Annotated in this window: 61 protein-coding genes and 1 pseudogene (2 of these 62 only partly in view); 21 read left to right on the top strand and 41 right to left on the bottom strand. The window is 65.6% G+C overall.

All coding sequences use genetic code 11. The annotated features are described in order from the left end of the window. Positions 1-331 carry the start of an ATP-binding protein gene (locus tag VG561_RS00835; protein ID WP_423179282.1) on the bottom strand. Its footprint begins 1,907 nt before the window's first position, so the window shows 331 of its 2,238 coding nt (coding positions 1-331); its start codon is at positions 329-331; the stop codon falls past the left edge of the window. A 263-nt stretch (positions 332-594) separates the two neighbouring features. Between VG561_RS00835 and VG561_RS00830 the strand changes: the two genes are divergently transcribed. Beyond that, positions 595-888, top strand: coding sequence for a hypothetical protein (locus VG561_RS00830; RefSeq protein WP_014647137.1), 294 nt, complete (start codon positions 595-597; stop codon positions 886-888). Between the two features lie 16 nt (positions 889-904). Here the strand turns inward: VG561_RS00830 and VG561_RS00825 are convergent, their stop codons facing one another. Both VG561_RS00825 and VG561_RS00820 read right to left on the bottom strand, forming a co-directional pair. Next, positions 905-1,390, bottom strand: a complete 486-nt coding sequence (locus tag VG561_RS00825) for a TspO/MBR family protein (RefSeq protein ID WP_169411055.1) — start codon at positions 1,388-1,390, stop codon at positions 905-907. A 71-nt stretch (positions 1,391-1,461) separates the two neighbouring features. Next, positions 1,462-3,657: a hypothetical protein gene (locus VG561_RS00820; RefSeq protein ID WP_423179281.1), complete on the bottom strand. Its 2,196-nt coding sequence runs from the start codon at positions 3,655-3,657 to the stop codon at positions 1,462-1,464. Between the two features lie 133 nt (positions 3,658-3,790). On the opposite strand from VG561_RS00820, the gene VG561_RS00815 reads away from it, so the two are divergent. Next, a complete protein-coding gene (locus VG561_RS00815) occupies positions 3,791-4,270 on the top strand; it encodes a GNAT family N-acetyltransferase (protein WP_169411059.1) in 480 nt (159 codons plus the stop codon). 22 nt (positions 4,271-4,292) lie between these two features. On the opposite strand, the gene VG561_RS00810 is transcribed toward VG561_RS00815, so the two are convergent. Beyond that, positions 4,293-5,411 carry an ATP-binding protein gene (locus VG561_RS00810; protein WP_423179280.1) on the bottom strand — a complete coding sequence of 373 codons (1,119 nt, stop codon included), beginning with the start codon at positions 5,409-5,411 and terminating at the stop codon, positions 4,293-4,295. A 307-nt stretch (positions 5,412-5,718) separates the two neighbouring features. On the opposite strand from VG561_RS00810, the gene VG561_RS00805 reads away from it, so the two are divergent. Beyond that, on the top strand, positions 5,719-6,072 hold the full coding sequence (locus VG561_RS00805) for a phage protein (RefSeq protein ID WP_262093957.1): 354 nt from the start codon (positions 5,719-5,721) through the stop codon (positions 6,070-6,072). A 51-nt stretch (positions 6,073-6,123) separates the two neighbouring features. On the opposite strand, the gene VG561_RS00800 is transcribed toward VG561_RS00805, so the two are convergent. From VG561_RS00800 to VG561_RS00790, 3 genes are all read right to left on the bottom strand, one after another. Next, positions 6,124-6,747 carry a hypothetical protein gene (locus VG561_RS00800; protein ID WP_262093956.1) on the bottom strand — a complete coding sequence of 208 codons (624 nt, stop codon included), beginning with the start codon at positions 6,745-6,747 and terminating at the stop codon, positions 6,124-6,126. A 58-nt stretch (positions 6,748-6,805) separates the two neighbouring features. Further along, entirely contained in the window at positions 6,806-7,240 is a 435-nt protein-coding gene (locus VG561_RS00795) for a DUF4124 domain-containing protein (RefSeq protein WP_423179279.1), read from the bottom strand. Between the two features lie 642 nt (positions 7,241-7,882). Then, positions 7,883-8,179, bottom strand: a complete 297-nt coding sequence (locus VG561_RS00790; protein WP_150826607.1) for a hypothetical protein — start codon at positions 8,177-8,179, stop codon at positions 7,883-7,885. A gap of 256 nt (positions 8,180-8,435) precedes the next feature. On the opposite strand from VG561_RS00790, the pseudogene VG561_RS00785 reads away from it, so the two are divergent. Continuing rightward, positions 8,436-9,125, top strand: a pseudogene (locus tag VG561_RS00785) (phage integrase N-terminal SAM-like domain-containing protein); the annotation flags it as partial. Between the two features lie 52 nt (positions 9,126-9,177). On the opposite strand, the gene VG561_RS00780 reads toward VG561_RS00785, so the two are convergent. After that, on the bottom strand, positions 9,178-9,894 hold the full coding sequence (locus VG561_RS00780; protein WP_423179278.1) for a hypothetical protein: 717 nt from the start codon (positions 9,892-9,894) through the stop codon (positions 9,178-9,180). A gap of 165 nt (positions 9,895-10,059) precedes the next feature. Between VG561_RS00780 and VG561_RS00775 the strand changes: the two genes are divergently transcribed. The 3 genes from VG561_RS00775 to VG561_RS00765 all read left to right on the top strand — a co-directional run bounded on the left by VG561_RS00775 (position 10,060) and on the right by VG561_RS00765 (position 12,100). Continuing rightward, the gene (locus VG561_RS00775) at positions 10,060-10,815 is read left to right on the top strand and encodes a tetratricopeptide repeat protein (protein ID WP_423179277.1); all 756 of its coding nucleotides are present in this window, start codon (positions 10,060-10,062) and stop codon (positions 10,813-10,815) included. Positions 10,816-11,272: 457 nt separating this feature from the next. Further along, positions 11,273-11,629 (top strand): hypothetical protein, encoded by a 357-nt coding sequence (locus VG561_RS00770; RefSeq protein ID WP_010485758.1) that lies wholly within the window; start codon positions 11,273-11,275, stop codon positions 11,627-11,629. Next, positions 11,630-12,100 (top strand): hypothetical protein, encoded by a 471-nt coding sequence (locus VG561_RS00765; protein ID WP_075076888.1) that lies wholly within the window; start codon positions 11,630-11,632, stop codon positions 12,098-12,100. 104 nt (positions 12,101-12,204) lie between these two features. On the opposite strand, the gene VG561_RS00760 is transcribed toward VG561_RS00765, so the two are convergent. The 8 genes from VG561_RS00760 to VG561_RS00725 all read right to left on the bottom strand — a co-directional run bounded on the left by VG561_RS00760 (position 12,205) and on the right by VG561_RS00725 (position 19,825). Continuing rightward, positions 12,205-12,831, bottom strand: coding sequence for a nucleotidyltransferase family protein (locus VG561_RS00760; RefSeq protein WP_262093948.1), 627 nt, complete (start codon positions 12,829-12,831; stop codon positions 12,205-12,207). Then, positions 12,807-13,868: an XdhC family protein gene (locus VG561_RS00755; protein ID WP_423179276.1), complete on the bottom strand. Its 1,062-nt coding sequence runs from the start codon at positions 13,866-13,868 to the stop codon at positions 12,807-12,809. The genes VG561_RS00760 and VG561_RS00755 overlap by 25 nt, the downstream gene beginning before the upstream one ends. Before the next feature lie 8 nt (positions 13,869-13,876). After that, positions 13,877-16,081 (bottom strand): aldehyde oxidoreductase molybdenum-binding subunit PaoC, encoded by a 2,205-nt coding sequence (gene paoC / locus VG561_RS00750; RefSeq protein ID WP_262093947.1) that lies wholly within the window; start codon positions 16,079-16,081, stop codon positions 13,877-13,879. Continuing rightward, on the bottom strand, positions 16,081-17,031 hold the full coding sequence (locus VG561_RS00745; RefSeq protein WP_180834672.1) for an FAD binding domain-containing protein: 951 nt from the start codon (positions 17,029-17,031) through the stop codon (positions 16,081-16,083). The genes paoC and VG561_RS00745 overlap by 1 nt, the downstream gene beginning before the upstream one ends. Beyond that, positions 17,028-17,675, bottom strand: a complete 648-nt coding sequence (paoA, locus tag VG561_RS00740) for an aldehyde dehydrogenase iron-sulfur subunit PaoA (protein WP_046430654.1) — start codon at positions 17,673-17,675, stop codon at positions 17,028-17,030. The genes VG561_RS00745 and paoA overlap by 4 nt, the downstream gene beginning before the upstream one ends. Positions 17,676-17,908: 233 nt before the next feature. Continuing rightward, entirely contained in the window at positions 17,909-18,637 is a 729-nt protein-coding gene (locus tag VG561_RS00735; RefSeq protein ID WP_262093945.1) for a hypothetical protein, read from the bottom strand. A gap of 79 nt (positions 18,638-18,716) precedes the next feature. Beyond that, on the bottom strand, positions 18,717-19,139 hold the full coding sequence (locus tag VG561_RS00730; RefSeq protein WP_423179275.1) for a DUF1348 family protein: 423 nt from the start codon (positions 19,137-19,139) through the stop codon (positions 18,717-18,719). 116 nt (positions 19,140-19,255) lie between these two features. Further along, positions 19,256-19,825: a TetR family transcriptional regulator gene (locus tag VG561_RS00725; protein WP_262093942.1), complete on the bottom strand. Its 570-nt coding sequence runs from the start codon at positions 19,823-19,825 to the stop codon at positions 19,256-19,258. Between the two features lie 168 nt (positions 19,826-19,993). Between VG561_RS00725 and VG561_RS00720 the strand changes: the two genes are divergently transcribed. Beyond that, positions 19,994-20,947: an alpha/beta fold hydrolase gene (locus VG561_RS00720; protein WP_423179274.1), complete on the top strand. Its 954-nt coding sequence runs from the start codon at positions 19,994-19,996 to the stop codon at positions 20,945-20,947. A 54-nt stretch (positions 20,948-21,001) separates the two neighbouring features. Here VG561_RS00720 and VG561_RS00715 read toward each other — a convergent pair whose 3' ends face one another. After that, positions 21,002-22,198, bottom strand: a complete 1,197-nt coding sequence (locus tag VG561_RS00715; protein WP_262093940.1) for a GAF domain-containing sensor histidine kinase — start codon at positions 22,196-22,198, stop codon at positions 21,002-21,004. Positions 22,199-22,252: 54 nt separating this feature from the next. Further along, entirely contained in the window at positions 22,253-23,152 is a 900-nt protein-coding gene (locus VG561_RS00710) for a GlxA family transcriptional regulator (RefSeq protein WP_229653766.1), read from the bottom strand. Between the two features lie 155 nt (positions 23,153-23,307). Here VG561_RS00710 and VG561_RS00705 point away from each other — a divergent pair, with 155 nt between their 5' ends. Next, entirely contained in the window at positions 23,308-24,111 is an 804-nt protein-coding gene (locus tag VG561_RS00705) for an SDR family NAD(P)-dependent oxidoreductase (protein ID WP_032962419.1), read from the top strand. Between the two features lie 59 nt (positions 24,112-24,170). On the opposite strand, the gene VG561_RS00700 is transcribed toward VG561_RS00705, so the two are convergent. Next, complete coding sequence (locus VG561_RS00700; RefSeq protein WP_262093939.1) at positions 24,171-26,816, bottom strand: excinuclease ABC subunit UvrA; 2,646 nt, start codon at positions 26,814-26,816, stop codon at positions 24,171-24,173. 275 nt (positions 26,817-27,091) lie between these two features. Here VG561_RS00700 and VG561_RS00695 point away from each other — a divergent pair, with 275 nt between their 5' ends. Next, entirely contained in the window at positions 27,092-27,346 is a 255-nt protein-coding gene (locus tag VG561_RS00695) for a hypothetical protein (protein ID WP_014647163.1), read from the top strand. Beyond that, positions 27,343-27,765 carry a low affinity iron permease family protein gene (locus tag VG561_RS00690; protein WP_014647164.1) on the top strand — a complete coding sequence of 141 codons (423 nt, stop codon included), beginning with the start codon at positions 27,343-27,345 and terminating at the stop codon, positions 27,763-27,765. Before VG561_RS00695 ends, VG561_RS00690 begins: the two co-directional genes overlap by 4 nt. A gap of 21 nt (positions 27,766-27,786) precedes the next feature. Here VG561_RS00690 and VG561_RS00685 read toward each other — a convergent pair whose 3' ends face one another. Next, entirely contained in the window at positions 27,787-29,280 is a 1,494-nt protein-coding gene (locus VG561_RS00685; RefSeq protein WP_262093937.1) for an FAD-dependent oxidoreductase, read from the bottom strand. Between the two features lie 225 nt (positions 29,281-29,505). Here VG561_RS00685 and VG561_RS00680 point away from each other — a divergent pair, with 225 nt between their 5' ends. After that, positions 29,506-29,736, top strand: a complete 231-nt coding sequence (locus VG561_RS00680) for a hypothetical protein (protein WP_142234729.1) — start codon at positions 29,506-29,508, stop codon at positions 29,734-29,736. Positions 29,737-29,745: 9 nt separating this feature from the next. On the opposite strand, the gene VG561_RS00675 is transcribed toward VG561_RS00680, so the two are convergent. From VG561_RS00675 to VG561_RS00665, 3 genes are all read right to left on the bottom strand, one after another. Beyond that, positions 29,746-30,195, bottom strand: a complete 450-nt coding sequence (locus tag VG561_RS00675; protein ID WP_126412216.1) for a BLUF domain-containing protein — start codon at positions 30,193-30,195, stop codon at positions 29,746-29,748. 138 nt (positions 30,196-30,333) lie between these two features. Beyond that, the gene (gene ligD, locus VG561_RS00670; RefSeq protein ID WP_262093935.1) at positions 30,334-32,883 is read right to left on the bottom strand and encodes a DNA ligase D; all 2,550 of its coding nucleotides are present in this window, start codon (positions 32,881-32,883) and stop codon (positions 30,334-30,336) included. Positions 32,884-32,896: 13 nt separating this feature from the next. Next, positions 32,897-33,073, bottom strand: coding sequence for a DUF3606 domain-containing protein (locus tag VG561_RS00665; RefSeq protein ID WP_014647169.1), 177 nt, complete (start codon positions 33,071-33,073; stop codon positions 32,897-32,899). A 247-nt stretch (positions 33,074-33,320) separates the two neighbouring features. Between VG561_RS00665 and VG561_RS00660 the strand changes: the two genes are divergently transcribed. Next, positions 33,321-33,818, top strand: coding sequence for a ferritin-like domain-containing protein (locus VG561_RS00660; RefSeq protein WP_014647170.1), 498 nt, complete (start codon positions 33,321-33,323; stop codon positions 33,816-33,818). A gap of 39 nt (positions 33,819-33,857) precedes the next feature. Here VG561_RS00660 and VG561_RS00655 read toward each other — a convergent pair whose 3' ends face one another. The 3 genes from VG561_RS00655 to VG561_RS00645 are packed head-to-tail and all read right to left on the bottom strand — an operon-like array spanning position 33,858 to position 35,816. Further along, positions 33,858-34,592: a DNA-formamidopyrimidine glycosylase family protein gene (locus tag VG561_RS00655; protein WP_053494312.1), complete on the bottom strand. Its 735-nt coding sequence runs from the start codon at positions 34,590-34,592 to the stop codon at positions 33,858-33,860. Continuing rightward, a complete protein-coding gene (locus VG561_RS00650; RefSeq protein ID WP_329855975.1) occupies positions 34,585-35,352 on the bottom strand; it encodes a DUF72 domain-containing protein in 768 nt (255 codons plus the stop codon). The genes VG561_RS00655 and VG561_RS00650 overlap by 8 nt, the downstream gene beginning before the upstream one ends. Then, entirely contained in the window at positions 35,349-35,816 is a 468-nt protein-coding gene (locus VG561_RS00645; protein ID WP_423179273.1) for a BLUF domain-containing protein, read from the bottom strand. Before VG561_RS00645 ends, VG561_RS00650 begins: the two co-directional genes overlap by 4 nt. Before the next feature lie 303 nt (positions 35,817-36,119). Between VG561_RS00645 and VG561_RS00640 the strand changes: the two genes are divergently transcribed. Further along, positions 36,120-36,443 (top strand): KGG domain-containing protein, encoded by a 324-nt coding sequence (locus VG561_RS00640; RefSeq protein WP_014647174.1) that lies wholly within the window; start codon positions 36,120-36,122, stop codon positions 36,441-36,443. Positions 36,444-36,543: 100 nt separating this feature from the next. Here VG561_RS00640 and VG561_RS00635 read toward each other — a convergent pair whose 3' ends face one another. From VG561_RS00635 to VG561_RS00625, 3 genes are all read right to left on the bottom strand, one after another. Beyond that, positions 36,544-37,452 carry a manganese catalase family protein gene (locus VG561_RS00635; RefSeq protein WP_100450071.1) on the bottom strand — a complete coding sequence of 303 codons (909 nt, stop codon included), beginning with the start codon at positions 37,450-37,452 and terminating at the stop codon, positions 36,544-36,546. Between the two features lie 36 nt (positions 37,453-37,488). Next, positions 37,489-38,010, bottom strand: coding sequence for a ferritin-like domain-containing protein (locus VG561_RS00630; protein WP_262093932.1), 522 nt, complete (start codon positions 38,008-38,010; stop codon positions 37,489-37,491). 159 nt (positions 38,011-38,169) lie between these two features. Then, a complete protein-coding gene (locus tag VG561_RS00625; protein WP_100450505.1) occupies positions 38,170-38,514 on the bottom strand; it encodes a hypothetical protein in 345 nt (114 codons plus the stop codon). A 207-nt stretch (positions 38,515-38,721) separates the two neighbouring features. On the opposite strand from VG561_RS00625, the gene VG561_RS00620 reads away from it, so the two are divergent. Further along, the gene (locus VG561_RS00620) at positions 38,722-39,114 is read left to right on the top strand and encodes a response regulator (protein ID WP_014647178.1); all 393 of its coding nucleotides are present in this window, start codon (positions 38,722-38,724) and stop codon (positions 39,112-39,114) included. Between the two features lie 16 nt (positions 39,115-39,130). Here the strand turns inward: VG561_RS00620 and VG561_RS00615 are convergent, their stop codons facing one another. The 8 genes from VG561_RS00615 to VG561_RS00580 form a co-directional block, all read right to left on the bottom strand. Beyond that, complete coding sequence (locus VG561_RS00615) at positions 39,131-39,529, bottom strand: BLUF domain-containing protein (protein WP_134808868.1); 399 nt, start codon at positions 39,527-39,529, stop codon at positions 39,131-39,133. A gap of 135 nt (positions 39,530-39,664) precedes the next feature. Next, complete coding sequence (locus tag VG561_RS00610) at positions 39,665-40,093, bottom strand: BLUF domain-containing protein (protein ID WP_126412222.1); 429 nt, start codon at positions 40,091-40,093, stop codon at positions 39,665-39,667. Positions 40,094-40,176: 83 nt separating this feature from the next. Next, complete coding sequence (locus VG561_RS00605) at positions 40,177-40,902, bottom strand: glycosyltransferase (RefSeq protein WP_262093927.1); 726 nt, start codon at positions 40,900-40,902, stop codon at positions 40,177-40,179. Beyond that, positions 40,899-41,486 (bottom strand): SAM-dependent methyltransferase, encoded by a 588-nt coding sequence (locus VG561_RS00600; protein WP_046430711.1) that lies wholly within the window; start codon positions 41,484-41,486, stop codon positions 40,899-40,901. The genes VG561_RS00605 and VG561_RS00600 overlap by 4 nt, the downstream gene beginning before the upstream one ends. Further along, positions 41,483-42,241, bottom strand: a complete 759-nt coding sequence (locus VG561_RS00595; RefSeq protein WP_014647183.1) for a PIG-L deacetylase family protein — start codon at positions 42,239-42,241, stop codon at positions 41,483-41,485. Before VG561_RS00595 ends, VG561_RS00600 begins: the two co-directional genes overlap by 4 nt. Next, positions 42,229-43,170 (bottom strand): acyl-CoA dehydrogenase, encoded by a 942-nt coding sequence (locus VG561_RS00590; protein ID WP_262093924.1) that lies wholly within the window; start codon positions 43,168-43,170, stop codon positions 42,229-42,231. Before VG561_RS00590 ends, VG561_RS00595 begins: the two co-directional genes overlap by 13 nt. 102 nt (positions 43,171-43,272) lie before the next feature. Then, entirely contained in the window at positions 43,273-43,776 is a 504-nt protein-coding gene (locus VG561_RS00585) for a hypothetical protein (protein WP_142234741.1), read from the bottom strand. 10 nt (positions 43,777-43,786) lie between these two features. Continuing rightward, on the bottom strand, positions 43,787-44,950 hold the full coding sequence (locus tag VG561_RS00580; protein ID WP_262094006.1) for a zinc-dependent alcohol dehydrogenase: 1,164 nt from the start codon (positions 44,948-44,950) through the stop codon (positions 43,787-43,789). Between the two features lie 148 nt (positions 44,951-45,098). On the opposite strand from VG561_RS00580, the gene VG561_RS00575 reads away from it, so the two are divergent. The 3 genes from VG561_RS00575 (at position 45,099) to VG561_RS00565 (ending at position 46,644) form a co-directional block, all read left to right on the top strand. Further along, positions 45,099-45,287, top strand: a complete 189-nt coding sequence (locus VG561_RS00575) for a hypothetical protein (protein ID WP_262093921.1) — start codon at positions 45,099-45,101, stop codon at positions 45,285-45,287. Positions 45,288-45,387: 100 nt separating this feature from the next. Next, positions 45,388-46,026, top strand: a complete 639-nt coding sequence (locus VG561_RS00570) for a DUF6766 family protein (protein ID WP_164076890.1) — start codon at positions 45,388-45,390, stop codon at positions 46,024-46,026. Between the two features lie 3 nt (positions 46,027-46,029). After that, entirely contained in the window at positions 46,030-46,644 is a 615-nt protein-coding gene (locus VG561_RS00565) for a cysteine hydrolase (RefSeq protein WP_262093920.1), read from the top strand. On the opposite strand, the gene VG561_RS00560 is transcribed toward VG561_RS00565, so the two are convergent. The 4 genes from VG561_RS00560 to VG561_RS00545 all read right to left on the bottom strand — a co-directional run bounded on the left by VG561_RS00560 (position 46,608) and on the right by VG561_RS00545 (position 49,152). Continuing rightward, a complete protein-coding gene (locus VG561_RS00560; RefSeq protein ID WP_321210547.1) occupies positions 46,608-46,841 on the bottom strand; it encodes a hypothetical protein in 234 nt (77 codons plus the stop codon). The two genes, VG561_RS00565 and VG561_RS00560, sit on opposite strands and share 37 nt — an antisense overlap. A 122-nt stretch (positions 46,842-46,963) precedes the next feature. Beyond that, the gene (locus tag VG561_RS00555; RefSeq protein WP_049439705.1) at positions 46,964-47,374 is read right to left on the bottom strand and encodes a Rap1a/Tai family immunity protein; all 411 of its coding nucleotides are present in this window, start codon (positions 47,372-47,374) and stop codon (positions 46,964-46,966) included. Positions 47,375-47,455: 81 nt separating this feature from the next. After that, entirely contained in the window at positions 47,456-48,076 is a 621-nt protein-coding gene (locus tag VG561_RS00550) for a hypothetical protein (protein WP_227863764.1), read from the bottom strand. A 92-nt stretch (positions 48,077-48,168) separates the two neighbouring features. Beyond that, a complete protein-coding gene (locus tag VG561_RS00545; protein WP_014647193.1) occupies positions 48,169-49,152 on the bottom strand; it encodes a LacI family DNA-binding transcriptional regulator in 984 nt (327 codons plus the stop codon). Positions 49,153-49,309: 157 nt separating this feature from the next. Here VG561_RS00545 and ptsP point away from each other — a divergent pair, with 157 nt between their 5' ends. From ptsP to VG561_RS00530, 3 genes are all read left to right on the top strand, one after another. Then, positions 49,310-51,820, top strand: coding sequence for a phosphoenolpyruvate--protein phosphotransferase (gene ptsP, locus VG561_RS00540; RefSeq protein ID WP_262093918.1), 2,511 nt, complete (start codon positions 49,310-49,312; stop codon positions 51,818-51,820). Further along, positions 51,817-52,773: a 1-phosphofructokinase family hexose kinase gene (locus tag VG561_RS00535; protein ID WP_032955983.1), complete on the top strand. Its 957-nt coding sequence runs from the start codon at positions 51,817-51,819 to the stop codon at positions 52,771-52,773. The genes ptsP and VG561_RS00535 overlap by 4 nt, the downstream gene beginning before the upstream one ends. Positions 52,774-52,859: 86 nt before the next feature. Next, positions 52,860-54,085, top strand: the 5' portion of a protein-coding gene (locus tag VG561_RS00530) for a PTS fructose transporter subunit IIC (protein ID WP_142234745.1). Its footprint extends 481 nt past the window's final position; 1,226 of the gene's 1,707 nt are visible here — the first part of the coding sequence; it begins with the start codon at positions 52,860-52,862; its stop codon lies beyond the right edge, outside the window.

Here is a 54,085-nt window from a genome sequence, read left to right as displayed (position 1 = left end):
CGGTTGCAGACCGGTGCACGAGCAGCTGGTGGCGGCCATGGCCATCCAGATGCACCGCGCCCACGTGTGCGCTGCTGCCGACCGTGGCCTGCTGCAACACCGCCTGGAACGGCGCCAGCACGCCACCCAGCACCTCGGCGACGTGTTGCATCAATGGCTCGCCGAACTGCTGCAGCAGGGCGGGGTGGCTGATGGCGCGCTCACGCACCTGCAGCGAGTGCGGTTCCACCACCAGAAGCACACCGTACGGCTGGATCGCGCCGGGGGTATGGATCGGTTCGCGCGCGCAACGCGACAGGGCAGCGTCGTGCGTGGGCTCAGCAGAAGGCATCAAGGGCGGGACTCATGATTCGTGAAGGGCAGGAACGACCCAGCGGTGTATCCGGTAACCATGGATGGTGAAGCAAAAGAGCGTATCCGCCTACCTCCCTGTGCATGTGGCGTGTCCTCCATCTGAAACTGAATTCTTCATACAAGCAGCGATGCGCATGCGGCAGGCGTCTCTGCCGGCTTCGCGGCCAGTGCATCTGCGCTGCACGCCGGCTCGACAGCGGCTGCCCTAGGGTGGCTCGACTTCCGTCGGATACCACGCCCGTGAACCTGCAGACCCTGCCTTCTACGCCGTACCGCATGCTGGCTGACAGTTGCCAGTTCGAACTGCTGGATGTGGATGCCCTGCAGGACCCCGCCAGTGGCCGGTTGCTGCACCTGTATTCGCTGGTGGCCCGTTGCCTGTCCTGCGAGACGGTGTTCAAGGCCGAAGAAGGACAAGGCCTGGTCAGCCATTCGTCGGCGCGTGTGGTGCGTTGCCCCACCGGCTGCGGGCAGCAGGCGTTCAAGCCGGCGCTGTTGAGGAACTGGCGCCCACAGGTCGTGGCCCAGGCGTGAGTGATGCGGCGCGCTGTCACAGCAGCCCGGGGTTGGCTCGCCAGACTGCGAAGTTGAGCGCCGAGGCGAAGCAAATCCAGGCCAGATAGGGCAGCAGCAGCACGGCTGCCATCTTGCGGACGCGCACGAACGCGAGCATCGTCGCGCACACCAGCGCCACCAGCACCAGGATGTCGGCGAAGGCGAGGGCGCCCAGCTTCCAGCCGAAGAACAGCCAGCTCCACAGTGCATTGATGGCCAGCTGCACCAGATAGAGCCACAGCGCAGGCCGCGCGCCGCGCCAGCCGCGCTCCCGCCAGACCAGCCACGCCGCAATCGCCATCATGGCGTACAGCAGGGTCCATGCCGGGCCAAACACACCGGCAGGCGGCGCCCATGCAGGCAGGACGAGGGTGGCATAGAAGCTGGCGGCGGACGTCGAGGCCCACGCGCCCAGTGCGGCGGCAGCGAAGGTGATCGCCACCCATCCCAGAAGGCCATAGGCCTGTGTGCGCTTGTTCATTGCGTGCAACTCGTCAATTGGGGCGTCGGTGTATACGCACCGGGGCCGGCAATGGATGCAGACGGTTGCCTTCAGTGCGACGAGCCTGCAGCACCCGTGCCCTGGCCCGCTGGCAGCAGCGAAGGCTGCTGGTCAAACCACTCGCGTGCCTTGGCCAGATGCCATTGGCGCTGGTCGCCGTCCAGCTCGATGCCCGCACCCAGCAGCCCCCACCGTAGATAGAGATCACCGCGCTTGCGCTGTTCCAGCAGATCCAGCCGCGCGCGTACCGACAGGCGGTCGTTCTCGGCCTGCAGGCCATCGATGACCAGATGGCCAGGGCGCCAGCGCAGCGTCGCCTGTGCCTGTACCTGTCCGGAATCCAGCAGGGACAAGGTCCAGCGCGGGTAGTCGGTGCGCTCTGCGAACAGCGCCAGCAACGGTCGCGCATCGCTGAGATCGAGGTCCGTGGTGGCATCCACCTGGAACGGCGACTGCGCATCGATGCGCCCACGCCTGAAGTCCACGCGGCCTTTCCATGCCGACGAGCCCTGCGTGCCCGCCACCTGCACGTTGCGCAGCTCGACCGTGGTGCCGGACAGATCGAAATGACGCTGGTTGAAGTCTCCCCGGCGCAGTGTTGCGTTCACGTCGATATCGCCGCCCATGTCCAGCCCTGCCACCTTTGCACTGGCGTTGCGCCCCAACAGCCGGGCCGTGCCATGGCCGACGCGCCCGTCGGTATCGAGGGTCGCATCACCACTCACGGTGCCGGTGCCACGGAGCAGTCGCACCTGGGGCGAACCCAGGTAGCGGTTGTAGGCGGTCAGGTCAGGGATGGTGGCTTCACTGAAGCGCAGCTGCGCGCGGACGCCTTTGCGCAGTTCCTGCAGGCGGCCATCGCCGGTCAGGTCCAGGGCCAGATCCCGGCCGTCGAACAGGCGTACGTCCTTGGCATCGCCTGGCCGCGCGGTGAAGCGGGGCAACCGGACGGCCAGCCGCGCCTGGCTGGGCGTGCCGGCCTTCAGTTCGCCGTGGGCACTGGCCGTGCCCGCCAAGCGCACACCCGCCACCTCGGCCACGGCTTCGGCTGCAGGAATGTCCACGGTGCTGCCTTCGGTCAGCTCGCCGTTGCGAAGGCGCAGGTCCGCCTTCAGCGTGCCGCCGCCATCCAGCTGCAGCCACGGCTTGCGCACGAACAGGGCAGGGATCCAGTTGAGCGAGGTGAACGTCCATTCGCCGCGCACTGTGCCAGAACTGCGTTCCAGCAGCTGTGCGGGCTGTTGGAAGGGAATGTCCCGGCCACTGATATGCAGATCGGCATCCACCTCGCTGCCTGAACCGGACTTTTGCGGCAAGCGGGCCTGCAGGCGCAGGTCCTTGGCCACATTGAGTTGCAGCGCCAGCATGCCGCGATCGGGGGCGCCGTCGCCCAGGTAGAGCGGCACCTGCCACAGCGCGTGGTCGCCGGGCTGCAGTTGGCCATCGATCAGGTGGAGTGCGGCCTGCAGCCGTCCGGGCACTGGTGCGCTGGAGATCTTCGGCGTTGTGGCATTGGTGTCCATGCGCAGGCCCTGGCTGCGGGCATCGACCTCGAGCTGGGCATGCAGCAGCTTCAACTTGGCCAGGCCGGGCGCCTGGTCCCGATAATGGCGCGGATAGCTGAAGCGCGCGGTGAGATCCATGTCGCCCAACAGCTGCACGCCGTCAAAACTGGTGTCCGCATCGCTGAATGCAACCTCGGATTCGAACAGTTCCGACGGCCCGCCGCGCAGCTGCTTGAGGAAGCCCACCGTGCCCTGGCCCTGGCCGATGATCAGCAGCTTGCCGAAACGTGCGCTGCGGATACTGTCGCTGTGGATGGCATCGAAGCGCAGGGTCCAGCCGCGGTCGCTGCGCGGCGGTGGCTGGATGGCCTCTTCCACGCGGCTGATCTCGGCCGAAACCCCGGTGGCCTGCAGCCGGGGCACCCGCACCTCGCGCTGGAACAGGGGCAGTACCGCCAGACGAGCGCTGGCGCGGTCGGCGTGCAGCACGTAGACCGTGTGGTTCACATGGCCGCGCATGTGCACGTTCCAGGCGATGACATGGCCTGGCAGCACGGTAATGGCCGGCCCAGTGGTCATCACGAACTTGTGCGGCTTGCGGTTGGTGACCTGGTCAAACAGCGGTGTGTTGAGGAAGATGTTGCCGGCCAGCAGGTACAGCAGGTAGATGCCCAGCAGGACGCAGGCAGGAACATGCCACCGTCGAAGCCGGTGCGGGATGTGCGCGGAAACAGGGGGCATCTACTGCTCTGAAGGCCGGAATATCTGCAACTATTGCCGAGCCGATGGCGGTGGCGCGTGAAGCAGCTACGGAGCAGGCGTTGGATTCTGGTAGTGTCCGGCCTGGTCACCACCACAGATCTGCAGGAGTCGCATGGATATCCGGCCCGCCCGTGCAGGCGATTTCGACGTGATGTGGGGCATGTTCGAGCAAGCTATTGCGACGCAGGATGCGCTGCCCTTTGCTGGCTCTTTCGCTGTCGAGACGTTTCGCGCGCATTGGTTCCAGGCCCAGGCACCTCATGTAGCTGTGCTGGAGGGCCGGGTTGTGGGCATGTACAAGATGGGCCCGAATTTCCCTGACCTTGGGGCGCATGTGGCCAGCGCCACGTATGTGGTCGACGCCGCGACACAGGGGCGGGGCGTGGGCCGAGCCCTGGTGGAACACAGCCTGGAGCGGGCGAGGGCGGAAGGGTTCCTGGCCATGCAGTTCAATTACGTGGTCAGCACCAACGGCCCGGCGGTGGCGCTGTACCGGAAGCTGGGGTTTGCGGTGGTTGGGACGCTGCCAGAGGCCTTCCGGCATGGCCAGCGCGGGTTGGTCGATGTCTTCGTGATGCACAGGTTCCTGTAGTGCCGTCGCAAGGGCGGTCGCCTCAATCAGCATTCTTCGGGAGCGTGATGACGAATGAGGTGCGGCCATCACGCCATTTTCCATGGACAGTGCCGCGGTGCGCGTGGCAGATTTCCCGCACCAGGAACAGGCCGAGGCCAAGGCTCGCGTGTTCTCCCTGTGACGCGTTGAGCGAGCCTCGGCGCAAGGGATCAAACAGGCTGTTGAACACTTCGTCCGACAGTTCGGCCCCCGTGTTGCTCACCGTGATCAGGATCTGGTCGGCGAGGCCCTCAAGGCTGATCCGCACATCGGTGCCGTGTTCGCCGTACTTTGCAGCGTTGGTCGTGAGGTTGTGAACCGCCTCGCGCAACGAAGAGGCATCGAAGCAACCGCGGGCATCGCCTTCAACCTCATACGTGATAGGGACGTGGGGCAGGGCAGCGCGAAGCAATTCGACTTCCTCGCCAAGCGATTGGGCAAGATCGCAGTCCACCGGATGAATGGCCATCCCATCGCCCAGCTTGCTGCGGCTGTAAGCCAGCAGGTCGTCCAGCAGCTTTTTCATGCGCATGCTGCCGTTGATGATCCGCTCGGCCTGCTTGGCCAAAGCTGGGTCCTGCAGCCCACTGGCCAGGGTGTCTGCCGAGAAGATGATCGCTGCCAAGGGGCCTCGGAGATCATGCCCGAGCGCCGCGAGGAAGATCTGCCGCCAGGATTCGACCTCGGCAGAGAACTGAGCAAGGGATTCGGCCACCGCCTGGTCGATGGCCTCATTGAAACGAAGGATGTCATCGATCGATGAAGTGACCAGCCGCTGGTCGGATGCCCATCGCCGAAGTACCGAAGCCCGAAGCGCTCGATACTCAGCCACCATCTGGTTGAGGCCAAAGCCGGCGATGGCGCGGGTTCGGCCATGATAGGACGCGGCGGACTCAGGGCCGGGTTTCAATGGTGCAAGCCCGTGGGACTTTGCGAGCTGCTGGGAGTCTGTCTGCGGCGATCTGAGATCGTCTATGACCGCCTGAAGAATCTGGGGAAGATGATTCCGAAGTTGCTTTGCGCTGAACTCGACGGTATCGGGTGCCTGCGTTTCGGCGAATGCCACCGCGTCGTCGAGGATTTCCCGCGCATTCTGTTCGATAAAATCAGCCAGGCGCATCGCCAAACCCGTCCTTAAGTGGTGCGCCGAGCCTACACGAGGGCGTTTGGATACGGGGTGAGAAAGGCTCGGCCTGTGGGGCGCGGTTCTGCCGGTGTTGGAGCGGCCATATGAAGGGGGAGCCTGCGGCGCGGGTCGGGCCCGGGCGGCGGTCGCCCGGGCCAGTCTGGCTAGAACATAATATACATTATGCGAAATCTCGTATCCGCCCGATCTGGGCCTTTGTTGGGTCCGCGTGGCAATGGCTGGGCCTCTGGCTCGGCTCTTGCCTGCGCCCTCAGTCCCCGGCCAAGGATGAGATCGCGGCATGATTGAGTTCGACCCGCACCACCGTATCGACTTGACCGGCCCTTGGGCCGGTTTTTCTTTCCTCGGTGATCGTCTGATCACACCCGAAGGTCGCGAGCTGGAACCGCAGGACCTGGCCTGGCTGTCGCTCACAGCCTGCCAAGCGCAAGAATGGCGCCGGATGATGGCACAGTTGCGATCGGCGCCCGCCGAGAAGCCTTCTAGCACAATGGATTCCGTCGAAGTGATCGATGTGGCCACATTGATGGCGCGGCGCCAACGGCGGTTGTCCAGGGCGATGGCTGGCCCTGACGCCGATCCGGTGGCGGCAGTCCTGGCGGTACCGGGGTCGATGCCTCGCCAGGGCGTGTGAGGCGCTTCCGTAGGGGCCCTGCCCCTACACCCCGTTGATCACCCCGCTGGCTTAAACAGCTTCCCGTTTCAGCCATCCGTCGATCGCCGAAATCAATGCTGCGCACGCATCCATCGCGCGATCGTTCGAGGCCTTTAGCTGGGGGGCATACGCGGTCATCTGTTGCCAATGGAGGACACACTCCCGCTCCTTTGCCTCAACTTCATCTGGTGTGCAATTACGGTGGGCGGTCTCAGCCGATTCAAGCTTTCCAGTGAAGTGATTGTTGAGCCTGATCGTGTCAACCAACGACTTAAACAGGACGTAGGTCCGAATGATCTGTCGCCGGATGGCAGCGTCGGTCACCTTCCCAATACGCGACGCGTTTGCTTCAAAGGTTGTGAAGTAGTGGTCAGAGATGGGATAGAACATTGCGATGGGCGCGTTGCTAGGCGCTTCCTTGATGTTGCGACCCCCACCCTCCATGTGCACCTCAGCGAGTGTCTGAACCTCATCGCGAATTGCTTGCAGAATCGCACGAATCTCGGACATTTCCGCATTCCTATCTCGCGTGTCCTGCGCATCGATGGCGCGCGAGGTTGATCGACTAGAACCAAACCAGCCAACGATCGATCCGAAAACAACACCACCTGCCGGGATAACGAAATCCTTCAGAATCGTCAGAGTATCAGCCACTTGCACACCCCTATGCGATGAGAAATTCCATGGAGAGCCAGAGAGACGGAACTTGCTACTACTTGCACGCAGACCACACCATGTCATCCATGCGGCGACCGACCATGTAAGGCCGATTGGAGCCGTACATGCGGAAAACACGCTCTCGCTCGGCCTTGGCCGCCTCGCATGCTTCCGGGTCCTTGTACTGAGAAATGTTGTGGAGTCGTGCGCCACCACCACCTTTCCGATAGACAGGCCGCGTTGGTGCAGGCCGAGGCGTGACAGACGCTGAACTCTGCTGTCGAATGGCGTCCAAACGACGCTCATTCTCAATGACGCCCTCGGGTCGAGGCGCGACCTCCACAGCCCACGTCCTGGCCGCCTCGCCGTTCGCACACGGGGTTGATTGATAGTCCGTCCCGGCTTTCGTGACGCACTTGTAAATCTGCTGGGCCGTCGCAGGCGCGACAAATACACACAGCAGCAATCCGGCTGCAATCCTTGTGAACATGGCTTCCCCCTGATCTTGGGCGAAGCTTACTGCCTCAGTTGAGGTCCTGTCCTGACCGCGGCCCGCGGCTCCGGAAGCTTCATGGCGCGAGAACAAGGGCGGTCAGCCCGAGGCAGGCCAGATGGCCCACGTAGTAGCAGTAGAAGGCCCACCGGCCACGCGACACCGGCCTAGGTGAGAGCAACACTGACGGTGATGTTTTTTTTCATTACCGTTGCCCTCAAGTGCAGTCATAAGTTGTTGCTCAACGTACGATACCTCCACATGGCGCCCAATAAGAAACTTCGTTATCGCCCGCGACGGTGGCAGTTCGCATAACCACTTTGAACGATCCCCGTCGCTAGTTCTAAGCTCGAACTCTGCTGGGCCATCTCCCCACTGACCGGGCCAAAAACCAGCAATCTCGCGGCGGATAGATTGGAGGCAAGGGCTCCAGATTCGACTTTTGACCACCACTCACTGGAACCGATTAGACCATGCGCAATAAGTAGCCCAACGGGCCCAGTATCGAGCGAAGCGCGCTGCATGTTTGCAATTGCTTCGATGTCCTGTTGAAGGTGGCAGACCGTTCTCATGGGGCCCAACACCTTGAGTTAAGCCGCGCCGCGATGCGGCGTCGGCTTGAATGAGCTGTTAGACCAACTATTTCTTGTTCTTCTTTGGCTGGCCTGGATTGCGATGTGGAACGGCCTTTTTCACGTCACCGACAAGCTTATCCAAGTGCTCAATAGCATTGCGCGCGCCGTCTTTTTGGCCCTGCTTGTACACAGCTTCAATTACTTGAGCCAGGCGCACGCCGTGATAGAGTGTCATATCCTCAGTGACCTCATCCAATGCCTTCGACACACGCGGCGAAGCGTATACGGCAACTTTCGTAGCCCCCATGGGAATCAAGTTCTTCTTGTTTCGAGGTGCTCCTGCGGCTTTCTTTGTGGCCATGCGCAATCTCTCCTTGCTGGTCTAACTACCTAATAGACGGACCCCCGAACCCGGTTATACGACTTACTCGCAAAGCACCGTATGGTGGGAATTTCCCTTGAAACAGCTTGATCTTAGGACGACTGGGTCCGGCTAACAAGCGTACGTATAACCGGACCCACGCAGCTCCTTGCCGGCGGTATGCTGCCAGCATTTGACCCCAACCGGGGCGACCCTCATGGGGTAACCCTACCCCCCCCCACCGCCTTTGCGACTCATGGATCAGGTATCTCCGGTGTGTCGGCGACGACATCTGAGTCGCCGGACTGAAAAAGCGTACCGATTCTGGATTCGCAAGTACATCTTTTTTCATAGCCGCCAGCATCCACGTGTGGTTGGGACACTTGGCATCGTCGCTTTCATCAATCACTTGGCTGTAGTGGGGGCTGTTTCGGCTTCTGCACAATCTCAAGCCCTCAACGCACTGTTGTTTCTCTACCGCGATGTCTTAGAGGAAGAGGTTGGTCACCTGAGCGGATTACAGCGCATCCAGCGCAGGGATCGTCTGCCAGTCGTGTTGAGCGTGGACGAAGTGGTCGATGCCCTGGCGCAGATGGACGGGATAGTGTCCCTAATGGCCCACCTGCTCTATGGGTCGGGACTTCGGGTGACTGAGTGCATGACGCTCAGAGTCAAAGATATAGATTTAAAAGCCTGCCTGATCCACGTCCGGGCGGGGAAAGGTGGCAAGGACCGATCCACCGTGCTGCCCGATCGACTACAGCACTCGTTGCAGCGGCAATTGCTTAGCGTGGCGATCTTGCACAAGCAAGATCTCGCGCGAGGCGCCGGATTCGCTCCATTGCCCGACGCCTTGGAGCGTAAGTATCCCGGAGCCAGCCAGAGCTTGGCTTGGCAGTTCCTTTTCCCCTCCCGCGTAGTTCGGAGCTGCCCTCAGTCCGGCCGCCGACTGCGTTGGCATGCTTCCGAATCCGGGGTACAGATGGCGTTCAAGGCAGCTATCGCGACTGGACTGACTTGGCAGGCAAAACGGGCCTTCCCTGGATCTCCAGCCTGCTCACGTCAGCCACAGGCACAAGAATTGCAGCCTTCTGCGCCGGCGCCCAAAACACATAGCTGTCCCCCAAGCGCCCCACCAAACCCAGGCTACCTTGCACCCTCTCATCAATAGTCACATTGACCGTGTACTTGCTGCTGCCAGAAGTAATCGCCTTGGCGCGTTCGAAGCCAAGCCAGTTTGACGAGATCGGGACATAGACAATCATCACGAGCGCATAGACCAGCCACGGCGAGTTCTTCACGGCGGCCGGCAACACTGGGGACAGGCGTACTGCCATTGCACATATGCCCGTCAGCGCCACACCTATCAAAACTGGCCAGGCATTGGACCACCAAAGCAAGGCGCCCATTCCAACAAGACAAAGAGCCAGGGTCAGCCACATCAGCAGATTGGCTGGGGACGGCGTCGCTGTCACCTTCCCCTCGACCCACCCTCCAAGCAGCAGCGCAATCAGTATGAAGAACAACACCATGCCGATCCCCGCTAGCCCTGCCAGCGCAAGCTCGCTTACGGCGACAAACTGAAAGGGATCCAGGCCGAAGTGCCCCCAATACGCCTTTAGATAAAAGGCCCCTTGAATCAGCCCGAACGTGACGAGCGCCGAACCCCATCCAGCAACATCAGCCATCGTTAGCGTCTTCTGCGTACGTTCCATGTATCCCATTCCATCAATGCAGCCCCGCCACATAGTGGCATGCAGCGCTCCACCTCGCAGAACCCACCCTATTAACGTGACGCGTCACGCCCGATCACCCCGCCCATTGGCGCCCCACCCCTCCCCCACTATAGTTCCACCCCTCACAAGGACGAGGCGGCACACATGCCCTATATCGGAATCGGACTCCACGTACTGGCGGCCATCTACTTCGCGGTGCACACCATCCGCTCGGGCCAGAGCCTCTACTGGCTCATCCTGCTCTTCTCGTTCCCTTTGCTCGGCAGCGTCGTCTACTTCCTGGCGATCTACTTCCCGGAAGTCCGCAACTCGCGCGGCGCCCGGCAGGTCGTCCGTTCCGCCAAGCAGCTCATGGACCCGGGCCAGGACCTGCGCAACGCGCGTGCCGAACTGGCGCGTACGCCCACCGTGCAGAATCGGGTTCGCCTGGGCATGACGCTGCTGGATGCCGGCCAGGCCGAGGAAGCCAGAACACTGCTTGAGCAGGCAGCCAGCTCGCCGCTGGGCGACGATCCCTACATTCTGACCGGCCTGGCGCGTGCCCGCCTCGATTCCGGGCAGCCCGCGCTTGCGGCGGAGACACTGGACAGCCTGTTCGCCCGCCATCCGGATGTACGCCGCAAGCCGGAACAGACGCTGCTTTACGCGCAGGCACTGGCTGCCGCCCAAGCACCCGGAGCCCGCGCCGCGTTCGAGCGGGCCGTGGAATGCGGAAACGATGCGGCCGCTCGCTGCCTGTACGCCGAGTGGCTGATGGCACAGCCGCAGCCCGACGACCGCGAGCAGGCCCGCAGCCTGTTCGCCAGCATCATCGATGATGCCCAGCACTGGTCGCGGCACGCGCGCAGCCACAATGCCGTGTGGTTGGAGCGAACCAAGGTTGCGTTGAAGGGCTACTGACGCCTGGCGGCCTTTGGCGATCCTGTCGCATCCGCCTCGCTCATAGCCTCGCCGGGCGGATGCCGACACTCGTAAGGTGTGCACCGCCGACACCGACAACAACCTTGCAGCACAAGGCTCCAGCCCCGTTGCGCCATATGCAACGATTCTGAAAATGTTGAAAGTGGTGACGGCATCGGCCTTACTGCATTGGCATCGCGCACAACCGGGCGTATTCCTTTGCGTGCCACCGGAAACGGGTGGCCGGGATTCGAAACCCCGGTTCTACGCTGAAGTAAACGCTTGCCAGCCGGCATCACCCCTCAGGTGGTGCCGGCTGGCAATCCGTCGGCCGACTATGGCGGGCGGTGCGTGGAGGCCTTGTGCCTGCCGGTTTAGCGTAGACCGGGTTTCGAACCTCGCACCGCCCGCCACCTTTATCGGTGGCGGCTTCTGCATGCACGCAAGGAGCCCAGCCATGACCCAGCCCCACTCCCCTGCCCCGCACCCGATCCACGACGCGCCCGCCAACGGCCCTGCCTTGGACCCGAACACCCTCATCGCCCTGCTGCACAGCATCGGCTCGGGCGCCGCCTCCGATGGCCAGCCCTGGCCAGAGCGCCATCAGATGCCCGGCCGACGTATCGCCCTGGCGGATACCGATTGCTCGCTGGCCGGTCTGCGCGTGGTGCTGGAGATCCTGCTGGCCGCGCAGCGTGCCCGCGAGAACGGTGAGCTGGAGCAGTACGTCGGCCCTCGCGTCATGGAGGGCCTGATCATGGCTGGCATCGGCCTTACCGCACACGCCAGTACGCGCCTGCATCCGGAGGGGTGAGTGGCGTGGTGCCGCTGGGCGGCCAACGCGCTCTGTCTTGTGGTGGTGGTTGCGGCACAGGCGCAGTGGCCGGCGACGCTAGTGCCCTCGCCTGTCGCGTTCCAAAACATCAACGACGATCGATTCTCACAACTGCGCCGCCAGGCGATGCAGTTCGTGGACTCTCGGCCACGACAGGGCTTCCAGTTCGTAGAGCGGCACCGAGATGCCGAGTTCCAGGTTCTTTGCCGGGGCATACCCGTGCTGTGGCTGGAGAGGCGCTCGCACCATCTGCTGTTGCAGGTCTCACTGGACGCGGAGCAGCGGGCGCCCGCCATTGTGCAGCTTGGTGCGTTGCTTCAATGGCAGTTGGAGCCGTTGGATTACCTGGAGCAGGTACTGGCTGGCGTGCCGGAGCCTGTTCTGTTGGATCGTGTGCTGCAGATTCTTGCTAGTGATGTGCCTGATGGGGCGCGATGTGGCGTGCCGTAGTCGAGCATGGCTCGACTCTACAGGGCTGCGGGCAGCGAGGGTTCGGGCTCCAGCCCTGCCGCTCGTCACCTGCGAGCCAGGCATTGGGCCAGTGACCATGCGGGTCACCTCCCGGCATCGATCCAGCCCGCATCGCGCGCACGCGCAAGATCTTCTGGCGTATCGATATCCAGGCCCAGTTCCGGTGCCTGCAGGACATGCACCGTATCGACAGGAAGTTGCCGCAGGCGCGCTCCGAAGCCCCGGTCACCGGCTGCACCGACAGGGGTGAACCAGGCGCGCGGCACGACTGCGGGAACGCCAAGCGCATTTGCGTGGCGGGTGCCCGCGCACGTTGACGCTGCGGCGCGGGCACCCGAAAGCAGCGCCTGCAGATGGGAGCGCTCGATTGCGGGCTGGTCGCATGCCACGACCATCACCGCGGTCACCGTGGGCAGCAGATGCGCGCCGGCAACCTGCAGGCTGCTCGCCAGGCCGCGTTCCCAGTGGTGGTTGGTTACCGGTGTGGCATCCAGCCCGGCAATGCTGGATGTCACTGCCTGTGCGTTCGCGCCCACCACGACCAGTACCTGCGCTGGCGCGAGCTCGCGCGCCAACCGCACCACGCGGTGTACCAGGGTCTCGCCCTGCCGGGTCAGAAGCTGCTTGGGCTGGCCAAGTCGGGTGCTCCCGCCGGCAGCCAGCACGACGACCGCATGCGCGTCAGTCACCTGCCGTGCGCGCTTCGCCATTGCTGCAGCTGCGCGGCGATGCTGAGCGAAATCGCCTCTGGCCCTCGGCCGCCGATGTCCAGGCCGACCGGTGATCGAAGTCTGGGGGAAACGCGGTGGCGCTGATCCGGTGTCAGCAGCTTGAACAGGTCCTCGCGCCTTCGCCGCGGACCCAGCAGTCCAATGAACGCGACGTTGGTATCAGCCAGGGCCACCAGCGCCTCCCGGTCCAGTTCGAAATCGTGATGCATCACCAGTGCCGCGTCGCACTGGTCGCCATGAAGGGCCTCGGCCGGGCTGGTCTGAAGATGCGCATCCGCGCACTGCCCGGCTGGGGCCCAGCGCGCTCGCCGTTCGGCCACGCTGACCCGCCACCCCAGGCCGCGCAGCAGCGGAACCAGGAAGGGCGTTTCGGGACCGCCCCCCAATACCAGGGCCCGCGGGAGCCGGGGCAACGGCAAACGCCACGCGCCCTCGCCAAAGGGCTGTGTACCCTCCATCGGATGCAGCTGCCACGCCTGCTCGCGATGGCCGGCACGGAAAACGACCTGCCCCGACCTGCGAAGGTCGCGCTGGAGTGACACGCCCTCGCGCAACCAAGCCTCGATGACGTTGTCGATGCCGGCCATGGCACGCAACGGCAGCAGCGCAATCCGAAGCCGGCCGCGGCAGCCGAGCGCGGACCCGCTCAACAGGTCGTCGTCACTGCGGGTGTCGATTTCGATCCAGTCGACCCGCCCTGCCGCGCTCACCTGCTCCGCGCGTCGCGCGAGCTCGGGCTCCAGGCATCCGCCGCTCAGCCAGCCGACCTGGCTGCCGTTGCAGAACAGCACCATGTCGCCGGCACCGGCGTAGGTGGAGCCATCGGTTTCCAGCACCAGCGCGAGCACGGCGTGCTCCCCCGCGCGCATGCGCGTCAAGGCCGTCTCGAGTACGCCGCGCGGGCTGCCCTCGGTGAGGAAGCCCGGCGCTGCGGACAGGTCCTCGGCAAGATCGCCGGGCTCCCCTCCGCCTGCCGCTGAAGCTTCCAGCGCGGGTGAGGCTACGGGTCGGTCCATGCGCAACGTCAGCCTACGTCGGGCAAGCCGGGCAACAGCTTGTCCAGGGTGATGGGATATTTGCGCACGCGCACGCCGGTTGCGTTGTAGATCGCATTGGCGATCGCGGCGCCAACCCCGCAGATGCCCAGTTCACCCACACCCTTGGCCTTCATCGGCGAGATCACCGGATCCAGCGTGTCGAGGAAGACCACCTCCTGGTACGGGATGTCGGCGTGCACGGGAACCTCGTAGCCGGCCAGGTCGTGGTTGATGAACAAACCAAGCCGTTTGTCGACCACCAGCTCCTCCATCAGGGTCGCGCCCGCACCCATCACCATCCCGCCGATGACCTGGCTGCGTGCAGACAGCGGATTGAGGATGCGGCCGCCATCGCATACGGCAAGCATGCGGCGAATGCGCGTTTCTCCAGTGTAGGCATGCACGGCGACCTCGCAGAAATGTCCTGCATAGGTGCCGACGTCGTAGCCTTGTTTGAAGTCGCCGAAGGCAATGCCGTCCTCCGCCGACAGGGTTCCCGCCTCCGCCAGCGTGATGGTCCGACCACCCGCCTGGATGCGGCCATTGGCGAAGTCTGCGGTGTCGCCGTCGAAGCCGAGTTTCTCGCCCACCTTGCGGCGCAGGCTGATGCACGCCGCGTACACGCCCGCGGTGGAGCTTGCCGCGCCCCACTGGCCGCCGGAACCGGCGGAGGCGGGATGACGGGAGTCACCGAGGGTGACCTGGACCTGGTCCAGCGGCACGCCCATGGTCTCGGCTGCCGTCTGCGCGATGATCGTGTAGGAGCCGGTGCCGATGTCGGTCATGTCGGTCTCGACAACCACCCCGCCCTGGCCGTCAAGCCGGACCCGCGCCGCCGACTTCATCGTCGGTGCGCCGCGATAGCCCGCGGACACGCCCATGCCGACCAGCCAATGCCCTTCCCTGACCTGCGCCGGCCTGGCATTGCGCTTGTTCCAGTTGAAGCGCTCCGCGCCTTCGCGCAGGCAGCGCACCAGGTTGCGGTCGGAGAACTTCTTGGACGGATCGCCGGGCACGACCTCGGGCTCGTTGAGGATGCGGAACGCGATCGGATCGAGGCCCAGCTTCTCGGCCATTTCGTCCATCGCCACTTCCAGCGCCATGTGGCCCGGTGCTTCACCCGGTGCGCGCATCGCATTGCCTTCGGGCATGTCGAGCGTGGCGATGTAGTTGGCCACCAGGCGGTTGGCGCCTGCATAGAGCTTGGGCGTCTGCAGGGTGCCGTTTTCGCCATCCTCGCCGTTGATGTTGCCCGACCAGTTCTCATGGGCGATGGCGGAGATCCGGCCATCCTTTCCGCAGCCGATCCGCACGCGCTGGAGGGTGGCGTGCCGGTGCGTGGTGTTGTTGGGCATCAACGGGCGTTGCAGCGCGATCTTCACCGGTCGCCCGACCTGCTTGGCCGCCAACGCGGCCAGCACCGCGTCGGCGCGGATGAACAGCTTGCCGCCGAAGCCGCCGCCGATATAGGGCGAGTCCACGCGCACCTTGGCAGGGTCGATGCCGAGGATCGCCGCCATGCCCTGCCTGGCCCAGTCGATCATCTGGTTCGCCGTCCACAGCGTGAGCGTGTCACCCTCCCAGGCGGCGATGGTGGCGTGCGGCTCCATCATCGAATGACTTTCGTCGGAGGTGTGATAAGTCTCGTCGAGCTTGACCGCGGCGCTCGCGTAGGCGGTGTCGAAATCGCCCAGCGCCTGCCGCTCGGGCTTGCCGTCTCGCCCCTTTGCCAGCGGCGCGGTCGGTGCCAGGGCCGGGAAATCGAAGCGGCCCTTGCTGCGCTCGTAGCGGGTGCGGATCAGCGCCGCGGCGGCGCGGGCCTGCTCGAAGGTCTCTGCCACCACGCAGGCGATGGCCTGGTGGTAGTGGGCCACTTCGGGTCCACCGAACAGCGGCGCATTGTTCCAGTTCGATTTGCCGACCGGCTTGGTCTCCGGTGCGGTGATGACCGCCAGTACGCCGGGCGCGGCACGCGCGCGGGAGGCATCCATCGAAATGATGCGCCCCTTGCCGATGCCCGCACCGACGATGTAGCCGTAGGCCTGGTTCGGCGCCACGTCGTGGCGCTCGTAGGCATAGGGGGCGGTGCCGGTGGTCTTGCGCGGACCGTCGATGCGCGGCGTCGGTTTGCCGACGACCTTGGCCTTGTCGAACAGGTTGTCGCCGGCGGGGGCGTTGAATTCAAGGGGCATCAGCGCTCTCCTTCCACCAGCACGGCTGCGAGGGTGCGCTCGGCGAGAGCGATCTTGAACGCATTCTCCCGCGTCGGACGGGCGCCGGCGAACACCTGCCGGGCCGCGGCCTTTACGCCGTCGCGCAGCAGCGGTTCGGCTGCCTCGACGCGCCACGGCTTCGGCGCAACTCCACCGAAGGCGAACCGCGCCGAACCGTCTCGCTGCACGACCGCGGCGACCGACACCAGTGCGAACGCATAGGACGCGCGGTCACGTACCTTGTGGTACACGTGCCGACCGCCCAGGGGCTCCGGCAGCGTGACGTGGGTGATCAGCTCACCGCGCTGCAGCACGTTGTCCTGCTGCGGCCTGTCGCCGGGGGAACGATGGAAATCGGCAATCGGGATGCTGCGCGTACTGCCGTCACCGCTGACGGTCTGGATCGAGGCGTCCAGCACCCGCAGGGCCACCGCCATGTCGCCCGGATAGGTCGCGATGCAGCTGTCCGAGGTGCCGATCACGCCCATCTGCCGGGAGAACCCCTCGAGTGCGCCGCACCCTGATCCGGGCAGGCGCTTGTTGCAGGGCAGATGGGGATCGTAGAAATACGGGCAGCGCGTGCGCTGCAGCAGGTTGCCGCCGGTGGTGGCTTTGTTGCGCAGCTGCCCGGAGGCGCCTGCCACGATCGCGCGGGTCAGCACCGCGTAGTCGCGGCGCACGCGCTCATGCGAGGCCAGCGCGGTATTGGTGACCAGCGTGCCGATGCGCAGGCCGCCCTCGTCGGTGGGTTCGATCCTGTCCAGGCCGATGTCCTGCACATCGACCAGGTGCGCTGGCGTCTCGACCTCCAGCTTCATCAGGTCGAGCAGGTTGGTCCCTCCGGCCAGGAACTTCGCGCCCTCGATACCGGCGACGGCCTTGGCGGCCTCGGCCGGGGATTTCGCGCGTTCGTAACTGAAGGCCCTCATGCGCGCCTCCCTGCAGGGGTCACGCCTGCAACCTCTTCCATCGCCTCGGCAATATTGGAATAGGCTCCGCAGCGGCAGAGGTTGCCGCTCATGCGTTCGCGCATCTCCATGTTGGTGGCCCGGGGCCGTGCGCTGACGTCTGCCTGCACATGACTGGGGACACCCCGCTTGATCTCGTCCAGTACCGCCACCGCCGAGCAGATCTGCCCCGGCGTGCAGTACCCGCACTGGTAGCCGTCATGCTTGATGAAGGCGGCCTGCAGCGGATGCAGGTCATCGGGGGTTCCGAGGCCTTCGATGGTGGTGATGGCATCGCCCTGGTGCTGCACCGCCAGGCTGAGGCAGGCATTGATGCGCTCACCGTTGACCAGCACGGTACAGGCACCGCATTGACCGTGGTCGCAGCCCTTCTTGGTCCCGGTCAGCTTCAGATGTTCGCGCAGGGCATCAAGCAGCGTAGTCCGCGTGTCGAGCTCAAGCTCCCGCCGCTTGCCGTTGACGGTCAAGGCCACCGTGCTGATGACCGGCGGCCTGGGCGGCGGGGGCGTCGCCAGTTCGGCGGCGAGCGATGACGCCCCCGGTGCGGCGGACATTGCCACGGTCGTGACACCGCCGGCGATCACCTGGCGACGCGTCAACTTCATTCCTTCATCACAACTTGGCACAGTGACCTCCTGGCGTTCGGGAAAATCCCGTGGCTGGATGGACGCGCTCACACTACCCAAAGTGCACTATGCCCATCTGCGGGGTACAGGTCTGTGAAGTCGGCGAAATGTACGACCCTGCCAAGGCAGGCAACCGCGACTTTTACTCTTCAGCGCGGCACTCTTGAGCCATGCGTATGCCTCACCGGATGGCTCATAGTTCTGTTTGTCCCTCAAGGCGCTGGCTTCGAGGGTTCGGGCTCGTGGATAGAGCCCTCCAACAATGCCACGTAGGTATCCAGCCTGGTGCGAAGGCCGATCAGCATCCAGCCCAGCAGGTACAGCAGCACCATGGCGAAGATAAGCAGTGCGCCCAGCAGGCCAACGTCGAAAGCGCCCGCCCAGTCGCCCCATTTCCATCCGCGGAACTGCAGGTAGAGGGCAATCAACAGCGGGAATGGTCCAAGCCGCTGCAGCCCGCCATACATCATGCCCATGCGCTCAATCATGTTTGTGCGCAGGTGACTGACGTACTTGAGGCGCCGCTCGCGCTGGACGCGCGGGAATCCGCGAAGCTCGGTCACCACCGCTTGCCAGTGCGCGAAATCGCCATCCATCTCCCGCGCGTGCGAGAGCCGAGGCTGACTGAACTGGCGAATGCCCCTGCGGGCGGCCAGGACGCCCCCGACAATGAACCCTCCAATTTCGATTGCCAGGCAGGCAACAACCACCTGGAGCACTACGCCAACAGGCAGCCATCGATCCGGAAGCTGGCCTGTGAGAATGCCGACGATCGCCGCACCCATGCCGATGCGGAACGCCCACGTCTCCACCCTGCCCGCCTTCGGGTAGATGCTGTGCTCAACCAAACCCTGCACCCGCTGATAGAGCCAGTGGAATGTCAGTTCCTGCGAATCGGTCGTTGCCGGCGGATCGACGCCGCCCCCTGCCTGCATGTCCATTGCGCCCCTGCCCCGGCCGGCGCAGATGCCGGCCGCCCCATCGTACCTGAGCGCGCTTCGGAAGGCGCCTCAGCGGGAATCACATACCCAGCTCCGACAACCCCGGGTGACCATCCGGGCGACGCCCCAGCGGCCAATGGAACTTGCGGTCGCTCTCCTTGATCGGCAGGTCGTTGATGCACGAGAAGCGGCGCTGCATCAGGCCATCCGCGCCGAATTCCCAGTTCTCATTTCCATAGGAACGGAACCAGTTGCCGGAGTCGTCGCGCCATTCGTACGCGTAGCGGACAGCAATGCGGTTTTCGGTAAAGGCCCACAGCTCCTTGATCAGGCGGTACTCGAGTTCCTTGTTCCATTTGCGTGCCAGGAACTGCCGGGCTTCCTCCCGGCCATTGGTGAATTCGGCACGGTTACGCCACTGGGTGTCGAGCGAATAGGCAAGCGACACCTTGTCGGCATCGCGGGAATTCCAGCCATCCTCGGCAAGGCGCACCTTCTGCATGGCCGATTCGAGGGTGAACGGAGGAAGTGGCGGACGGGGCTGTTCTGCGGACACGGGGAGACCTCCAATCGAAATGGATATACGGGTTGCTTCAAAGGATCTGGCGTACCCAGGCGCTAACGATTGGCCTGTTCCAACAACAGCTTCGCGACATCCTTCGCGGTGTCTGCGGCGCTGTAGTCACCCATCACACGCGACAGGGTGATGGCGCCTTCCATCAGGATCAGCAGCTGACGGGCCAGGTCCGCCGGCTGCTCAACATCCAGTTGTTCGGTAAGTTCCCGCGTGTAATCGAGCAGCTTCTGCTTGTGATTCCGCGCGATTTCCCGGATCGGATCGGCAGGGTCGCCGACCTCCCCTGCGGTATTGATGAAGGCGCAACCGCGATAGCCCTCGGACTGGAACCAGTTCTTGAGCACGGTGAACATGCCGAGGATGCGTGCTTCCGGGCTGTCCGCCTTCTCGCACTCATGCCGGAACCAGGCGAGCCAGCGCACGTCGCGCGCCTTCAATGCAGCGGCGGCCACGTCGTCCTTGTTCTCGAAGTGGCGGTAGATGCTCTTCCGCGCCACGCCCGAGGTCTTCACCAGCAGGTCCATGCCGGTGGCGTGGATCCCGTTCTGGTAGATCAGCGCCTCGGCCGTGGCCAGGATCTTCTGTTGGGTGTCGGTGGTGACCTTGCTCATGGCTGCAAGGTAGAACGGCCGTTCCACCTTGTCAACAGGCGATCGCGATCGATTCGTACGCGCACATCCGTGCAAGACGATCTATCAAGAAATCAGGACAGTTCATCACCCGGACGCCTGATCGCAGGCGCAAAGTACGTCTCACCACCCACCCATGAGAGTTTCCGCATGAACACCTTCGCCCGTACCCTGGCCGTTGCCGCCCTCGCCCTCTCGGTCCAGGCCGGCCTGTCCGCGCAGGCCGCCGAACCGGCCAAGCCGGCTCCGGTCACCGCCATCGCGCGCACTGCCAGCTACATCACCACCGCCGACGGCGTGCAGCTGTACTACAAGGACTGGGGCCCGAAGGACGGCCCGGTCGTGACCTTCAGCCATGGCTGGCCGTTGAATTCGGACAGCTGGGAGTCGCAGATGATCTTCCTGGCCAACCATGGCTACCGCGTCATCGCGCATGACCGTCGCGGCCACGGGCGCTCCAGCCAGCCGTGGGACGGCAACGACATGGATCACTACGCCGATGACCTGGCCACGGTGATCAACACACTGGACCTGCACGATGTGACCCTGGTGGGCTTCTCCACCGGTGGTGGCGAAGTGGCGCGCTACATCGGCCGGCATGGCACCGGCCGGGTCAAGAAGGCCGTGCTGATCAGCTCGGTGCCGCCGTTCATGCTGAAGACCGCCGACAACCCCAACGGCCTGCCGATCGAAGTGTTCGATGGCATCCGCAAGGCACAGATGGAGAACCGCGCGCAGCTGTACCGGGACATTCCGTCGGGCCCGTTCTATGGCTTCAACCGCCCCGGTGCGAAGGTGTCGCAGGGGCTGATCGATGCGTGGTGGGCGCAGGGCATGCAGGGCGGCCACAAGAACACCTACGATTCGATCGCCGCGTTCTCGGCCACCGATTTCCGCGCCGGCCTGAAGAAGTTCGATGTCCCCACCCTGGTGATCCACGGTGACGACGACCAGATCGTGCCGATCGATATCTCTGGCCGCCAGTCAGCGAAACTGATCAAGGGCGCCAGGCTGATTGTCTACCCGGGTGCGCCGCATGGCCTGACCGACACCCACAAGGACAAGGTCAACCAGGACCTGCTGACGTTCCTGCAGGAAAAGTGAGTGGCCAGGGCTCCGGCGCGGTGCCGGAGCCCTTCTGTTGCCTGGCGCCCACCTTCATGGACGCGCCGCGGTCGGCATCTGGAATGTGAACACGGTGCCGTCGCTCTCACTCGACTGCACGTCCAGTGTGCCGCCGTGGGACTTGGCAATTTCCGATGCAATGTAGATGCCCAGGCCAAGCCCTGGCCTGGGCAGCTCGCCCTGCTCACGCGAAAACGGGCTGAAAATCGTCCCCAGCCGCTCAGGCGCAATGCAGCCGGCGTTATGCACATCCAGCGTGAGGCGATGGGATGCGGCCTGAACCCTCAGCGTGACTGGGGCGGAACGCTCGCCGTGCTGGGCTGCGTTGGTCAGCAGGTTGGCCAGCAGCTGCGACAGCCTGCCGGTGTCGCAGACCACGCCACCTTCGATCCGCATCTGGACGTTGATGTCCTGCCGACCGGTAGCGATCGCCACTTCTTCTGCAACCTGTTCAAACTCCGCCTGCAAGGTGTGGCTTTCCTGGAGCGAGACCGGAATGCCTCCTCCCAGCCGCCCCCTGGCGAAATCAAGCACATCACCGATGAGGCCATCCATCCGGGTGACGCCGGCGGCGATGTGCGCGAGCATCCGCTGCTGGCGCTCGGATGTTGCCTCACGTTCCAGTGAATCGGCGGCCACGCTGATGGCCTGCAGCGGGCTGCGGAGGTCATGGCCCAGCACCGCGATGAACTGATCGCGCAGATCGGAAACACGCTGTGCCGTTGAAAGGGCTGTCTCTGCCTCCAGCAGCTGATCCTCTTTGTCGAGGTAGTTGCCAACGAGGTCGGCAAGCAGCTCCATGGATCGTTGGACATGCGCCTCATCAAAGTTGCCCGGCGACGAATCAATGGCACACAGGGTGCCGAAGAAACTTCCATCCGGCCGATGGATCGGCACGGAGGCGTAACTCTCCAGCCCATAGATCCTGGGCGTATGGTGTTTGGAATACAGCGGATGTGCACTGGCGTGCGCGAACACCACGGAGGTCGATGACTGCCTGATCTCGTCACAGAGGGTGGTTTCGAGGACCAGCTGCCCGCCCGGAACGAGCCCGAACCCCAGGGTGTCCAGGGTGGCGCAGGCGGTCCACGTGGTTTCTGTCACCCGGGCAATCGCGGTGAATCTTGAGCCTGTGATATGGGCGACGGTTTCAAGGATGCGCGGCACTGCTTCAATACGGCCGATCTCAGCGATGTCATTCAGCAGGTGGGGATCGGTCAGTGTGTGCATGTAGTGGCAGTCGGGCGCAGTGGTGCATCATCCCATGAATCCAGCCATGAACACTCAGTCCGCCCCGCCCCGTGCGTTGCGCCGCAGCGATTGCGGCGGCTGGCCGAAGGCGCGCAGGAAGGCACGTCGCATGCGTTCGGTATCACCGAAGCCCGTTTCAGTCGCCACTTCATCCATCGTGTAGCGGCTCTGCTCGATCAACACGCGAGCGGCCTCCACCCGCAGGCCCTCCACTGCCTTGGCGGGGGATTGTCCGGTTTCCTCGCGGAACGCGCGACTGAACTGGCGGGTGCTCAGATGCGCGGCCTGCGCCAGTTCTTCAACCGACAAGGTGGCGCGCAGATTGCGGCGTGCAAAGGTCAGCGCGTTCTGGATGCGATCAGACCGGGCATCCAGCTCGAGCAGCACCGAATGCTGGGACTGCCCGCCTCCGCGCCGATGGTAGATCACCAGCTTCCGGGCCACCGCCCTGCACAGATCCGCACCGAAGTCCTGCTCGATCATGCCAAGCGCCAGGTCCAGCCCCGCGCTCATGCCGGCGGAGGTCCAGATCGGGCCATCGGTGATGAAGATGCGGTCTTCCTCCACCTGCGCGGCGGGAAAGCGCTGCCTGAGCGCACGTGCGTGGAACCAGTGCGTGGTGGCGCGGCGCCCGTCCAGCAACCCCGCTTCGCCGAGAAGGAACGCGCCGGTGCACACCGACGCGGTCCTGCGCGTGCGTGCGGCCGCGTGGCGGATCGGATCGATCAGCGCGCCGCTGGACGGGGCTGGCTCCAGCAGGCCGGCCACGATCATGGTATCCAGCGGCTGCTGCGCAAGCGGCGCTGTCTGCATGGCCATGCCAAGCGAGCTGGGCACCAGCCCGCCCTGTTCGGACAGCATGTGCAGATCGTAAAGGCGCGCGCCTTCGGTGGCATTGGCCAGTTCGAAGGCGGACGCCGCGGCGATCGCCATGGTCTGGAATCCGGCGGGCAGGACAAATCCAACACTGGGCATGACGGTTTTTCAGGGGTGGCCGTAAACGAGGTATATACGACATTTACGACACGTACAAGCCGGCCTAGATTTCCCCTGACCCCGGCGACGTTCGCCGGTTCGGACTGACCTCTGTGAACGACCCTACCCATCACGGCACCGCACTCATCACTGGCGCATCGTCCGGCATCGGGGCGATCTATGCCGATCGCCTGGCCCACGCCGGCCATGACCTGATCCTGGTCGCGCGACGCGCCGACCGCCTGCGCCAACTGGCCGAAGCGCTGGCCCGCAGCACCGGCCGCACGGTGGACATCGTCGCCGCGGATCTGACCACCTCCGACGGGCGTGCCGAAGTTGAAAAGGTCATTCAAGGCCGAGCGGATATCCAGGTGCTGGTCAACAATGCCGGTATCGGCGCTACGGCGCCCCTGCTGCAGTCGGACATCGGCGAGATGGAGCGCATGATCACGCTCAACGTGAACGCCGCGATGCGCCTGGCCTATGCTGCAGCGCCGGTGTTTGTGGCACGTGGCCGGGGCACGATCATCAACATCGCCTCCATCGTCGCGCTGGCACCGGAGCTGCTCAACGGGGTCTACGCGGGAAGCAAGGCGTTCGTGCTGGCGTTCTCGCAGTCGCTCCACCATGAGCTGGCCGACAAGGGCGTGCGTGTCCAGGTCGTCCTGCCGGGCGCCACCGCAACCGACTTCTGGCACCTTTCCGGCCTGCCGGTGGAGCACCTGCCACAGGGCATCGTGATGAGCGCCGAAGACATGGTGGACGCGTCCCTGGCCGGGCTGGCGCAGGGTGAACTTGTGACCATTCCCGCGCTTCCGGACATCGCTGAGTGGGACGCCTTCGAGCAGGCACGCAAGGCAATGGCACCGGGCCTTTCGCGTGCGCAGCCGGCGCCGCGCTATGTGAGCGGCGCCTGATCGGCGAACGGCTTGCAGATGCCCGGCGTGGTGGAGTCCGATAGCCGGGGATGACGTCGCTACAGCGCCAGTTCCCTGGCAAGGAACGGCGCCGTCCTGCTGCCCTTGGCGCGGGCCACCTGGCGTGGCGTACCCTTCGCCACGATGGTTCCACCTGCGCCGCCTGCGCCCGGGCCGACGTCAATCACCCAGTCGGCCTGTGCGACAGACCGCATGTCGTGCTCGATCATCACCACGGTGTTTCCCGCGTCCACCAGCCGCTGCAACTGCACCAGCAGCCTGTCTGCGTCCAACGCATGCAGGCCGGTGGTGGGTTCGTCCAGCACATAGAGCGTGCGGCCGCGTTGGCTGCGCTGCAGCTCGGTCGCCAGCTTGATGCGCTGCGCCTCGCCCCCTGAAAGCTCCGTGGCCGGCTGACCGAGCCTGAGATAGCCCAGGCCGATCTCCTGCAGCAGCTGCAGCGGCCGCGCGATGGCTTCCTCACCGTCGAAGAATGCCTGTGCCTGGTCGACCGTCATCTGCAGGACTTCGGCAATGTTGCGGCCGTTCCACAACACCTTCAGCGTGGCCTCGTTGTAGCGGGCGCCATGGCAGGCGGGGCATGGCGCATAGACACTGGGCATGAACAGCAGTTCCACGCTGACGAAACCCTCGCCTTCGCAGGTCTCGCACCGGCCCTTGGCCACGTTGAACGAGAAGCGACCTGCATCGAAGCGGCGGCGTCGCGCGTCGGGGGTCGCGGCGAACAGCTTGCGCACGTGATCGAACAGGCCGGTATAGGTGGCCAGGTTGGAGCGTGGCGTGCGGCCGATCGGTTTCTGGTCCACCTGCACCACGCGCTGGATGGCGTCCACGGCTCCGGCAAGCTGGCCCCGCGTCGCTTCGATCACGGTTGGCCCGTCCTCGGGCGTGCTGTCGGCGCTGTCGTCCACGGGCTCGTGCCCCAGGTGCAGCAGCATCAGCTCGGGCAGCGCCTGCGCCATCAGGCTGGACTTGCCCGATCCGGAAATGCCGGTCACTGCGGTCAGCACTCCCAGCGGCAGCTGCGCGTCCACGCCCTGCAGGTTGTGGCGGTGGATGCCCTTCAGCTCCAGCCAGCGGTCGGCGCTGCGTTGCCGGCTGGCAGGCGCAGGCACCTGGTCGAACAGGTACCGCGCGGTGCGCGAGTCCTCGATGCGGCGCAGGCCGTCGGGCTCGCCACTGTAGAGAACGCGCCCGCCGTGCTCGCCCGCTTGCGGTCCCACGTCCACCAGCCACTGTGCACGTCGCATCAGGTCCAGATCGTGTTCAACGACGAACACCGAGTTGCCGCCATCGCGCAGCCGGTCCAGCGCGTCGTACAGCGCCTGGCTGTCGGCCGGATGCAGGCCGGCCGAGGGCTCATCGAGCACGTACAGCACACCAAACAGCAACGAGCTGAGCTGTGTGGCCAGCCGCAGGCGCTGCAGTTCGCCGGCCGACAGCGTGGGCGTGGCGCGATCCAGCGAGAGATACCCCAGGCCCAGCTCGCGCAGCTGCCGTACCCGCGCCATGACCCCACCCGCCAGTCGCTGCGCGGCCAGGCGTTTTTCCTCCGACAGGGCCGAGGTCAGCCGCACATCGGGCGCGCCCTCGTGGGTCGCACGGCCAGTGGCTGCCCGCTTGGCGCGATCGCGGGGCGTCGCACTCCTGCGGGTGCGTGCGCCGTGGCTGTGTGCACTGAAGTCACCCTGCGCGATGGGCTCGAGCAGCCCGGCCAGTTGATCCAGCGGCAGCCGCATGAACTCGCCGATGTCCACACCGGCAAAGGTGACCGAAAGCGCTTCGGGCTTCAGTCGCTTGCCCTGGCAGGCGGGGCACAGCTTGCCTTCCATGTAGCGCGAGACACGCTTGCGCATCAGCGCGCTCTGGGTGTTGGCGAAGGTGTGCAGCACGTAGCGGCGGGCGCCGGTGTAGGTGCCCATGTAACTGGGCTCCAGCTTGCGCTTGAGTGCGGCACGCGTCTCGGCAGGCGTGAAGCCTGCATAGACGGGCACGGTCGGCGTGTCCTCGGTGAACAGGATCCACTCCCGGTCCTTCTTCGGCAGCTTCTTCCACGGCACGTCGATGTCGTAGCCCAGCGTGACCAGGATGTCGCGCAGGTTCTGGCCATGCCAGGCCGGCGGCCAGGAGGCGATGGCGCGCTCGCGGATGCTCAGCGACGGGTCCGGCACCATCAGCGCTTCGGTCACTTCGTAGACGTGGCCCAACCCATGGCAGGTGCTGCAGGCCCCCTGCGGCGTATTGGGCGAGAAGTCCTCGGCGTACAGCATGGGCTGGTGGGCCGGGTACGCGCCTGCACGCGAATACATCATGCGTACCAGGCTGGACAGCGTGGTCACGCTGCCCACCGATGAACGTGCGTTGCTGGCACCGCGCTGCTGCTGCAGGGCCACCGCCGGCGGCAGGCCGTCGATGGCATCCACGTCGGGCACGCCCGCCTGGTCGATCAGGCGGCGCGCATACGGTGCGACGGATTCAAAGTAGCGCCGCTGGGCCTCGGCGAAGACCGTGCCGAACGCCAGCGAGGATTTGCCCGAACCCGATACCCCGGAGAACACCACCAGCGCATTGCGTGGAATGGAGACGTCGACGTTCTTCAGGTTGTGCTCGCGTGCGCCGCGGACCTCGATGCAGCCGCTGGCCGCGGCTGCGCATGACGACTCGCCAAAGGGGGTGTTGGACATCTTCGCGATCCTGCTGCCAATCAGTGGAATACGTGCATGCGCACACGGGCGGTTATTGTCGCTGTTGCAGGGTGAATGGAGTGAGGGGATGTGTGATTGCGTGCAGCGTCGGAACACCAGGTGGCCGACGCCAACCGCGCCACGCGGCTGATTGTTAACCTGCATTGGCTGAAGGCTTGACGCCACGTTGCCGCACCCTTGATGCAGCCGCTCACAGTGCGGCTCCTATGCTGGGCCCGCCACTACGGCAGTGGGACCCAACCTGGAGATTCACCATGCAACGCGATCAGAAAGACCTGCCCCACCCGGACCCGGAAGCACAGCGCACCGATCCGGTCAGCCCGCTTCAGGCCAAGCTGCATAACCATCGCAATCATGAAGAGGCGTTGCAGGAGACGTTCCCGGCCAGTGACCCGATCTCGCCCTTCGTCGCAGCCCCGACGCCCGACGAGCAGGCCGCGCGCCTGGGTGAGCGGGTCAAACTGCCAGACCGCGAAACGGATGAGGAGGCCGGCGGAGGTGAGCAGTGATCCGGCGCGGCTTTGCGCGCGTCGCGGCGGCCACGGCGCGGTTGTCCGGCAGTCTTGGGGCGTTCGTCGCGGCACTGGGGGTGATCATCGCCTGGGCCGCCAGCGGGCCGGCCTTCCACTTCAATGACACCTGGCAGCTGGTGGTCAACACGGGCACCACCATCGTGACGTTCCTGATGGTATTCCTGATCCAGCATACCCAGAACGCTGACACCGCTGCGCTGCACATCAAGCTGGATGAGCTGATCCGGGTCAGCAAGGACGCCAACCAGGAGCTGCTGAACCTGGAATCGATGGAGCCGGCCCATCTTGAAGAGATACGCCAGCGCTACGAGGCACTGGCGAAGACCGCTGCAGACATCAAGTCCAAGAAGGAGCGCTGCATGCCCTGCGAAGCGGATGCAACCGCCGAAGCCTGAGGTCACCTTTGCGGCGGCGGCCTACAGCGCCGCCGGTGTGAGGCCCTGCCTGGCGGGGCCCTCCAGCAGGGCCCCGGTGGCGGAAAAGCGGCTGCCGTGGCACGGGCAGTCCCATGTGCGTTCATGGCCATTCCATTGGACGACGCACTTGAGGTGCGGGCACAGCGCCGACATTGCGTGCAGCTGGCCATCATCATCGCGGTAGATCGCGGTGCGCTCTCCGCCCACGTCCAGCAGCGCACCGCACCCGCGGCCCAGCTCGCTGGGAGCGCGCGACGACGCGGTTCCAAGGCGATCGCCCACCATGTGCCGCGCAACCGTGGCGTTGGTGCGGGCCCAGCCTGCAGCCGAGCGCAGCGGAGTAAAGCGCATGGGGCTGAGCAGCTGCTCGATCTCGCTGGTCGTTCCCGTGATTCCCTCCGTGATCGCGCGCGCGGCCACGCCCGCCCAGGTCAATCCGTCCGGCCCATAGCCGGTAGCGACCCATACATTGTCGTGCGCGCTGCTGCCGATGTAGGGCAGCTGATCCGCGGCCCGGAACTGCTGCGCGGACCAGCACAGCGGCTCGCCCTGCACGCTGAAGTTGCGACGCGCGTCGGCGACCAGATGCTGGGCCGGATCCATCGCCGGGGTTTCGCCAGTGCGATGTGTCTCCCCGACCAGCACCAGCCAGTCGCGGCCATCAGCGCCATGCACCCCGCGCAGCGAGCGGTGCCGGTCGGCGATCCAGTGAATGCCTGCCGCTGGCGGATTGGCCACCGGTACCGCTACGCCGTATTCGCGGTACACCTCCATTTCGGCCTGCACCAGGTTGAATCCTGCTGGCGAGTGGGTGGCCAGCACAAAATGCCTGGCATGAATGCGGGCACCAGGGGCCGTCGCCACTCCGGCTGAAGCCTCGATGCGGGTGATCCGGGTCCAGTCGTGGATGCGCACGCGGCCCACCAGATGACGGGCCAGTTCCCTGCAGAACGCCGCCGGATGCAACTGCGCCTGGTCGGGAACGCGGAAAGCGTGGGCCAAGGTGAACGGCAGCCCGGATTGGCGGTGCTCGCAATGCAGGCCAACGCGTTGGTAGGCCTGCAGCTCGCGTTCGAACTGCGCCGTGGCCTCGCGCGAACGCTCCTGCACGCCGTACTGCATGGCCACGCGCTCGAAGCCACAGTGCAGATCGTAGCGGTGGACCAGTGTTTCGATGGAACGCAGCGCGTGTTGCCGCCACTGCACGACACGACGTGCCGTGTCACCGCCCCAACGCTCGATCAGGTCTGCCATCCGGGACACGGGAGCGTAAAGATTGCCGGTTGACATCACCGTGTTGCGCCCGCCGATGGGGCCGGCATCCACCACCACCACATCCAGGCCGCTGTCGGCCAAGCGGGCGGCGGTCAACAGGCCGGTCATGCCTGCACCGACCACGAGCACGTCCGCGCGCGTGGCCCCGGCGAGCGGGCGGAAGCCGTGCGGATCGGAGTCAGCTGACCATAAGCTGGCGCGCGGGGACGGGTCGGCCATGAAAAGGATCCTTGCAGGTTCATCGGAGAGCCTTCCCTGATACGCCCTGCCGGGTGAAACGACGGTGGCGTGCCCGTGCAGGAAATCCTCACGTGCGTGGCAGTGCCGCGGTGAGGATCAAGACGGGGTGAGTGCCGCATGGACACGATGCCTGCGTCGCCTGTGCGAACCGCGACCCTCTGCTTGCAGCGTGGTTGCTAACGTGGCTGCATGGAGGGCCAGGCAGTGAGCACGCACCTGGAAATCGACCTGATGATCGCGCAACTGGAGGAAATGCTGCCCACCTGGGCGGCGTTCTATCCCGAGCCGCAGTTCATCCGCATGCTCGCCGAGGCGCTGGACTACATCGCTGCCAGTGCTGACCCGGATGCCCGCCTGTACTGCGTGATGCGCACCGGGCACCTCGATTCGTGCAGCGGCGAGATGCCCTGGGCGGCGCGGTATGGAGACCGCTAGGCCGATCGATCACGCCGCGACGGCATAGGGTTCCACCAACCTGGCCAGGACATCCATCGCCGTCTCGGTTGGCGCATCGTCACCGGTCCGCTGGGCGAACCCTGACCAGTCCGCGCGGGCAAGACTCTTCAACTGCTCGGGTTGCGTCGGCAGCCAGCGCATCGGCCAGAACGGGAGACGCCGGTTGCCTACCCTGCCGCGCTGCAGTTCGATCAGTCCCGTGTGGCTTGTAGCACCGAGTACCCGCGAGTACGCCACATTCAAGCCATCTTCGGGTCCTTCCATGTACTGCAGGAAACGGGCGCCATCGAACAGCAGTACGCCGGTAACGCCGGCATTCCGGTTGAAGCGGGAGGCATCATCGACCAGGTCGTCCAGCTTCCCGCTGCGCAGGCCCAAAGGATCACCCGCAACGGCCGGGCCCGCTTCACTTATGTATGCGACTGCCCTGATCGGCATTGGCTGCTCCTGTAGCGAATCCCCCCAGATTCCGTATCGCAAGCATAGGCCAACCGCGCCGACGATATGTTCGGGCCCTGTGTATTCTGCGAATCAGTTGGGTTCGGGCTGACAGACGGTACGCAGCACGGGCCTGGCCTACGGGTCTGCCCGGGCCCATCGGGCGAGATTCTGCTTCACTTCCGCGATGCCGGCCCAAGGGTCCTTGCGGCGACGTCTCAGCTTTGCGGGCACGTCCTTGATCGTGAAGGCGTCGGCGCGCTTGAGTTTCGCCAGATCACCCCAGGCGATCGGCAGTGCCACCGGTGCGCCCGGCCGGGCGCGCAACGAATAGGACGCGACCGCCGTTGCACCGCGCCCATTGCGCAGATAGTCGACGAAGATCCGCTTGTTGCGCAGGCTCTTGGTGGCGGTTGCCAGGAACCGCTGCGGTTCGGACTGTGCCAATGCATCGGCGAAACCCTTCGCAAAACGCTTGGTCAGGTCCCAATCGCACCCTGGGTTTAGCGGCACGACCACGTGCAGGCCCTTTCCGCCGGAGACTCGCAGGAACGATTCCAGCTCCAGCTGCGCCAGCAGTTTCCGGATGTCGGTTGCCGCTTTCTTGACTTCGGCAAAGGGCACATCCGGTCCGGGATCCAGATCGAACACCACCCGGTCGGCCCTGTCGGGCGCCTCGGCGTGGCTGCCCCAAGGGTGGAACTCCAACGCGTTGAACTGCACCAGTTCCAGCAGGCTGGCTGCGTCCCGCACCACCAGGTAATGGGCGTTGATGCCGCTTTCCTCCTTCAGCCTTACCGAATCGACCAGCGCCAGCCCGGCCGTATGGTGTTTCTGGAAGAAGCAGGGCTTTGCGGTGCCACTGGGGCAGCGGATGATCGACAGCGGACGATCCACCACCTCGGGCAGGAGGTGCTCCATCACTGCTGCGTAGTAATCCCACACGTCCTGCTTGGTGTAGCCGTCGCCGGGAAACAGGATCTTGCCTGGGGACGACAGCACGGGGGGCGCGCGATCCGTTGCCGGCGCCCTTTCCACCCGGCGCCCACGCCGCGCGGGCGCTTGCGACCGCGCTGCGGCCGGGGCCGCTCCGGCGCGATCGGAATCGGCGAGGTCGGCGATATCCTTGTCCGCCCGCACCGCCTTCAGCGACGCCTGGCGCAACAGTTGCTGCCCACCGATTCCGCGGTAGAAGACCTCCACCACGAAACGCGGTTCGAACCAGGTCGCAGCGCGCAGATCGGTGTCCTGCGTGGGCACGTACGCGGTTGGCTTGCGGCCGCCGCCGCCCTTGATGCGCTTGCTGATGTCGCCAATCAGTTCATCCGAGAACCCGGACCCGACGCGCCCTGCGTAGAGCCAGCCATGCGTTGCGTCTGGCCGGGCCAGCAGCAGCGAACCAAAGCCGGTGCGGCTGCCTTTGGGTGCGGTGTAGCCCACTACCGCGAACTCGTCGCTGGCCAGCTGCTTCGTCTTGCGCCAGTCCTCGCTGCGGCCGCTGTGGTAGCTGCGATCGGCGCGCTTGGAGATGATGCCTTCGAAGTGCCGCTCACCGGCCAGTCGGTAGGCCTGGTCGCCATCCCCCTGTACATGCGAACTGAAGGCCAATGGGCTGCCCTGCCCCTCCAGCACCGATTGCAGCAGGGCCTTGCGCTCCAGCAGGGGCGCATCGGCGACATCCACGCCATCAAGATGCAGCAGATCGAACAGCGCATACGTCAGGACGCCTTGCTTCTCGCCGGAAAGCGTGGCCTGCAGCAGGTTGAAGTCTTCCTTGGTGCCGGCGCCGGCGATCAGCTCGCCGTCCAGTGCCGCCGAAGTCAGGCCCAGGGCCGCGATCGCATCACGTATTTCGGGAAGTTTGGCGGTCCATTCCAGCGCGTTCCGTGACCACAGCTGCACGTTGCCCTCAGCCACCGTAGCAAGGATGCGGTACCCGTCCCATTTGATCTCATGCACCCACTGCCCGCCTTGGGGCGGCGCTTCGCCCAGCTTGGCCAACTGCGGCTCAAACGGCCCGGACGGCGCTGCCGCCCTTTTCGCCTTGCTGAGCGCCAGGGCCTTCTTCGCCCAGTTCTTTCGCCGGGCGCGTCTGGCAGGTACCGCCGTCAGCCGCTTCTTCCCGGCCTTGCCGGCGCCGGCTCGCTTCAGATCCTCCGGTGGCGCTTCAGCGACGTCCCCCAGCAGATCGTCTGCCTCGATATCGCTGGCAAATCCGTCGTCGTCCTTGAACAGCAGCCACTGTGGCTGGCGCGCGGGCTTTCCCGACCGGACCAGATGCCAGCCGCCTTTCAACTTGGTACCGAACAGCTCGAAGCGCAGATGGCCCTTGGCGAGCTGGGCTTCCGGATCGCCCTGCGTGGCCCATACACCGTGGTCAAACTGGGCGACATGGCCGCCGCCGTACTGGCCCTTGGGAATATCACCCTCGAACGCCGCGTAGTCCACCGGGTGGTCTTCCACTTCCACCGCCATGCGCTTGACCTTCGGGTCGTAACTGGGGCCTTTGGGCACCGCCCAGCTCTTCAGCGCATCGCCAACCTGCAGGCGGAAGTCATAGTGCCTGCGGCTGGCATGATGCAGCTGCACCACGAAAATGGCGCGCTGGCCTTTCGGCAGCGCCTTGCCCGGCTCGGGCTCCTTGGTCTGGTCAAAACGACGCTTGCGGCGATACTCGACCAGGGACATGGCCAGCTCCGCGCTATTTGCCCAGGTGCTTCCGGACAGCAACCGCCGTGGGCCCGACTGCCGCGACGGCCGCGCGAAGTTCGTCGGCGGACACGCCCAGCGTCGTGGTCCAGTACCGCAGTTCGTAATCCTCATTGACGTTGATGCGGTCCCGGTCCGGGCTGCCGGCGTTGTTCTTGTCATCGCTCATGGGAGTCTCCAGCGTGATCGGGGGTGAACTGACCGTACCGGCCACTCCATGGGCACGGAGCGATGCCACTGTGAAGCCATGGCGAAGGCCGCCGGCACGGCGTCCTGCCGATGCGCGAAAGACGCTGCTTCGTGAAGGCAGCGCGCAGGGTCCGCGTGGGAATTCACATGCCGCCTTCACTCCTTCCCCGCCTGATCGCAACCGGACGGGACCTATTCTGAGCACTCCATTCACAGCGGAGCCCAGCATGGCTATCAAGACGGCGGAAGATCTGTTCATCCACGAGCTCTCGGACATCTACAGCGCCGAGAAGCAGCTGACCAAGGCGCTTCCGCGCCTGGCCCGTGCGGCCGAGAATCCGGATCTGGCCGCAGCGTTCGAAACGCACCTGGAAGAAACCCAGGGGCAGATCGAACGCATCGACCAGGTGGTCGAAGTGCTCGGCATCCGCCTGAAGCGCATCAAGTGCGCGGCGATGGAAGGCCTGGTCGAGGAAGGCAAGGAGGTGATCGACAGCATCGACAAGGGGCCGGTGCGCGACGCTGCCCTGATCGGTGGCGCGCAGAAGGTCGAGCATTATGAAATTGCCTCCTACGGCACCATCGCCGCGCTGGCCAAGCAGCTGGGCTACAAGGACGCCCTGCCGTTGCTGCTGGAGACGCTGGAGGAAGAAAAGGCGACCGATGAGAAGCTGACCCTGCTGGCCAAGGGCGGCGGCAATGCCAAGGCCACGCAGGCCGCCTGAGTCGAATCGCATGCCCCTCGGCCGCCATGGAAGGCGGCCTCAGGGTGGGTAGAGCACCTGATCGTTTGGGCAGAAGAACGTGCGTCGCCGCGTCGTACCCATGTACAGCTTGCTGATCGGGCCACCGCAGAGCGGGCACACCTTTCGCGTATGCACCTGCCAGTGCTTCTTCAATTCGAAGCGCCGTTTCCATTCCAGGAAGTCGAAGCTGTAGGCACGGGCCTGGTTGATCAGGGCGGTGAGCTTGCGCGGTGGCAGGTCGCCCAGTCGCGTGGCCGGATGCACGCGGATGCGGAACAGCACCTCGTTCTTGATGATATTGCCGACGCCCGCGAAGATCGTCTGGTCCAGAAGCGCATCACAGACCAGGGTGTCCGGCAGTGCCTTCAGCTTGCGCCGGGCCAGCTTTGGATCCCAGGCGTCGTTCATCACGTCCGCCCGCCAGTCGTAGACGTCGTCCAACGGCTGGTCGATCAGCCGGACGGAACACGCGTAGAAATTCAGTTCCCCGTTGTCGAATGCCAGCGACACCCGTGCAGGAGCTGGCTTCCGTTCGTCGATGCGCCAGCTGCCGAACATCATCAGATGGATGCGCAGCGTGTGGTGGCTGAACTCCAGCAGGAAGTGCTTGCCCCAGCTGCGAACCGCCTTGACCCTGCGTCCCTGCAGCGGTGACAGATCGATGCGGCTGTTGCCGGAGACGCCGCGCACGACGTGACCCTTGAAGCGGCTGGCGGCTTCGCGCAGCAGGACAATGGACGGGCCCTCAGGCATGCGCGTTCTCCTGCAGCAGTGCCTGCAGGTGCAGGGCGTTGCCGGTCGCGTGGCCCAGCGCGGTGTTGTCCAGTACGCACCAGGCGCGGCGCTGCGCAGCGGCTTCACGCTGCAGGTGCTGGGCCAGCCCCGCCAGCGCCTGTTCGCTGTAGGGGCTGCGATAGATCTGCGGCTGCCCGTGCCAGCGCCAGTAGCTCCACGTGCGGTCACCGCCCGGGACAGCTGCTGCCGGTACCCGGGCCGGGTCAGCCGCGACCCGTGCGATGCCATGGTCGCTCAGCAGCGTATCGACGTCCGCAGTGAACCAACTGGGGTGGCGCGGTTCGCAGGCGACATCAACCGAGGTGCGTGCGCGCAGTCCGTGCAGGAATGCCTTTACGGTTGCCGGCTCATACGCCAGGCTGGGCGGCAGCTGGAGCAGCAGCGGCCCCAGCCTGTCCCCCAGCGCGATCACGCCATCAAGGAACAGCGCCAGCGGCTGCATCGCGTCGCGCAGCCGGCGTTCATGGCTGATCACGCGCGGCAGTTTCACCGCGAAGCGGAAACCCGCGGGCACGCTCGCCGCCCACCGGGCGTAGGTCGCCGCCTGGTGGGGGCGGTAGAACGAGGAATTGATCTCGACCATCGGCAGGCGGGTGGCATAGCGCTGCAGTACGCTGTCGCCTGCGCCGAACGCCGCCTGCGCCGCGCGCGACAGCGACCAGCCTGCGCAGCCGATGCGTACCTGTCCTGGCGTGCCCGGGGCGTTGGCTGCGCTCATCGTGCCACCGGTCCGTCCGGCTCCAGCAACCGGCCATCGCCGGCGCCTGGCGGCGCCTGCGCCACCGATTGCAGTCGATCAAGCGCACTGGTGCCAGGAGCGAGCGCGGAGGCGCTGCGCACGAAGCCGGTCCAGTCGGAGATCGCGATCTTTCCCAGCGCCAGCTCATCCACGCGCACGCTGTGCATGCGCCAGTGCGGGAACTGACGCCGCCCCACCCTGCCCCGGTTGAGTTCGACCAGACCGTTGTGGCTGCCGGCCGCCAGGATGCGGGTGTACGCCGCACTGACGCCGGCCTCCGGACCTTCGAGGTATTGCAGGAAGCGCGTGCCGTAGAACAGGAGGACGCCGGTCACATCAACCGACTCGTTGAACAGCATCGCGTCCGCGACAAGCTGCTGCAGCCGTTCTGCAGTCAGGTTTCGGGTGGCTTCACTTACATATGCAATGGCACGAAGAGGCATGACAGCACCGGGTTGTTGCAGATGGCTCTACCTTAGCGGTGCGGATCAAACGCGCGGTGACACCTGCGTGGAGGCGGCGTTGAACCTGTACGTGCCAACGCCGCGCTGCGTTGACACCCGGCTCGAGCACCACGACCGGCATGCCGTGTCTTCCGCCGATGGATTTGCTTTCGTGGAGAATGCATGAGGAAGCGCGTGCCTGCGCATGACATCACGTTGGCAGTGGTGCCACCGCCGTCTAGCGGCGGATCTGGAAGATGGTCGCTGCCGCCAATCGGGCGGCTCACTCCAAGGAGACTTTCCATGGCCAACCAGAACCAGAACCAGGGCAGCAGCAACCGCGGCTTCGCTTCGATGGACGAAGACAAGCAGCGCGAGATCGCCGCCAAGGGCGGCCGCGCCGCGCATGAGTCGGGCAACGCCCATGAATTCAGCTCTGAAGAAGCGCGCGAAGCCGGTCGCAAGGGCGGCGAAGCGGTGAGCCAGGATCGCCAGCACATGGCCGACATCGGCCGCGAAGGCGGCCAGAACAGCCATGGCGGCGGCAACCAGGGTGGCAACCAGGGCGCTCGTCAGCAACAGCAGGAGCGTGGCGGCAACAACAACCGCGGTGGCCAGCAGCGTTGATCGAGACTGACCGGTTGCACCCCATGTGGGCGGACAGCGTGTCCGCCCACTTTTTTTCACGCGAAACGTGGGGCGGAGGCCCGCCCCGGCCTGTCCCGCGTCAAGGCTCCCGTGGCGGCAGGTCGAGCGCACCGGCGCCCGGCCCGGCGCCCAGTTCGGCACCGGTTGTCGGCCGTGCTTCGGGATCGGAAAGCGTTCGCAGGGTCATGGCCTGCACCGCCGCCTGCTCGCGTGGGTCCAGGCCCACCGTGGCGCTGCCGTCACCGCCGTCCACAGCGGCCTGGGCCTCGCGGTCGCTGACCCGCTCCCACAGCTCGCCGCTGTTCCAGCTGCCCAGCAGGTCATCGGCGCCGTCGCCCTGCGACATGTCCATGTACAGGTCGGTAAAGGCGGGGTCACCCGGCTGCTTGCCCGGCGGGAAGTTGGGCTGGATGCTGTGCAACGCCTTTTCGAAGGACTTCTGGTGGGCGATTTCGCGCGTCATCAGGAAGCGCAGTGCGTCCTTGATGCCTGGATCATCGGTCACCGTGATCAGTCGTTCGTAGACCAGCTTGGCGCGGGCTTCGGCGGCGATGTTCGAGCGCAGGTCGGCGGTGGGCTCCCCGATCGAATCGACGTAGGCCGCCGTCCACGGCACCCCGCTGGAATTGACCAGCGCCGGGCCGCCCCCATACAGGATCTGTTCGGTATGGCTGGTGCTGTTCTGGCCCAGCAGCCGCATGTCCTCGGCTTCGGCAAGACCCTCGGACTGGATGGCCTTCGGGCCGCGGTTGAGCATGGCGATGATGGTGCCGATGATCTCCAGGTGGCTGATCTCTTCGGTGGCAATGTCCATCAGCAGGTCCTTGCGGCCCGGATCGCATTCACCGAGTCCCTGGGTGAAGTAACGCATTGCAGCCGCCAGTTCGCCTTGGGGGCCGCCAAACTGTTCCAGCATGAGGCTGGCAAGCTGCGGGTTGGATTCGCGCACGCGCACGGTGTACATCAGCTTCTTGTGGTGGAAGAACATGGGACTGTCTCCTGTGTATGGCAGGCGGGACCGGGATCAACGCTTGGCTTGGGCGCCAGGCGTTTCGTCACGGTTGAGGAAGGCGCCGACCAGGCTGTCCTGGTGCTCTTCCAGCCAGCGCGCCATGGCGATCTCTTCCTGCAGGATCTGGCCGCACACGGCCGCGATATCCGGCGCAGCGGCCCGCTCGGCCGCGATCACCAGCGCCCGGTAGGTGGCGATCTCGGTGTTCTCGAAGCCAAAGGAGATGCCGATGCTCTTGACGACCTCGTCCTCCATCAGGGTGTTGCCGGCAGCGTGGATCGCTGCGGTCATGCTCGCGAACATCCCCTTGGCGGTGGGCACGCTTCCGCCGAGCGCTTCAATGCACTCGCGCAGGGAGGCGGCCTGCTGCTGCGTCTCCAGTACGTGCTGGCCGATGCGTGCGGCAAGATGGGGATAGTTCTGGATGCGCGAAGCCATGGCCTTCATCATGGTCTCCGCCTCCTGCTCCATGGCGTAGGCATCCTGCAGCCATTTCAGCAGGCGCTCGCTGCGGACGGTGTTCTGGTCTGCCATCATGGTCTCCGGTAGTGGGGCGACATGCCTCCGGAGACCATGGTGGCGAGGCAGCAATCACTGCCCCGTCGGCCGGCGTGAGCCGGCGGGCGTGCGCGCTGCACCTGGCGCTGATGCGGTCATAACATCCGCTGTTGCGTGGCAACGCCTGCCGCGAACTCAGGCGGGCATCGCGCCGGACACTACAGCGCTGCCGGCGTCGCGACGGGGGCTTGCTGCGGGTGCGCGCGCGCCTGCGGACGCCTTCAACGCCTGGATCACCCGGTGCTGCGCACGGTGCGCGCCCCCTTCCACGCCCACGACGTAGACAAAGCGGCCATCGAACTTGGCCTGGGCACCCTCCAGCACGTCATCCTCCTGCAGGGCGCGCTTGAGCGACTTCATCCATGCCCGTTCGGGGGTGCGATCCAGCTCCACGACGATCGCAGCGCCGCCGCAATCCAGGGACATGCACTCCACGCGCAATGCGCAGGGGGCGGTGGGGTCGGTGGCGGATCGAGGCATGGTCATGGCTCCAGTGCTGGGGGACGGCGGCAGTATCCATGGCCGCCGCCAACGCGCCGTCAAAAAAGGCGCACCGCCTTCCACGCCGCATCGACGGCATGGAGCACCTGCGCGGGGCGGCTTCGCGCTGGGCTGACACGGCCCACGCGCGCCGTTGATGCAATACAGCACACACTGCAGTTCCCAAGGCAACACAGGCATGCGCGCATGCAATCGGAAATGGACCAGCGCAGGTGCAACCTGCTGCTGGTTGAAGACCAGCTCGACCTGGCTGCACTGATGGAACAGGCGCTGGAAGACGGCGGCGGCCGGGTGACCCACGCCTACAGCGTGTTCGATGCGCTGGGGCTGCTGGATACGCAACGTTTCGATGGCGCGGTTCTGGATGTGGAGCTCCGCGATGGCGTGGTGTTCCCGGTGGCCGATCGACTGGCGGAACTCGGCATTCCCTACCTGTTCGTCTCTGCGGTCTATGACCAGCTGGTGCCGCTGCGCCACCGCCGCGCAACCTTCGTGGCCAAGCCGTTCCACATCGACCAGTTGCAGGAAGCCGTCCAGCAGGTCGTGGGAGACGCCTGCGCGCCCCCTGCCACGCATTGAGCGGCAGACGCCGGGATTACGCCAGGTGTGGGGCTACCACCTGCCCCAGCTGGCGCAGCGCACCACCGCGGGAGAGCCCGCTCCAGTTGCCACGAGCGACGCTGCGGATGTCGGCAGGGTCGGTCCAGAGCAGCCGCATCGACCAATAGGGAAAGAACCGGCCGGACACCCTGCCCCGGCCCAGCTCAAGCAGTTCGCAATGGCTGGGGGCACCGAGGATACGGCTGTACACCACGTTGATGCTGTCTTCCGGTCCCTCGATGTACTGGAGGAAGCGGTGCCCATCGTAAAGAAGCACACCCGTCACGCCTGCTTCGAAGTTGAAGCGGGCCGCGGCCCTGGCGAGGTCGTCCACAGGGTCCATGGAAAGCCCCGGTATCGCCTCACTTGCGTAAGCGATTGCGCGGAGGGGCACGTTGATTCCTTCTGACGCAGGAAGTGTCCTGCCCTTCCATGATGCTGCCCTTGCCGTAGAGCCAAATGAGGCGGTTCACAACCTGCCTCGCTCCATCCTCTCCCCTGCGGCACACTGCAGTAACAGGTTTCCGGCTCAGGCGGCCTTTGCGTAGGGCTCGACAATCAGCAGCAGCTTGTCCATCGCCGTGGCATCGGCCTGTCCGGTCGCTGCCCGCTGGATGAAGCTGGTCCAGTCGGCACAGGCGATCTCGCGCAGCTCATCTGCAGTGACGGACAGGCAACGCATGGGCCAGAACGGCAGCCGCCGCTGGCCGACACGCCCCCGCGCAAGTTCGATCAGGTGGATGTGACTGCTGGCGCCGGCGACACGGGAGAAGGCCACATCCAGTCCATCGGCAGGGCCCTCCATGTACTGCAGGAAGCGTTCGCCGTCGAACAGCAGCACCCCGGTCACCCCTGCGCCCCGATTGAAGCGCGCGGCATCGTCCATCAGCGCTTTCAGACGTTCCGGCGAGAATCCACTGACGGCCTCGCTGACGTAGGCGATGGCTCGATTCGGCATGGTGCCACTCCTGCTCTCCCAGCGCTTCACTCTAGGACGGGCATCGTGGCGAAACCGTAAACGCCAGCCGGGAAAACATCACATCATGCCCAATTCAGCGTGGTTTCCGAGGCGCTTCCAGGTACCGCCATCCGCCGATCTGCCGCCGTGGCGGGGCGCGCGCCCTCCATTGCGGCCAGGTAGGCCGAGAACCCTCCGGTCGCGCGTCCCACCAGGCGGGCACTGGTCATGACGATGGGAGCGCCGGCCCACCTTACGGCAGCGCCGAGGCGTTGCAGCCTGCTCACCAGTGCAACATCCTCTCCACATCGCAGGGGAGCAAATCCTCCCGCCGCAAGATAGGCCTGGGCGGAGACGCCGAAATTGGCACCGTGGATGCGCCCATGATCGTCGCCCCACTGCTGCCGTTTCTGGAACGCGCGTCGCAGGCGCTTCTCCGTCTTGGAGGTGGTTGCTATGTCCACCAGTCCGCAGAAGGCGTCGCACCGGCCCTCAAGCTGGGCAACCAGCCATTCGGGAGGTACCTCGCTGTCGGCATCGGTGCTCGCCAGCCATCTCGCACCGCGTCCGAGCAGCGCAGCGGCGGCCGCTGCCCTGGCAACGCCGACGCAGCGTGCTTCCAGGCGCACCGTATCGACCCGCTGCTGCTGGCAGATGGACGCGGTGGCATCCGAGCAGCTGTCCAGTGCAACCACCACCTGCACTGCTTCGCCGTGCAGCCCGGGATGCAGGGCTGCCCTTCGGATCGATTGCAGGCAGCGCTCCACGCTGGCTGCCTCGTCATGGGCCGGAACCAGGATGCCGATCATCGCAGGCCCTCGTTGCGGGCCAGCGATAGTGCGCTGCGCGTCCAGCCCTGCAGCACGAAGTCCGCATCACGATAGTGGAAGGCTTCGTGCAGGCCTTGGCCAAGGCACCGATGCACGACGTCGGTGCGACTTGCGCGCCCATGGAACGAAGGCAACCAATGGCAGGCGACCAGCAGTCCGTCGTCGCGAAGGGCCGAATCGATGCCGGCGCGCAGCTCGTGCAGCGCTGCTGCACCCAGGTAGTAGCCCATTTCCCCGCAGACGATCAGGTCGAAGCGGCCCGGCGGCCATTGCTCGGGATGGCTGGCGCAATGGACCTGCACATGCGGTAGGTGGGCCAGATTGCGGCGGGCCCGGAACGCTGCGCGTGGGCTGATGTCGGTGGCCAGCAGGCGCTCGCAGCGGGCGGCCAAGGCCTCGGTCAGCACGCCGTTGGAGCATCCCAGCTCCCAGCCCCGAGTGAACTGGCGCTGGCTCAGGCTGGCCAGCAGCAGCGCACGCTTGCGTTCTTCATACCACCGGCTGCGATAGCCGAAGGGATCCTCCTGCTCATGCAGTTCATCGAAGTACGGCTGCGCGCTCATGCCAGGAATACCTCGTAGTTCCGGAAGAATCGGGTCAGTACATGTGCGGGCAGCACCGGCGGGCTGTTCAGTTCCGGCACCTCGCCGGTCTGGGTCCGGAAGTGCGCGATGGCGTTTCGTTTTGCGGCAGCCACTGCTGAAATGTCGATCAGCCTGGGAACCTCCCACGCCATATGTGCGCAGGCGGGGTCAAGCCAGTGCCAGCCCCACACCGGGTACTCCAGGCGTCGGCAGCCCACTGCCCGCACCGCCCTGCAGGCAGCACGCCCTGCGGCTTCATGATCGGGATGCCCATCAAAGCGCCAGGGTGCCAGGACCAGGTCGCTCGGCTGGAGGTGCTGCTGCAGCCAGTCTTCCAGGCCCTGTTCGTGCGCACTGACCGCGCCGTCGGCGATGCCGAGATGAAACGCGGATCCAGGCCGGATACCGAGTTCGCCCAGCGCTGCGGCAAGCTCGGCGCGTCGCGCCGAGCGCAGGCGTTCTGGCGTCCACCAGTGCTCGTCCGGATAGCACGCTTCGCCATCAGTCACGGCGACGACGCGTACCTCCATGCCCTGCTCCGCAGCGTGACGGAGCAGTCCACCACAGCCGAGGATCTCGTCGTCTGGATGGGGTGCGACCACCACGACGCGATCATGGCCGGCGCACAGGGCATTGGCCGATGTTGCCGGCCGCTGCCACAGCCAATCGCAGCGCAGCCATGCCTGCTCCTGCGTTCCTTCCCCCTGCAGGGGTGTCCTGGCTACAGCGCCCATGTCGCCTCCTGGCTCGCCCGCTGGCCGCCCAGCCATTCCCAATCGCGATCTGCGTGGCTCTGCCGAAGGAACACGGTCAGGTCCGCGCAGCGACGGGCGTGGGCATCTTCCAGGCACATCGGCGCCGGGCCCAGTGCGCGCCCCGCCAGATCCAGGACACGCGTCGCCGCGCGCTCGACCACGCAGCGCAGGCGCACGACCTCTTCGCGGTGCGCCGATTCCGGCGCGGCGTCGACGCGCGCCGCCACTTCGCGAAGCAGCGCCGCCGCCGGGCCCAAGGCGAGGTCCACTTCACCCAGTAATCGCGCGCGATTCCCCTCGGTGCAGGCTGGCCGCATGCGCTCGGCCAGGGCGGCCGCCGCGCCGAACCAGACTGCCGCGATGCCCGCACCGCCGTGCCAGAAACCCGGTCGCTGCAGGTACTCATCGCGCGTTCCCAGAAGCGCCATCGGTGCGCCGTCGAATCGCACCGTGGTGGACGGAACGCCGGCCATGCCAACGGCCGGCCAGGGCTCATCTGCAAGCGTGCGCCAGTGCTTCGCTGCCACCTGGCACAGCCACACGCCCTGCGCGTTGCGGACGGTTACCAATGCCGCATCCACCCACGCGCTGCCGGAACACCAGGGCTTGTCACCATGGAGCTGACCGTGGACATCGAAGCGGAGTGTGCTGGCTGGACCTTCCGCCGTCCAGACCGCCAGTAGCTGGCCTTCAGCCAGGGCGGGCGCGTTCAGTTCGGCAATGATCGCCTGGGCGTCGTAGTGCGCCTCAAGCACTTTGGCCAGGCACAGGTCTTCCGCCCCCCATGCCGCCAGCGCCTGCCACCGCTGCAGCGTGCGGCCGCTTCCGGGCAATGGCAGGTCGGGCCGCTGGACCACTAACTCGCGAGCGCGGCCCTCCAGCGGGGATGGCGATGTCACATGCTGCATGAAGGAGCCTGAAATGGAGAGACATGTCGAACGTAGGCCGCAAGCGGTCACATCGCTGTCTGGGAGGCGTAGCCGGCGCATGAATTCTCTGCGCGATGATCCTCACGCGCTCGCTTGCCTGCGCTGCCGTCGTGCGCGCAGGCACTGCAGCAACTCCCACAACCATGGCAGCACCACCACGCCCAGCGCCGGCAGCAGGACCAGCCACCAGACGCCCGGTGCTGCAGGCTTCACTTCGAGCGACCACCGAGGGTGGACCTGCCAGCCCACCCAGCCCAGCAGGACCCACGGCGCGGCATCGAGCACGCTGTGCACATGCTGCTCTGCCGGGCTGATGCGTCGTCTGCCGTCCGCGCTGACGGTGTCGAAGTAGCCGGCGATTGCGTGCGCGAGGACCAGAAGTGCCAGAATCGTGACGAGCGACAGCGTGTTTTGCAGCAGGAGCCATGCGAGCACCCCGCTTCCGATCAGCAGCAACTGCACCCCATGCAACAGGCTTTCGCGCATCGCAGAGGTGTGTGGAAGGTCGGTCCGCCGGTGAAAATGGAAGTCCAGCCAGCCGGCAGCCAGCCACAGTGCGTAGACACCGGCGGCAATCGCGCTCATGGCAGCATGCTCAGGGTGTCAGCACGATCTTGCGGCAGTCGTCATCCTTGGCATCGAATATCGCGTAGCCCTGCGCAGCGTCGGCCAGGCGCATCCGGTGCGAGATGATGTCACCCGGATCCAGCTTTCCTTCCATGATTGCGTCGAGCAGTTCCGGCATCAGTCCCTGCACATGGGTCTGGCCCATCTTGAATGTCAGACCTTTGTCGAACGCATCACCCAGCAGAAAACCATGGATGAAGCCGGCATAGACGCCTGGAATGCTGACCACGCCGCCACGGCGCGCTGCCGCGATGCATTGCCGTATCGCCACGCCACTGCTGCCTTCTAGCTTTACAGCGGTCAACGCTGACTCCAGCGCGCTGCCCTCGGCCTCGAAGCCTACGGCCTCGATGCAGGCGTCTACGCCCCGCCCACTGGTCTGGGTAAGGATGTAATCGGCCGGGTCTTCGATCTCCTTGAAGTCGATGGGGGTCACGCCGTAAGCACGGCGTGCATAGTCCAGGCGGTAACGAAGGTGGTCGACCATGAAGATGGTCTCTGCTCCCAGCAGCCGGCAACAGGCCGCGCTCATCAGCCCAACCGGACCGGCGCCGAAGATGGCCACCGTCGAGCCGGGCTTCACACCCGCGTTCAGCGCGGCCTGATAGCCGGTCGGGAGAATGTCAGACAGGAACAGCACCTGCTCATCGGCCACGCCTTCCGGAATGCGCAACGGGCCCACGTTGGCCTTCGGCACGCGTACGAATTCGGCTTGGCCACCGGCTACGCCGCCATACAGATGGCTGTATCCGAACAAAGCAGCTGGAGGCAGCAGCCCTTTCTGGTTCAGCGCCGCGCCCCTGCCAGGATTGGTGGTCTCGCATGCGGCATATTCGGCCAGCCTGCAGTGGAAACACTCGCCACAGGCGATCACGAAGGGAATCACCACGCGATCGCCCGGCTTCACCTGGGTCACGCCGCTGCCGACCTCTTCCACCACGCCCATGAATTCGTGGCCCAGTACATCGCCATCGTGCAGATCAGGAATCTTGCCGCGGTAGAGGTGCAGGTCCGAACCGCAGATGGCGGTGGCGGTCACCCGCAGTATCAGATCGTCATCCGCCGCCAGTACCGGGTCGGGCACAGTCTCGACGCGCACATCCCTGCGGCCGTGATAGGTCAATGCCTGCATCGTGCTGCTCCAGGAGCTCGGGCCTTCAGCATCGCAAGGCCGCCATCCGGCTGCAGTGACATCCCGGTGTGCACGGCGTTCATTCTGCAGCGTCGTGGCGTTAACCCGGCGCGGTGCAGGCTTCACTCTCTCGCCGCAGGAGCTGCCCATGAACGACAAACTGCCCTTCAATCCAACGACGGATGTGGACGATCAGTCAAAAGCGCACACGCCGGACAAACGGCGCAATGATCGAGCCAGATGGAAGGACCACGACATGCCCGACGACGGCGATGGCCGCAAGGCGGTACCGGAGGACTACGAGCGCCCTGATCCCGATCCGACAGGGAAGCGTTGAGTCCGCCTCACATTCCGGATGCGCAGCAATCACGAGGCATGGCCCTTTGCCCACGCAAGCTTCATGGACGATCTTTGGAACAGCCTGAACGAGGTCTTGCATGTGGAAACGCAACGGTCTCTCACTGGTGCTGCTTGCGCTCACGTTGGCGTTCATTGTGGGGCAGGCAGTTGCGGGGCATCACGTGCACAACCAGGAACTGGTCGAGCACGGACGCATGCCGATCGATTTCTGGCACTACCTGGCTACTGGGCACTTCGTCAGCGCTACATTCGAGAACTGGGAGAGCGAATTCCTGCAGATGGGGATGTACGTTCTGCTGACGGTCAGCCTGCGCCAGCGCGGTTCGGCCGAATCGCGGCCGCTGGACCCCGCGCAGGAACAGAATCGCATCGAACCCGGACGCACGCCCTGGCCGGTCAGGCGCGGTGGCCTGTGGAAGGTTCTTTACGGTCATTCGCTGGCGATTGCGTTCGGGCTGTTGTTCCTGTTCAGCTTTACGCTGCATGCATTGGGAAGCTGGCGCGCCGAGGAGGCCGAACAGCAGTTGAAGGGATTGCCGCCGCCAGGCTTTGTGGAGCACCTCGCCAGCAGCACATTCTGGTTCGAATCCATGCAGAACTGGCAAAGCGAGTTCCTGGCCGTGCTGTCTCTGGTGGTGCTGACGATCTTCCTGCGCCAGAAAGATTCGCCGCAATCCAAGCCGGTCGAGGCGCCGCATACCCAGACAGGAGATTGAACCATGGCAGATGATCCGTCGAGGGCCTTGCTGATCATCGACATGTTCAGCCGTTTCGATTTCCCGGGCGCGCAGGAGCTGGCGCCCGCGGCAGAGCGGGCGGCCCGGCAGATCCGGCGCCTGAGGGATCACTTCGACGAACGCGGGTGGCCGGTCATCTACGCCAATGACAATTTCTCGGATTGGAAGCGCGATTTCCGCCAGCAGGTGGAACAGTGCCGGCGCGACGGCGGTCCGGCGGGACGAATTGCCAGCCTTCTCTCGCCCTTGCCCGGTCATTACTTCGTGCTCAAGCCCAAGCACTCGGCGTTCCTGGCCAGTCCCTTGCCGATTCTGCTGGCCAAACTGGGCGTGCGCCGCCTGTACCTGAGTGGCATGACGGCCGATTCGTGCGTTCTGGCCACCGCGCTGGATGCCAACGCCAGAGAGTTCGACGTCGTGTTGGCACCGGAGGTCGTGGCGGGGCTGCCATCCCGGAAGCGGCGCGCACTGGCGCTGCTGGCTGATTCGGGCGCAGCCCGGATCGCGCGGCTTTCTTCGCTTGTCTCTGGGCAGGAAGCAGGAGGGCCGCTGAAGGCAGCTCAGGCCCGGTCGGCTATCCCCTGTACGCCGGCATGACCGGCGCAATGTGCACAGCAGAAGATCTGGCCATTTCCTTCAACGCCATGCCCAATGACCGCGCATTTGCAGTGTGCGCAGCGGGGTGCGAATGCGTGGATCGCGCACTCGAACGAATCGAACGTGCCGCTGCGCCCGCCCTGCTGCAGGGTAAAGCTCTTGTCGTAGTTGTTGCCGCAGATATCACAGGTAGCCATGGGGCACCTCGTGCTGTGGAAGGAACATGCAGTGTGGCGAGCGCGAATGTCGGTGGCCGTGAATGCACCGTGTCGCGAGGGTGTAGGACGTCCGCATCGTCGCCAAGCGGGCGCGGCGTGCTTCATTGGTCATTGCCGGGCTCGGCACTGTTGCCACGTGGTGTGCCGCGACCACAGGGAAACGCCGTGCGCAGCCCTTCGACAACCAGTGGCGACGCATCCTGCTGCAATCGCTCGCGGGGCAGTTGCCGGAGATGGGAAGACACATGGTCGACCAGTTCATGCGGAAGGATCTGGCGCTGCCCGCACCACTGTCCGCGGCTGGCATCGGCGACGCCCAGGATATAGCCGCTGGCGCGAGCGCTGGACAGGCTCCGGCACTGTTCGCCGTCGCAGAACCCGTCATCGCCTTTCCCCTGCAGGAGGGTAATGAGTTCCGTGCCGCTGACAAGCCAGGTCCGTACCGGCTGCATTGTTCCGGCCAAAGCGGACCCAGCCAGCGCGCAGAGGCCAAGTGCGAGGAGCCGACGCATGACGCGGCGCGCCTGGGGTTGGTGATGTCTCTTCATGTTGAGGCCCTGGCTGTTGCTTTCATGGACGCCACGCGGCAGAGGTCAAAGCCGATCAAGCTGGTTGCGCGGACGAAACTCCGGGTCGTCCTCGGCTTCCAGCATGGCCTCCACCAATGTTTCGAAGGGCTCGGTGGCGGCATCCAGGTCTGCGGATGACAGGAATCCGGATTCCCCGGGGCCGGCCAGCCCAATCGCAGCAACCGTCTCCTGCTCACCTTCCTCGGCCCAGAGATAGTCGTGGATCAATGCCACGCCTTCGTCGCCCCCCTTCAGGAAGTCGGCGGCGCCTCGTGCCACGGCAAGAAACGCGATGAGATCGTAAAGGCTCTCCGAATACGTCAGCGATCCTGCGACAAAGTGCGTAGCAGTGCGGTCATAGGCGGCAATCTGGATATTCCCGGCCTGTGCAGAGGCAAGGAAAGCCTTCAATGCGGCGCGATTGTCGGGGTAGCGGGCCAACAGCGCCTGGCAATCCGCGAGCAGGTGGTCCAACGCCTCGTCGCTGCACGAGGCAAGGTATTGACCGTTTTCCATGCGCCACTGCCCGGAGATGCCTCGCCAGTCGGACCAACGGGATGATGAAGGCACGGGCGCTGCCAGCCATCTGGAAAGATCGTGGTGGGAAATCTTCAGGCGGAGCAGTGCTGAATAGGGCTCTGACAAGGCGATCCTCCACTATGTCTGCGTACAGTTGGCTTGTAGCAGACAACGCATGACCCGCCAACATCTGGCGGCTGCCGCAGGCCGGTGCCGGACTATCGCCCAGCCGTCGACCCTCTCACCACGCACCTTCCCGTCATCACCAGCCTGCGCACGGGCAGCTCCGGCATGCGCAGGCGTTCCAGCAACAGCGACATCGCAGCGCGCCCCATGTCTTCAACCGGCTGCTCGACCACGGTAATGCCAGGTTCGACCAGCTCGGTCCAGCGCTCGTTGTCGAACCCTGCCAGCGCCAGCTCTCCTGGAATGGCGAGACCGGCGCTGCGTGCCGCCTTCAATGCACCCATGAGCAGCAGGCTGTTGCTGGTGACCAGCGCGTCGGGACGCGAAGGGCCGGCCAGCCATTGGTCGACCGTTGCGATGGCGGCCTCGGCCGTTGGCTCGACTTCACGGTAATCCGGCTCCAATCCGTGCGTGCGCATCGCAGCAAGATAGCCGTCGCGGCGCTCGGCCGCCGTGGTGCTGGTGCTGCCGAACAGGCCGCCGATGCGGCGATAGCCACGCTCGACGAGATGCTCGACCAGAGCGCCCATCGCCGCGGGATTGTCCAGCACCACGCTGTCGATCGACCCGCTGGCCGCGGCGCGGTCCACCAGTACCGTCGGGAAGTCCAGCGTGAGCCGTTCCAGCCGCCCCACCGTGGTCCGTGTGGGCGCAAAGATCAGTCCACTGATGCGCTCCTCGTGCATCAACTGCAGGTACAGCGCCTCGCGCTCGGGGTCTTCGTCGGTGTTGCAGAGCGTGACGCGCAGGCCCTCGCGATAGGCGACCTCCTCCACCGCACGGATAAGCGCAGTGAAGAACGGGTTGCGGATATCCGCAACGATCAACCCGATGATGCCGGTGTGCCGGGAGCGCAGCCGCCTTGCCTGCAGGTTCGGCCGATAGCCGGTCTGGCGGATCGCCACCTCGACCCGGCCGCGAACCTCTTCGCTGACCGGGCCGCCCCCGAGCACCCGCGACACGGTGGACTTGGATACCCCCGCTACACGCGCGACGTCATTGATGCTGATACTCATTGGAAACGTTCCCGGAAAAGTGCGCCTGCCATGGCCCGGCGGCTGTTCAGGACAATGCTAACGCCAAATAGCTATTGGCATTTTGTGCAGTGCACATTGAAATAGGTGGTGGGAACGTTCCCAATATGCCCAGCCATCCTTTTGCCGGAGCCGCCCTTTGTCGCCCCAGACCTTCCCCTCCCCCGTCAGCCGGGAACTGATCCGCCTGGACGCGCGGGCGCAGGACAAGACCGATGCGATCGCCCAGGTCGCGCAGATGCTGGTCGCGGCCGGCTGCGTGGCGCCAGGGTACGAGGCCAGCATGGGACGGCGCGAAGCGCTGGCCAACACCTTCCTCGGCCATGCCGTGGCAATCCCGCACGGGCTTGGCGAGGACCGCCATCTGGTGCGCCGCGATGGCATTGCCGTGCTGCAGTTGCCGGAAGGCGTGGAATGGAATCCGGGGCAGGTCACCCGTCTGGTGGTTGGCATCGCTGCCCAGTCCGATACCCACATTACCCTGCTGCGCCGCCTGACCCGGCTGATCCAGGATGAGGCAACGCTGCAGCGCCTGTTTGCGACCACCGATGCGGGTGAGATCGTCAACGCGCTGACCGGCGACATTGCGATCACGACCGCCCAGGTACCGGCCACCGATCTGGCCGAGCGCTTTGACTGGACCATTGCCTACCCCAGCGGCCTGCACGCGCGCCCGGCCACGCGCTGGGCAGAGACGGCGCGCCGCTTTGCGGCCCGCGCCCAGGTGCGTGCCGGCGACCAGGCAGCGGACGCCAAGAGTCTGGTCGCACTGCTGCAACTTGGCCTGCGTCATGGCGATGCCGTCAGCGTATCTGCCGAGGGGGCGGATGCCCCTGCCCTGCTGACCGCGCTGCGCAGGGTCATGGAGGACCTGGTGGCACAGGAAAAGGCCGACGCCGAACGCGCAGCACAACGCAAGGCCACGCCGGTGGCAGGCTGGAATCCGCCCGAGGCACAGGCTGCCATCGTCGGCATCGGTGCCAGCCCTGGGCTGGCAATCGGCCCGGTGCATGTATTGGCCAGCACGCAGGCCGAGGTCGCCGATCGCCCGGCCCCGCTCGGCGAAGGCGGGGCGCGTCTGCAGGACGCGCTCGCACGTACCCGCCAGCAGTTGGCCGCGCTGCAGGATGACACCCAGCGCCGGCTTGGCGCCTCGGACGCCGCCATCTTCAAGGCCCATGCCGCGCTGTTGGACGACACCGACCTGATTACCCGTACCTGCCAGCTGATGGTCGAAGGCCATGGCGTCGCATGGTCCTGGCACCAGGCCATCGAACACATCGCCTCGGGCCTGGCCGCGCTGGGCAACCCGGTGCTGGCCGGGCGCGCCGCCGACCTGCGTGACGTTGGCCGCCGAGTGCTGGCGCAGCTTGATCCGTCGGCCGCCGGTGGCGGCCTGGCCGACCTGCCCGCGCACCCGTGCATCCTGATCGCGGCGGACCTGTCGCCGTCCGACACGGCCAACCTCGACACTACCCGCGTGATTGGCCTGGCCACCGCGCAGGGCGGGCCGACCTCGCACACCGCCATCCTCTCGCGCACCCTCGGCCTGCCGGCGCTGGTCGCCGGGGGGGGCGAGCTGCTCGCGATCAGCGCCGGTCGCGAGGCGATCATCGACGGCAGCAGCGGGCGGCTCTACCTGTCTCCGTCCGAGGCCGACCTCGCCTCGGCGCGCGCGTGGATCGCCGAACAGCAGCAGATCCGCGAGCGTGAAGCGGCGCAACGTGCGCAGCCGGCACAGACGCCGGACGGCCACCGCATCGACATCGGCGCCAACGTCAACCTGCCCGAGCAGGTGCCGCTGGCACTGGAGCAAGGCGCGGAAGGCGTCGGCCTGATGCGTACCGAATTCCTGTTCCTTGAACGTGGCAGTACGCCCAGCGAGGATGAGCAGTACACCACGTATGTGGCGATGGCCAAGGCACTCGGCGGCCGCCCACTGATCGTGCGTGCGCTCGATATCGGTGGCGACAAGCAGGTGGCGCACCTGGAGCTGCCGCATGAAGAAAACCCGTTCCTGGGCGTGCGCGGCGCGCGCCTGCTGCTGCGCCGGCCGGACCTGCTGGAACCGCAGCTGCGTGCGCTGTACCGCGCGGCGAAAGACGGCGCGCGCCTGTCCATCATGTTCCCGATGATCACCTCGGTAAGCGAGCTGGTCGCACTGCGCGCCATCTGCGAGCGCCAGCGCGCAGCACTGCAGGCGCCCGGGGTACCGATCGGCATCATGATCGAAGTGCCGGCCGCTGCGGCGCAGAGCGATGTGCTGGCCCGCCACGCCGACTTCTTCTCGATCGGTACCAACGACCTGACCCAGTACGTGCTGGCGATCGACCGCCAGAATCCGGAACTGGCCGCCGAGGCCGACAGCCTGCATCCGGCCGTGCTGCGCGCGATCCGCGCCACGGTGGAAGGCGCACGACTGCATGGGCGCTGGGTGGGCGTCTGTGGCGGGCTGGCCGGCGATCCGTTCGGCGCACTGCTGTTGGCCGGCCTGGGCGTGGACGAACTGTCGATGACCCCGAACGACATCCCGGCCGTGAAAGCACGCCTGCGTGGCAGCGCGCTGGCCGATCTGCGAACGCTGGCTGCGACGGCGCTGGACTGCGAAACGGCCGAGCAGGTGCGTGCCCTCGATGGAGCGCGCGCATGAGTTCCCGCGCCGTCACCATTACCCTGAACCCGGCAATCGACCAGACCGTGCGGCTGGCGAACCTGCAACCGGGTCACGTGCATCGCGCCCGCAGTTCCCGCGACGACGCTGGGGGCAAAGGCATCAACGTGGCCGCCTGCCTGGCAGACTGGGGCGTGCCGACCACTGCGCTGGGTGTGCTCGGCGATGGCAACGACGGCGTGTTCAGCGCACTGTTTTCCGATCGGGGCATCGCAGACGCCTGTCTGCGCATTCCGGGCCGTACCCGCACCAACATCAAGCTGGTGGAAGATGCCAACGGCGAGACCACCGACATCAACCTGCCCGGCCTGTCACTGTGCGACGCCGATCTGGACGCGGTATCGCGCCGACTCGACGCACTGCTCCAGCCGCAGCTGCCGGTGGTGCTGTCCGGCAGCCTTCCGTCCGGGCTGCAAGCCGATGCATGGGCCCGACTGCAGGCGCAGGTGCGCGCCGCCGGCGCGCGCGTACTGCTGGATACCAGTGGCGACGCGCTTGCCGCGGCGTTGAGTGGTGCACAGGGTGCACTGCCCTACGCGGTCAAGCCCAACCGCCATGAACTGGAGGCCTGGGCCGGCACGCCGCTGCTGGATCGCAGCGCCCTGCGCGCCGCGGGCCGGGCCTTGGTCGAACGCGGAGTTGCACTCGTAGCGATCTCGATGGGCGCCGACGGCGCGCTGTTCATTGATCGCAGCGGCGCCCTGGTCGCACGACCGGCGCGACTGGCGCAGGGCAGTACGGTCGGTGCCGGCGACGCCATGGTCGCCGGCATCGCCGCCGCCTTGTTGGAGCCCTCCCCCGACCTGGCCGGTTGTGCGCGACTGGCCACGGCGTTCTCGATGAGCCGGCTGGAGAGTGGCGACGCGCGACGGCTGGACCCGGCGCAGGTGCGCGCGTGGACCGGCGATGTACTGATCGAGCGGTTGGATTGAAACCCCTGCAGAGGGGGCTGCGGCTGGCCTTGGGCCACCGATGGCCCCTGCTGCAAGGACGAACCCGAAGAATTCCAGGAGTTGCCATGCAAGCTTCCACCGTAGTCATCGCCGCTGGCGAACGCAGCATCGAGGCCGTTCTTGCCGCCGAAGCGCTGCGCCGCGCCGCACGCCAGCAAAGGGTCGAATTGGCGATCGAAATCCGCAGCGATCAGGGCGTGACCGGGGCATTGCCCGACGCGCAGGCTGCCGCCGCAACGCAGCTGCTGCTGGTGGGTGACGGCGAGGCGGACAGCGCCCGCTTCGGCAATGCCCAGATCGTGCGCGCCGGCCTGGGTGAAGTGCTGGACGACCCGCTCGCCGTGCTGGCGCAGCTCGCCGCAGCATCGGCACCCCCTTCCAGGGATGACACGGGCAAGCGCATCGTCGCCGTCACCTCCTGCCCGACCGGCATCGCCCACACGTTCATGGCGGCCGAAGGCCTGCAGCAGGCGGCCAAGGCACTGGGCCACGCGATCCGGGTGGAAACCCAGGGCTCGGTCGGCGCGCAGGATGCGTTGAGCGACGGCGAAATCGCTGCCGCCGACCTGGTGCTGATCGCCGCCGACCGCGAAGTCGATCTGTCGCGCTTTGCTGGCAAACGCCTGTTCAAGAGCGGCACCAAGCCGGCGATCAATGACGGCCAGAACCTGATCCGCAAGGCGCTGGCCGAGGCTGGCGTGCAGACCGGCACGGTGGCTTCAGGTCGCACCACCGAGAAGGCCAGGGTCACCGGCCCCTACAAGCACCTGATGACCGGCGTGTCGTTCATGCTGCCGTTCGTCACTGCCGGTGGCCTGCTGATCGCACTGGCGTTCGCACTCGGCGGCATCTATGCCTTCGACGATGCACACAAGGGCACGCTGGCCTGGTCGCTGTTCCAGATCGGCGCCAAGTCCGGCTTCATGCTGATGGTGCCGGCACTGGCCGGCTACATCGCCTACTCCATCGCCGATCGCCCGGGCATCGCCCCGGGCATGATCGGGGGATTGGTGGCAGTCAACATGGATGCGGGCTTCATCGGCGGCATCCTGGCCGGTTTCATCGCCGGCTACGGCGTGCATTGGATCAACCGTGCGCTGCGCCTGCCGCGCAGCCTGGAAGGCCTCAAGCCAGTGCTGATCCTGCCGGTGCTGGGCACGCTGCTGGTCGGCCTGTTGATGATGTATGTAATCGGTACGCCGGTGGCTGGGCTGCTGGCCTGGCTGACCGACTGGCTGCGCGGCATGCAAGGCAGCAGCGCGATCCTGCTTGGCCTGCTGCTGGGCGGCAT

Origin of the sequence: Stenotrophomonas sp. CASM110, from assembly GCF_049384345.1 — a bacterium.
Taxonomy (GTDB): domain Bacteria; phylum Pseudomonadota; class Gammaproteobacteria; order Xanthomonadales; family Xanthomonadaceae; genus Stenotrophomonas; species Stenotrophomonas muris.
Note: the sequence above shows the minus strand (reverse complement) of the source record. Positions and strands in the feature narration are given on the sequence as shown.

Coding starts and splice junctions, on each gene's coding strand:
- VG561_RS00825 (WP_169411055.1), bottom strand. CDS start 1,390: ATGAACAAGCGCACACAGGCCTATGGCCTTCTGGGATGGGTGGCGATC.
- VG561_RS00820 (WP_423179281.1), bottom strand. CDS start 3,657: ATGCCCCCTGTTTCCGCGCACATCCCGCACCGGCTTCGACGGTGGCAT.
- VG561_RS00815 (WP_169411059.1), top strand. CDS start 3,791: ATGGATATCCGGCCCGCCCGTGCAGGCGATTTCGACGTGATGTGGGGC.
- VG561_RS00810 (WP_423179280.1), bottom strand. CDS start 5,411: ATGCGCCTGGCTGATTTTATCGAACAGAATGCGCGGGAAATCCTCGAC.
- VG561_RS00805 (WP_262093957.1), top strand. CDS start 5,719: ATGATTGAGTTCGACCCGCACCACCGTATCGACTTGACCGGCCCTTGG.
- VG561_RS00795 (WP_423179279.1), bottom strand. CDS start 7,240: ATGTTCACAAGGATTGCAGCCGGATTGCTGCTGTGTGTATTTGTCGCG.
- VG561_RS00790 (WP_150826607.1), bottom strand. CDS start 8,179: ATGGCCACAAAGAAAGCCGCAGGAGCACCTCGAAACAAGAAGAACTTG.
- VG561_RS00780 (WP_423179278.1), bottom strand. CDS start 9,894: ATGGAACGTACGCAGAAGACGCTAACGATGGCTGATGTTGCTGGATGG.
- VG561_RS00775 (WP_423179277.1), top strand. CDS start 10,060: ATGCCCTATATCGGAATCGGACTCCACGTACTGGCGGCCATCTACTTC.
- VG561_RS00770 (WP_010485758.1), top strand. CDS start 11,273: ATGACCCAGCCCCACTCCCCTGCCCCGCACCCGATCCACGACGCGCCC.
- VG561_RS00760 (WP_262093948.1), bottom strand. CDS start 12,831: ATGGCGAAGCGCGCACGGCAGGTGACTGACGCGCATGCGGTCGTCGTG.
- VG561_RS00755 (WP_423179276.1), bottom strand. CDS start 13,868: ATGGACCGACCCGTAGCCTCACCCGCGCTGGAAGCTTCAGCGGCAGGC.
- paoC (WP_262093947.1), bottom strand. CDS start 16,081: ATGCCCCTTGAATTCAACGCCCCCGCCGGCGACAACCTGTTCGACAAG.
- VG561_RS00745 (WP_180834672.1), bottom strand. CDS start 17,031: ATGAGGGCCTTCAGTTACGAACGCGCGAAATCCCCGGCCGAGGCCGCC.
- paoA (WP_046430654.1), bottom strand. CDS start 17,675: ATGAAGTTGACGCGTCGCCAGGTGATCGCCGGCGGTGTCACGACCGTG.
- VG561_RS00735 (WP_262093945.1), bottom strand. CDS start 18,637: ATGGACATGCAGGCAGGGGGCGGCGTCGATCCGCCGGCAACGACCGAT.
- VG561_RS00730 (WP_423179275.1), bottom strand. CDS start 19,139: ATGCAGAAGGTGCGCCTTGCCGAGGATGGCTGGAATTCCCGCGATGCC.
- VG561_RS00725 (WP_262093942.1), bottom strand. CDS start 19,825: ATGAGCAAGGTCACCACCGACACCCAACAGAAGATCCTGGCCACGGCC.
- VG561_RS00720 (WP_423179274.1), top strand. CDS start 19,994: ATGAACACCTTCGCCCGTACCCTGGCCGTTGCCGCCCTCGCCCTCTCG.
- VG561_RS00715 (WP_262093940.1), bottom strand. CDS start 22,198: ATGCACACACTGACCGATCCCCACCTGCTGAATGACATCGCTGAGATC.
- VG561_RS00710 (WP_229653766.1), bottom strand. CDS start 23,152: ATGGCGATCGCCGCGGCGTCCGCCTTCGAACTGGCCAATGCCACCGAA.
- VG561_RS00700 (WP_262093939.1), bottom strand. CDS start 26,816: ATGTCCAACACCCCCTTTGGCGAGTCGTCATGCGCAGCCGCGGCCAGC.
- VG561_RS00695 (WP_014647163.1), top strand. CDS start 27,092: ATGCAACGCGATCAGAAAGACCTGCCCCACCCGGACCCGGAAGCACAG.
- VG561_RS00685 (WP_262093937.1), bottom strand. CDS start 29,280: ATGGCCGACCCGTCCCCGCGCGCCAGCTTATGGTCAGCTGACTCCGAT.
- VG561_RS00675 (WP_126412216.1), bottom strand. CDS start 30,195: ATGCCGATCAGGGCAGTCGCATACATAAGTGAAGCGGGCCCGGCCGTT.
- ligD (WP_262093935.1), bottom strand. CDS start 32,883: ATGTCCCTGGTCGAGTATCGCCGCAAGCGTCGTTTTGACCAGACCAAG.
- VG561_RS00665 (WP_014647169.1), bottom strand. CDS start 33,073: ATGAGCGATGACAAGAACAACGCCGGCAGCCCGGACCGGGACCGCATC.
- VG561_RS00660 (WP_014647170.1), top strand. CDS start 33,321: ATGGCTATCAAGACGGCGGAAGATCTGTTCATCCACGAGCTCTCGGAC.
- VG561_RS00655 (WP_053494312.1), bottom strand. CDS start 34,592: ATGCCTGAGGGCCCGTCCATTGTCCTGCTGCGCGAAGCCGCCAGCCGC.
- VG561_RS00650 (WP_329855975.1), bottom strand. CDS start 35,352: ATGAGCGCAGCCAACGCCCCGGGCACGCCAGGACAGGTACGCATCGGC.
- VG561_RS00645 (WP_423179273.1), bottom strand. CDS start 35,816: ATGCCTCTTCGTGCCATTGCATATGTAAGTGAAGCCACCCGAAACCTG.
- VG561_RS00640 (WP_014647174.1), top strand. CDS start 36,120: ATGGCCAACCAGAACCAGAACCAGGGCAGCAGCAACCGCGGCTTCGCT.
- VG561_RS00635 (WP_100450071.1), bottom strand. CDS start 37,452: ATGTTCTTCCACCACAAGAAGCTGATGTACACCGTGCGCGTGCGCGAA.
- VG561_RS00630 (WP_262093932.1), bottom strand. CDS start 38,010: ATGGCAGACCAGAACACCGTCCGCAGCGAGCGCCTGCTGAAATGGCTG.
- VG561_RS00625 (WP_100450505.1), bottom strand. CDS start 38,514: ATGCCTCGATCCGCCACCGACCCCACCGCCCCCTGCGCATTGCGCGTG.
- VG561_RS00620 (WP_014647178.1), top strand. CDS start 38,722: ATGCAATCGGAAATGGACCAGCGCAGGTGCAACCTGCTGCTGGTTGAA.
- VG561_RS00610 (WP_126412222.1), bottom strand. CDS start 40,093: ATGCCGAATCGAGCCATCGCCTACGTCAGCGAGGCCGTCAGTGGATTC.
- VG561_RS00605 (WP_262093927.1), bottom strand. CDS start 40,902: ATGATCGGCATCCTGGTTCCGGCCCATGACGAGGCAGCCAGCGTGGAG.
- VG561_RS00600 (WP_046430711.1), bottom strand. CDS start 41,486: ATGAGCGCGCAGCCGTACTTCGATGAACTGCATGAGCAGGAGGATCCC.
- VG561_RS00595 (WP_014647183.1), bottom strand. CDS start 42,241: ATGGGCGCTGTAGCCAGGACACCCCTGCAGGGGGAAGGAACGCAGGAG.
- VG561_RS00590 (WP_262093924.1), bottom strand. CDS start 43,170: ATGCAGCATGTGACATCGCCATCCCCGCTGGAGGGCCGCGCTCGCGAG.
- VG561_RS00585 (WP_142234741.1), bottom strand. CDS start 43,776: ATGAGCGCGATTGCCGCCGGTGTCTACGCACTGTGGCTGGCTGCCGGC.
- VG561_RS00580 (WP_262094006.1), bottom strand. CDS start 44,950: ATGCAGGCATTGACCTATCACGGCCGCAGGGATGTGCGCGTCGAGACT.
- VG561_RS00575 (WP_262093921.1), top strand. CDS start 45,099: ATGAACGACAAACTGCCCTTCAATCCAACGACGGATGTGGACGATCAG.
- VG561_RS00570 (WP_164076890.1), top strand. CDS start 45,388: ATGTGGAAACGCAACGGTCTCTCACTGGTGCTGCTTGCGCTCACGTTG.
- VG561_RS00565 (WP_262093920.1), top strand. CDS start 46,030: ATGGCAGATGATCCGTCGAGGGCCTTGCTGATCATCGACATGTTCAGC.
- VG561_RS00560 (WP_321210547.1), bottom strand. CDS start 46,841: ATGGCTACCTGTGATATCTGCGGCAACAACTACGACAAGAGCTTTACC.
- VG561_RS00555 (WP_049439705.1), bottom strand. CDS start 47,374: ATGCGTCGGCTCCTCGCACTTGGCCTCTGCGCGCTGGCTGGGTCCGCT.
- VG561_RS00545 (WP_014647193.1), bottom strand. CDS start 49,152: ATGAGTATCAGCATCAATGACGTCGCGCGTGTAGCGGGGGTATCCAAG.
- VG561_RS00535 (WP_032955983.1), top strand. CDS start 51,817: ATGAGTTCCCGCGCCGTCACCATTACCCTGAACCCGGCAATCGACCAG.